General features: G+C 42.6%; 62 protein-coding genes and 1 pseudogene. 52 read left to right on the top strand and 11 right to left on the bottom strand.

What is annotated here, in order from left to right:
• Positions 1-558: 558 nt before the first annotated feature.
• The 3 genes from AC3WTL_RS01860 to AC3WTL_RS01870 form a co-directional block, all read right to left on the bottom strand.
• Entirely contained in the window at positions 559-1,749 is a 1,191-nt protein-coding gene (locus AC3WTL_RS01860; RefSeq protein WP_197249900.1) for a CynX/NimT family MFS transporter, read from the bottom strand.
• A 214-nt stretch (positions 1,750-1,963) separates the two neighbouring features.
• Entirely contained in the window at positions 1,964-2,479 is a 516-nt protein-coding gene (locus AC3WTL_RS01865; protein WP_197249485.1) for a PadR family transcriptional regulator, read from the bottom strand.
• Between the two features lie 222 nt (positions 2,480-2,701).
• Positions 2,702-3,436, bottom strand: coding sequence for an SDR family NAD(P)-dependent oxidoreductase (locus tag AC3WTL_RS01870; RefSeq protein ID WP_226617637.1), 735 nt, complete (start codon positions 3,434-3,436; stop codon positions 2,702-2,704).
• Between the two features lie 180 nt (positions 3,437-3,616).
• Between AC3WTL_RS01870 and AC3WTL_RS01875 the strand changes: the two genes are divergently transcribed.
• The 14 genes from AC3WTL_RS01875 to AC3WTL_RS01940 all read left to right on the top strand — a co-directional run bounded on the left by AC3WTL_RS01875 (position 3,617) and on the right by AC3WTL_RS01940 (position 13,232).
• Positions 3,617-4,117 (top strand): hypothetical protein, encoded by a 501-nt coding sequence (locus tag AC3WTL_RS01875; protein WP_197249487.1) that lies wholly within the window; start codon positions 3,617-3,619, stop codon positions 4,115-4,117.
• Positions 4,101-4,652, top strand: coding sequence for a hypothetical protein (locus AC3WTL_RS01880; protein ID WP_197249488.1), 552 nt, complete (start codon positions 4,101-4,103; stop codon positions 4,650-4,652). The genes AC3WTL_RS01875 and AC3WTL_RS01880 overlap by 17 nt, the downstream gene beginning before the upstream one ends.
• A gap of 72 nt (positions 4,653-4,724) precedes the next feature.
• Positions 4,725-5,309: a TetR/AcrR family transcriptional regulator gene (locus AC3WTL_RS01885; protein ID WP_197249489.1), complete on the top strand. Its 585-nt coding sequence runs from the start codon at positions 4,725-4,727 to the stop codon at positions 5,307-5,309.
• Positions 5,310-5,384: 75 nt separating this feature from the next.
• Positions 5,385-5,720: a DMT family transporter gene (locus tag AC3WTL_RS01890; protein ID WP_492368859.1), complete on the top strand. Its 336-nt coding sequence runs from the start codon at positions 5,385-5,387 to the stop codon at positions 5,718-5,720.
• Complete coding sequence (locus AC3WTL_RS01895) at positions 5,720-6,034, top strand: DMT family transporter (RefSeq protein WP_197249491.1); 315 nt, start codon at positions 5,720-5,722, stop codon at positions 6,032-6,034. The genes AC3WTL_RS01890 and AC3WTL_RS01895 overlap by 1 nt, the downstream gene beginning before the upstream one ends.
• A gap of 132 nt (positions 6,035-6,166) precedes the next feature.
• Positions 6,167-6,616 (top strand): MarR family winged helix-turn-helix transcriptional regulator, encoded by a 450-nt coding sequence (locus AC3WTL_RS01900; RefSeq protein WP_163140790.1) that lies wholly within the window; start codon positions 6,167-6,169, stop codon positions 6,614-6,616.
• A gap of 64 nt (positions 6,617-6,680) precedes the next feature.
• On the top strand, positions 6,681-8,054 hold the full coding sequence (locus AC3WTL_RS01905; RefSeq protein ID WP_492368860.1) for an FAD-dependent oxidoreductase: 1,374 nt from the start codon (positions 6,681-6,683) through the stop codon (positions 8,052-8,054).
• A 39-nt stretch (positions 8,055-8,093) separates the two neighbouring features.
• Positions 8,094-8,303 (top strand): hypothetical protein, encoded by a 210-nt coding sequence (locus tag AC3WTL_RS01910; protein WP_197249493.1) that lies wholly within the window; start codon positions 8,094-8,096, stop codon positions 8,301-8,303.
• A 28-nt stretch (positions 8,304-8,331) separates the two neighbouring features.
• Positions 8,332-9,579, top strand: coding sequence for an MFS transporter (locus AC3WTL_RS01915; RefSeq protein WP_492368861.1), 1,248 nt, complete (start codon positions 8,332-8,334; stop codon positions 9,577-9,579).
• Between the two features lie 13 nt (positions 9,580-9,592).
• Entirely contained in the window at positions 9,593-10,090 is a 498-nt protein-coding gene (locus AC3WTL_RS01920; RefSeq protein ID WP_492368862.1) for an arsinothricin resistance N-acetyltransferase ArsN1 family A, read from the top strand.
• A 286-nt stretch (positions 10,091-10,376) separates the two neighbouring features.
• Positions 10,377-10,721, top strand: a complete 345-nt coding sequence (locus AC3WTL_RS01925; protein ID WP_197204476.1) for an ArsR/SmtB family transcription factor — start codon at positions 10,377-10,379, stop codon at positions 10,719-10,721.
• Positions 10,722-10,735: 14 nt separating this feature from the next.
• Positions 10,736-12,031 carry an arsenic transporter gene (locus AC3WTL_RS01930; protein ID WP_283934800.1) on the top strand — a complete coding sequence of 432 codons (1,296 nt, stop codon included), beginning with the start codon at positions 10,736-10,738 and terminating at the stop codon, positions 12,029-12,031.
• Positions 12,032-12,047: 16 nt separating this feature from the next.
• Positions 12,048-12,467, top strand: a complete 420-nt coding sequence (arsC, locus tag AC3WTL_RS01935; protein ID WP_197249496.1) for an arsenate reductase (thioredoxin) — start codon at positions 12,048-12,050, stop codon at positions 12,465-12,467.
• A 402-nt stretch (positions 12,468-12,869) separates the two neighbouring features.
• A complete protein-coding gene (locus tag AC3WTL_RS01940) occupies positions 12,870-13,232 on the top strand; it encodes a DUF5661 family protein (protein WP_241746662.1) in 363 nt (120 codons plus the stop codon).
• Positions 13,233-13,385: 153 nt separating this feature from the next.
• Here AC3WTL_RS01940 and AC3WTL_RS01945 read toward each other — a convergent pair whose 3' ends face one another.
• Genes AC3WTL_RS01945 through AC3WTL_RS01960 form a run of 4 tightly spaced genes read right to left on the bottom strand, consistent with a single transcriptional unit; the run spans position 13,386 to position 18,019 of the window.
• Entirely contained in the window at positions 13,386-13,784 is a 399-nt protein-coding gene (locus AC3WTL_RS01945; protein ID WP_197249497.1) for a hypothetical protein, read from the bottom strand.
• A 5-nt stretch (positions 13,785-13,789) separates the two neighbouring features.
• Positions 13,790-15,184 carry a sensor histidine kinase gene (locus AC3WTL_RS01950; RefSeq protein ID WP_283934799.1) on the bottom strand — a complete coding sequence of 465 codons (1,395 nt, stop codon included), beginning with the start codon at positions 15,182-15,184 and terminating at the stop codon, positions 13,790-13,792.
• Positions 15,181-15,852: a response regulator transcription factor gene (locus tag AC3WTL_RS01955; RefSeq protein ID WP_197249499.1), complete on the bottom strand. Its 672-nt coding sequence runs from the start codon at positions 15,850-15,852 to the stop codon at positions 15,181-15,183. The genes AC3WTL_RS01950 and AC3WTL_RS01955 overlap by 4 nt, the downstream gene beginning before the upstream one ends.
• A 40-nt stretch (positions 15,853-15,892) precedes the next feature.
• The gene (locus AC3WTL_RS01960) at positions 15,893-18,019 is read right to left on the bottom strand and encodes an MMPL family transporter (protein WP_197249500.1); all 2,127 of its coding nucleotides are present in this window, start codon (positions 18,017-18,019) and stop codon (positions 15,893-15,895) included.
• 182 nt (positions 18,020-18,201) lie between these two features.
• Here AC3WTL_RS01960 and AC3WTL_RS01965 point away from each other — a divergent pair, with 182 nt between their 5' ends.
• The 4 genes from AC3WTL_RS01965 to AC3WTL_RS01980 all read left to right on the top strand — a co-directional run bounded on the left by AC3WTL_RS01965 (position 18,202) and on the right by AC3WTL_RS01980 (position 20,807).
• Positions 18,202-18,990, top strand: coding sequence for a hypothetical protein (locus AC3WTL_RS01965; protein ID WP_197249501.1), 789 nt, complete (start codon positions 18,202-18,204; stop codon positions 18,988-18,990).
• Positions 18,991-19,443 (top strand): hypothetical protein, encoded by a 453-nt coding sequence (locus AC3WTL_RS01970; protein WP_197249502.1) that lies wholly within the window; start codon positions 18,991-18,993, stop codon positions 19,441-19,443.
• A gap of 24 nt (positions 19,444-19,467) precedes the next feature.
• Positions 19,468-20,034: an isochorismatase family protein gene (locus AC3WTL_RS01975; protein WP_197249503.1), complete on the top strand. Its 567-nt coding sequence runs from the start codon at positions 19,468-19,470 to the stop codon at positions 20,032-20,034.
• Between the two features lie 83 nt (positions 20,035-20,117).
• Entirely contained in the window at positions 20,118-20,807 is a 690-nt protein-coding gene (locus tag AC3WTL_RS01980) for a YetF domain-containing protein (protein WP_492368863.1), read from the top strand.
• Positions 20,808-20,831: 24 nt separating this feature from the next.
• On the opposite strand, the gene AC3WTL_RS01985 is transcribed toward AC3WTL_RS01980, so the two are convergent.
• Positions 20,832-21,569: a YqcI/YcgG family protein gene (locus tag AC3WTL_RS01985; protein WP_431189183.1), complete on the bottom strand. Its 738-nt coding sequence runs from the start codon at positions 21,567-21,569 to the stop codon at positions 20,832-20,834.
• Positions 21,570-21,625: 56 nt separating this feature from the next.
• On the opposite strand from AC3WTL_RS01985, the gene AC3WTL_RS01990 reads away from it, so the two are divergent.
• The 4 genes and pseudogenes from AC3WTL_RS01990 to AC3WTL_RS02005 all read left to right on the top strand — a co-directional run bounded on the left by AC3WTL_RS01990 (position 21,626) and on the right by AC3WTL_RS02005 (position 24,777).
• Positions 21,626-21,781 (top strand): hypothetical protein, encoded by a 156-nt coding sequence (locus AC3WTL_RS01990; protein WP_283934795.1) that lies wholly within the window; start codon positions 21,626-21,628, stop codon positions 21,779-21,781.
• A gap of 209 nt (positions 21,782-21,990) precedes the next feature.
• Positions 21,991-22,833 (top strand): STAS domain-containing protein, encoded by an 843-nt coding sequence (locus AC3WTL_RS01995; RefSeq protein WP_283934794.1) that lies wholly within the window; start codon positions 21,991-21,993, stop codon positions 22,831-22,833.
• 175 nt (positions 22,834-23,008) lie between these two features.
• Positions 23,009-23,725: a YwaF family protein gene (locus AC3WTL_RS02000; RefSeq protein ID WP_248347939.1), complete on the top strand. Its 717-nt coding sequence runs from the start codon at positions 23,009-23,011 to the stop codon at positions 23,723-23,725.
• Between the two features lie 81 nt (positions 23,726-23,806).
• Positions 23,807-24,777 (top strand): annotated as a pseudogene (locus AC3WTL_RS02005) (HD domain-containing protein).
• A gap of 48 nt (positions 24,778-24,825) precedes the next feature.
• Here AC3WTL_RS02005 and AC3WTL_RS02010 read toward each other — a convergent pair.
• On the bottom strand, positions 24,826-24,984 hold the full coding sequence (locus AC3WTL_RS02010; protein ID WP_163140746.1) for a DUF1682 domain-containing protein: 159 nt from the start codon (positions 24,982-24,984) through the stop codon (positions 24,826-24,828).
• A 108-nt stretch (positions 24,985-25,092) separates the two neighbouring features.
• Entirely contained in the window at positions 25,093-25,884 is a 792-nt protein-coding gene (locus tag AC3WTL_RS02015; protein ID WP_492368864.1) for a DeoR/GlpR family DNA-binding transcription regulator, read from the bottom strand.
• A gap of 315 nt (positions 25,885-26,199) precedes the next feature.
• Between AC3WTL_RS02015 and AC3WTL_RS02020 the strand changes: the two genes are divergently transcribed.
• The 28 genes from AC3WTL_RS02020 (at position 26,200) to AC3WTL_RS02155 (ending at position 53,547) form a co-directional block, all read left to right on the top strand.
• A complete protein-coding gene (locus tag AC3WTL_RS02020; RefSeq protein WP_492368865.1) occupies positions 26,200-27,402 on the top strand; it encodes a metallophosphoesterase in 1,203 nt (400 codons plus the stop codon).
• 63 nt (positions 27,403-27,465) lie between these two features.
• The gene (locus tag AC3WTL_RS02025; protein WP_492368866.1) at positions 27,466-28,869 is read left to right on the top strand and encodes a metallophosphoesterase; all 1,404 of its coding nucleotides are present in this window, start codon (positions 27,466-27,468) and stop codon (positions 28,867-28,869) included.
• 40 nt (positions 28,870-28,909) lie between these two features.
• Positions 28,910-29,089, top strand: coding sequence for a twin-arginine translocase TatA/TatE family subunit (locus AC3WTL_RS02030; protein WP_053435217.1), 180 nt, complete (start codon positions 28,910-28,912; stop codon positions 29,087-29,089).
• A gap of 311 nt (positions 29,090-29,400) precedes the next feature.
• Positions 29,401-30,264: a PHP domain-containing protein gene (locus AC3WTL_RS02035; RefSeq protein WP_492368867.1), complete on the top strand. Its 864-nt coding sequence runs from the start codon at positions 29,401-29,403 to the stop codon at positions 30,262-30,264.
• Positions 30,265-30,298: 34 nt separating this feature from the next.
• The gene (locus AC3WTL_RS02040; protein ID WP_492368868.1) at positions 30,299-30,934 is read left to right on the top strand and encodes a DapH/DapD/GlmU-related protein; all 636 of its coding nucleotides are present in this window, start codon (positions 30,299-30,301) and stop codon (positions 30,932-30,934) included.
• Between the two features lie 141 nt (positions 30,935-31,075).
• On the top strand, positions 31,076-31,777 hold the full coding sequence (locus AC3WTL_RS02045) for a GntR family transcriptional regulator (protein WP_492368869.1): 702 nt from the start codon (positions 31,076-31,078) through the stop codon (positions 31,775-31,777).
• A 123-nt stretch (positions 31,778-31,900) separates the two neighbouring features.
• Positions 31,901-32,323, top strand: coding sequence for a phosphonate C-P lyase system protein PhnG (gene phnG / locus AC3WTL_RS02050; RefSeq protein ID WP_226617660.1), 423 nt, complete (start codon positions 31,901-31,903; stop codon positions 32,321-32,323).
• Between the two features lie 18 nt (positions 32,324-32,341).
• The gene (gene phnH, locus AC3WTL_RS02055; RefSeq protein ID WP_492368870.1) at positions 32,342-32,962 is read left to right on the top strand and encodes a phosphonate C-P lyase system protein PhnH; all 621 of its coding nucleotides are present in this window, start codon (positions 32,342-32,344) and stop codon (positions 32,960-32,962) included.
• Positions 32,950-34,083, top strand: coding sequence for a carbon-phosphorus lyase complex subunit PhnI (locus AC3WTL_RS02060; protein WP_492368871.1), 1,134 nt, complete (start codon positions 32,950-32,952; stop codon positions 34,081-34,083). The genes phnH and AC3WTL_RS02060 overlap by 13 nt, the downstream gene beginning before the upstream one ends.
• Positions 34,076-34,930 carry an alpha-D-ribose 1-methylphosphonate 5-phosphate C-P-lyase PhnJ gene (locus tag AC3WTL_RS02065; RefSeq protein WP_492368872.1) on the top strand — a complete coding sequence of 285 codons (855 nt, stop codon included), beginning with the start codon at positions 34,076-34,078 and terminating at the stop codon, positions 34,928-34,930. Before AC3WTL_RS02060 ends, AC3WTL_RS02065 begins: the two co-directional genes overlap by 8 nt.
• The gene (locus AC3WTL_RS02070; protein ID WP_197216515.1) at positions 34,931-35,776 is read left to right on the top strand and encodes an ATP-binding cassette domain-containing protein; all 846 of its coding nucleotides are present in this window, start codon (positions 34,931-34,933) and stop codon (positions 35,774-35,776) included.
• 44 nt (positions 35,777-35,820) lie between these two features.
• Positions 35,821-36,999, top strand: coding sequence for a phosphonate metabolism protein PhnM (gene phnM / locus AC3WTL_RS02075; RefSeq protein ID WP_197216507.1), 1,179 nt, complete (start codon positions 35,821-35,823; stop codon positions 36,997-36,999).
• A 29-nt stretch (positions 37,000-37,028) separates the two neighbouring features.
• Positions 37,029-37,733 (top strand): phosphonate C-P lyase system protein PhnL, encoded by a 705-nt coding sequence (locus AC3WTL_RS02080; RefSeq protein WP_197216505.1) that lies wholly within the window; start codon positions 37,029-37,031, stop codon positions 37,731-37,733.
• Positions 37,734-37,850: 117 nt separating this feature from the next.
• Positions 37,851-38,885: a phosphate/phosphite/phosphonate ABC transporter substrate-binding protein gene (gene phnD, locus AC3WTL_RS02085; protein WP_197216498.1), complete on the top strand. Its 1,035-nt coding sequence runs from the start codon at positions 37,851-37,853 to the stop codon at positions 38,883-38,885.
• Positions 38,886-39,043: 158 nt separating this feature from the next.
• Entirely contained in the window at positions 39,044-39,832 is a 789-nt protein-coding gene (gene phnC, locus AC3WTL_RS02090) for a phosphonate ABC transporter ATP-binding protein (RefSeq protein WP_248347924.1), read from the top strand.
• On the top strand, positions 39,822-40,607 hold the full coding sequence (locus AC3WTL_RS02095) for a PhnE/PtxC family ABC transporter permease (RefSeq protein ID WP_492368873.1): 786 nt from the start codon (positions 39,822-39,824) through the stop codon (positions 40,605-40,607). Before phnC ends, AC3WTL_RS02095 begins: the two co-directional genes overlap by 11 nt.
• Positions 40,607-41,464: a PhnE/PtxC family ABC transporter permease gene (locus AC3WTL_RS02100; protein WP_492368874.1), complete on the top strand. Its 858-nt coding sequence runs from the start codon at positions 40,607-40,609 to the stop codon at positions 41,462-41,464. Before AC3WTL_RS02095 ends, AC3WTL_RS02100 begins: the two co-directional genes overlap by 1 nt.
• Positions 41,465-41,836: 372 nt before the next feature.
• Positions 41,837-43,420 (top strand): glutathione ABC transporter substrate-binding protein, encoded by a 1,584-nt coding sequence (locus AC3WTL_RS02105; protein ID WP_492368875.1) that lies wholly within the window; start codon positions 41,837-41,839, stop codon positions 43,418-43,420.
• Between the two features lie 73 nt (positions 43,421-43,493).
• Complete coding sequence (gene gsiC / locus AC3WTL_RS02110; RefSeq protein ID WP_492368876.1) at positions 43,494-44,417, top strand: glutathione ABC transporter permease GsiC; 924 nt, start codon at positions 43,494-43,496, stop codon at positions 44,415-44,417.
• A gap of 12 nt (positions 44,418-44,429) precedes the next feature.
• Positions 44,430-45,326: an ABC transporter permease gene (locus AC3WTL_RS02115; RefSeq protein WP_048007855.1), complete on the top strand. Its 897-nt coding sequence runs from the start codon at positions 44,430-44,432 to the stop codon at positions 45,324-45,326.
• 15 nt (positions 45,327-45,341) lie between these two features.
• Positions 45,342-46,331 (top strand): ABC transporter ATP-binding protein, encoded by a 990-nt coding sequence (locus AC3WTL_RS02120; protein ID WP_492368877.1) that lies wholly within the window; start codon positions 45,342-45,344, stop codon positions 46,329-46,331.
• Positions 46,324-47,292 carry an ABC transporter ATP-binding protein gene (locus AC3WTL_RS02125; RefSeq protein WP_197249525.1) on the top strand — a complete coding sequence of 323 codons (969 nt, stop codon included), beginning with the start codon at positions 46,324-46,326 and terminating at the stop codon, positions 47,290-47,292. The genes AC3WTL_RS02120 and AC3WTL_RS02125 overlap by 8 nt, the downstream gene beginning before the upstream one ends.
• Before the next feature lie 230 nt (positions 47,293-47,522).
• A complete protein-coding gene (locus AC3WTL_RS02130; protein ID WP_197249526.1) occupies positions 47,523-48,431 on the top strand; it encodes a sugar phosphate isomerase/epimerase family protein in 909 nt (302 codons plus the stop codon).
• Between the two features lie 5 nt (positions 48,432-48,436).
• The gene (locus tag AC3WTL_RS02135; protein ID WP_492368878.1) at positions 48,437-49,498 is read left to right on the top strand and encodes a Gfo/Idh/MocA family protein; all 1,062 of its coding nucleotides are present in this window, start codon (positions 48,437-48,439) and stop codon (positions 49,496-49,498) included.
• A gap of 1 nt (position 49,499) precedes the next feature.
• Positions 49,500-50,387, top strand: coding sequence for a sugar phosphate isomerase/epimerase family protein (locus AC3WTL_RS02140; protein WP_492368879.1), 888 nt, complete (start codon positions 49,500-49,502; stop codon positions 50,385-50,387).
• Between the two features lie 230 nt (positions 50,388-50,617).
• Complete coding sequence (locus tag AC3WTL_RS02145) at positions 50,618-51,772, top strand: ROK family transcriptional regulator (protein ID WP_492368880.1); 1,155 nt, start codon at positions 50,618-50,620, stop codon at positions 51,770-51,772.
• A 28-nt stretch (positions 51,773-51,800) separates the two neighbouring features.
• Positions 51,801-52,817: an asparaginase gene (locus tag AC3WTL_RS02150; RefSeq protein WP_492368881.1), complete on the top strand. Its 1,017-nt coding sequence runs from the start codon at positions 51,801-51,803 to the stop codon at positions 52,815-52,817.
• Between the two features lie 43 nt (positions 52,818-52,860).
• Positions 52,861-53,547: a copper homeostasis protein CutC gene (locus AC3WTL_RS02155; RefSeq protein WP_492368882.1), complete on the top strand. Its 687-nt coding sequence runs from the start codon at positions 52,861-52,863 to the stop codon at positions 53,545-53,547.
• 127 nt (positions 53,548-53,674) lie between these two features.
• On the opposite strand, the gene AC3WTL_RS02160 is transcribed toward AC3WTL_RS02155, so the two are convergent.
• Complete coding sequence (locus tag AC3WTL_RS02160) at positions 53,675-54,463, bottom strand: HAD family hydrolase (RefSeq protein ID WP_492368883.1); 789 nt, start codon at positions 54,461-54,463, stop codon at positions 53,675-53,677.
• Positions 54,464-54,789: 326 nt separating this feature from the next.
• Here AC3WTL_RS02160 and AC3WTL_RS02165 point away from each other — a divergent pair, with 326 nt between their 5' ends.
• Positions 54,790-54,963 carry a hypothetical protein gene (locus AC3WTL_RS02165; RefSeq protein ID WP_492368884.1) on the top strand — a complete coding sequence of 58 codons (174 nt, stop codon included), beginning with the start codon at positions 54,790-54,792 and terminating at the stop codon, positions 54,961-54,963.
• Positions 54,964-55,396: 433 nt separating this feature from the next.
• Positions 55,397-57,301: an endonuclease MutS2 gene (locus AC3WTL_RS02170; protein WP_492368885.1), complete on the top strand. Its 1,905-nt coding sequence runs from the start codon at positions 55,397-55,399 to the stop codon at positions 57,299-57,301.
• Positions 57,302-57,671: the final 370 nt, after the last annotated feature.

Below are 57,671 nucleotides of genomic sequence, written 5' to 3' on the forward strand. Positions count from 1 at the left end.
CCCGGTCAACTTCGGACACAAAAAGGAGAAAAACGTGGGTCAGAGTCCGAACCCGAGTCAACTTCGGACACAGAAAGGAGGAAAACCTGGATCAGAGTCCGAACCCCGGTCAACTTCGGACACAAAAAGGAGAAAAACGTGGGTCAGAGTCCGAACCCGAGTCAACTTCGGACACAGAAAGCAAAAAAACGGAGGTCTGAGTCCGAACCCGGTCCAGCTTCGGACACAGAAAGGAGGGAAACCTGGCTCAGAGTCCGAACCCCGGTCAACTTCGGACACAAAAAGGAGAAAAACGTGGGTCAGAGTTCGAACCCGAGTCAACTTCGGACACAGAAAGGAGGAAAACCTGGATCAGAGTCCGAACCCGGGTCAACTTCGGACACAGAAAGGAGGAAAACCTGGATCAGAGTCCGAACTCAGGTCAACTTCGGACACAGAAAGGAGGAAAACCTGGATTTGAGTCAGAACCTGGGTCAACTTCAGACACAGAAAGCAGTAAAACGTAGATCAGAGTCAGAACCCGGTCCAGCCTCGGAACGAATTGTAAGATTACTAGTATTAAGCAATGGTTGAAGCGGTCTTTTTCTGTTTTTGGTCTCTTTCTTGCAAAACAAATTGATCACGCCCCGCTCCAATTCCGGAAATTGTAAAGATTACAGTTATGACCAAAAGCAAGGCCAGCGGAATGGTCCATGACTGGAACAGGTCATATAGTGAGCCGATGAGAATCGGTCCAGCTGCAGCGAGAAGATAGCCGACGGATTGCGCCATTCCTGAAAGACTGGCAGCCTGTTTTGCATTTTCAGCACGAAGGCCGATCAGGGTTAAGGAATGGCTGATCGCAGCGCCTAGCCCGATTCCGATTAGAACGATACTGATGTTAGTGATGATGCCATTAACATTTAAAAGCAGACCTGTAATGCCGGCAAAAGTGAAAATACCGATTCCAAGAGCAATCCCTTTTTGGTTAGGAAGCCGATCGGCAAGAACAGGGATAATAAAATTAACAGGAAGTCCTGAAAACTGGAGAACCGTTACCATCCATCCAGCTGCGGCGATTTCCCGTCCCTGGCTATGAAGAATTTCAGGGAGCCAGGTAGTAGCGCTGAAATAGACCATTGATTGCAATCCCATAAACAATGTGACCTGCCAGGCGATGGGAGAGGTCCACATGGAAGACTTTGGTGCAGATACAGCAGATACTTCCGTTTTTTTCTTCTTCTTTTTTAGCTGAGGAAGCCAGACAAGTATGGCAATTAAGATCAGGACAGCCCATGCTCCAAGCGAGAGCCTCCAGCCTACCCCAAGACCCTCAGCAAGCGGGACACTGAAACCTGGGGCAAGTCCTGCACAAATTCCCATTGAAAATGTATAAATTCCTGTCAGCAGGCCAACTTTCTGCGGGAATTTTTCCTTGACCATTCCCGGAAGAAGGACATTGCAAAGACCTACCCCTAATCCTATTAAAATAGTTCCTATGTACAGCGGAGGCAGCATTCCTGCAGAACGGGCTGCAATGCCGGCTCCTAAAATCGTTAACCCCAAAAGAATGCTCCAATCACTGCCAAGCTTTTGGGCGATCCTTGGCACAAAAGGGGAGAGCATAGCGAAGGCAACGAGCGGCAGAGTGGTCAGAAGACCTGCTGCACCATTGGAAATTCCCGTTTCATCCCGTATAGCCCCAATCAATGGCCCGACTGATGTAATCGCTGGGCGTAAATTAAAAGCCACAAAGATAATGCCAGCCATTAGTAAAAGGTTTTTTTTTGAATCCATTTTTGCTGTAGTTCTCAACTCAAGACACTCCCTATAGGTATTTCGAACATCCTTCGTTTTGCGAAAAAAACAATATTCAGAATAGTATAAGTGCTTTCGAGTGAAAAGTACATAGCTTTTGGGGGAATTGGTAAAATTTTTACAGGGTGTTGGGTTGATATTAAAGAAGGTAAGTGGATATACCCCCTTACCTCTCATCCGGAGACTCTACTACTTGGAGAATCTTTGTCAGCCAATTCATATAAAATTCATTTAAGCCCTTGTAATGTTCCTGTATCAGATTGGGAATGACCGCCTGGTAGTCATGCTTTACTTTGCTTTCTGCCTTCAAATCAGAAATCCAGTTTTTTATATGTTCAGCTGCTTCGGAGACTTGGGCTGATTGAACAAACAATAGGGCTGGATAAAGGGATCGCGGTTCTGGCATCCGCTTTTTAAAGACCTCTATGATTTCTTCAGAAAGCTGATTTTTTCCATCTTCAGTAATTCGGTAGACAGTCCGGTTTGGCCGGTTGTTCACCTGTTCCTGCTTTTCCGCCTGGATCCACTTATGCTTTTCGAGCTTGCGGATGGCATGATATAAATTGCCGTCCGTAACGGGGAATAGGTGATCCCATTTGTGTTCTAAAATGACTTTTTTCATTTCATATGGGTGATATTCTTTCTCTTCTAGTAGACCGAGAATGACAATTTGGATAGACATGATTGGTAACTCCTTTTTAGACAATACCTTTGCTCGAATACAGGATATCTTACCCTAATGTCATTTTAATGCAAGCAGCATGGCAATACCAAATGGAAGAACAGGGGGAAAAGCTGCTGTATCGTATTCAGCGCAGCTGCTCCTATTAAACTTTGCAAACCATCACATGGGAGATGAGGGAACACAAAAAAACTGTCCCGCAGCGGGAACAGTTCTTTGTGTTTATTGTGCAGAAAATCCGCCGTCAATAACTAATTCTGCTCCTGTAATATAAGAAGCATCATCTGAAGCAAGGAACAAGACAGCGCGTGCCACGTCATCCGCTTCACCAAGTCTTTGAAGCGGAGTTGCCTGAATTAATCTTTGCAGCACTTCACTGGATTCTGACAGGTTTTCTGTCATTGGCGTTTTAATAACTCCAGGGAAAACAGCATTAACCCTGATCCCGAATCGGCCAAACTGTGTGCTTGCCGCTCTGGAGATGGCTCTGACAGCCCCTTTTGAAGCAGTGTATGTGTTTGTTCCCATTCCCACCATGGCTGTGTAGCTGGAAATATTCACAACGGCACCGCTCTGCTGTTTGACCATTTGCGGCAAAACATGCTTCATTCCTGCAAATGGCCCGAAACCATTGATGCGCATCATGAGATCCCAATCTTCAATTGTCACATCATCCATATGCTTCTCACTTGAAATGCCCGCATTATTGATAAGAACATCGATTCTTCCATGATCAGCAACAATTTCTTCCACAGCCTTTTTCCAATCATCCTCAGACATGACATTCAGCAATTTGCCTTCCACTGCCTCATTTTGGCTGACAACGTCCAGGAGCTCTTTATTAATGTCCGCTGCAATAACATATGCCCCTTCATCGACTAAAAGCTCAGTCATGCGTTTTCCCATTCCTGATGCTCCGCCAGTAACCAATACAATTTTGTTATCGAATTTCCCCATTTTAAATCCCCCTTAAGTTATCTTTTTAAATTGCGTTTACAAATTTATTATAAGTGATAATATACTTTGTGCAAAGTAATTAGTTTTTGGAAACTCCACTAAGGAATTAGCAATTTGGGAATATTTAATAATAATTGAGAAAAACTATTTTTATCGATAACAAAACAAGAATGCAATTTCATGATAGTTATTTTTTTTACACTCGTTCTGATCTCGCTATTATTGCTATTCAGTTTCAAACGTCTTAATCAAAAATTTGACTCTTTTGAAGTCTTCATACTCTTCATGTTTACGTCCTATTTGTGCCAAGGCTTTTTTTATATTCTATCTTCTCCATATGAGCGCCTTAGGGTGGTGGAAGAGCATCTGCCATTTTGGTCGGCCAGACTTCAATATGGCATAATATTTCCCGCTCTTTTAATGTGGGTCATGTATGCACTGCGTACAAAAATAAAGTTATCTGTAAAAGTAATGATTTGCTTTACATGGGTTGCTGGCGGCGTTTTTATCGAAAAACTGCTGCTTCTATCTGGTGTACTTGTATCAAAAAGTGAGAGCTGGTATCCTTCGATTGATTTGATCCTTGCCATGATTGTCCTCTCTATTAGTGTGTACTTTCTGGAGGTTTTGCCGCCGATACTCAGGCGAGAAGGGGTGTTAAACGATGAAGGAGATGTATGAAAAAGGAATACAGCCCATACTTCCAAAAAATTTTGATGAGAATGAATGGTATGCTCTTGTAATTACCATCCTGATTGTTATTTGCGTTTATTTAGTAACAATAAAAAATCGCAGGTTACTATGGTCGGAAATCATTTGCATATCTCTGCTCAATTTGCAAATGACCACCATCGGTGAATATTTTTTAGCGATGCCGCCTTATGATTTTTATGACACGGTTGATCGGAACAGCGGGGAGCTGACAGACATATTCCTTCAAACTATTGTGTATCCAGGAACAGTTCTGCTATTCATGCACATATATAAAGTCCGCAATTGGAATAAAGTCTTTTTTCTTTTAGCAAGCATTGCTTCATTAAGTTTATTAGAGGCAATATCCGTATTTTGTTTCCATTTATTTTCCTATAACACATGGGAGTTTTATTACTCTGTCCTTTTTTATTTTTTTGTTATGGCAGTTAATATGATATTTTATGAGAAACTTTGTGCATACCTGAAAAAGAGGAGAACTGTACTAGTAGGTAAAAAATTTTAATTCTTGCTGAAAAACCAATTCTATCTTATAATGAATGACAGTCAGTCATTCTTGGGCAAGGAGGGTAAATCCATGCAGGATCGGCCAGATGATAAATACAGTAGAATCCTGAACGCTTCTATAGAGGTTATTTCTGAAAAAGGCCTTGAAAAATCTTCGGTATCAGAGATCGTTAAGAAAGCAGGCATCGCCCAGGGAACGTTCTATTTATATTTTTCTTCAAAAAGTGATTTGGTACCGGCAATCGCTAATTCACTTCTCACTAAAATTCTCGATCGCATGAAGAGTAAGGTCCAGGAAGGAGAAAGCTTCTGGCGTACTCTGGATGTCATTATTGATGAGACCTACAAGATTACCGATGAACATAAAGAGATCATAGTACTTGTATACTCAGGACTCGCATTCAATCATTCCCTGGAAAAGTGGGAAGAGGTATATCGGCCATATTACGAATGGCTTGAGATTGAAATCAGCAAGGCAGTTCAAAAAGAAGAAATTTATGCAGGCATAAATGTGAAATGGAACTCAAGGACCATCATTAACCTTATCGAAAATGCTGCTGAAAGATATTATATTGGCGGCGAGCAGGATGAGTCCCCGACTGTATATAAAGAAGAGCTTTTTAAATTTATCAGGAAATCATTAATCACGGGCTAAAATTATTGGAATGCTTCCAATAATTTTTCTTTAAGGAAAAATGACTGACTGTCATTCATAGGGAGTTGAGAGTAAATGAAATGGATGTTAGTATTTGCAGCCGGCATCCTTGAGGTGATGTGGGCTTCAGGTCTAAAATATGCAGATTCATTCTTGGATTGGACGATTACCACTGTGCTTATTGCAGCAAGTTTCATATTATTGATCCGCTCATATAAGGTAATTCCTGTTGCAGCGGCTTATACCGTATTTGTCGGGATTGGAACAGTAGGCACCTATATTTTAGGTGTGTTAATGGGGGAGCCTTTTTCGGTAATTCAAGTATTCTTTCTGGTAATATTATTGGCAGGAATTATGGGTATGAAGACTTTTACGAAACAGGAAAACACGGAAGCGAGAGGTGAATCTTAATGGCTTGGGGATTATTGGTTCTGGCGGGGATCGAAGAAGTGATCGCCACAATTGCCATGAAATACATGGATGGAACGAGAAAGAAATGGCCGATTGCTGTAATGACAGTTGGTTTTATTTTCTCTTTCTTCTGTTTATCTATGGCTATGCAAAGGATTCCAGCTGGTGTGGCTTATGCTATTTGGACTGGAGTGGGAAGCATTGGCATAACACTCGCAGGTTTGTTCTGGTTTAAAGAAAGATTCGGATATAAACAGTTATTATCCCTGGCATTTATCTTAATTGGAGTCATTGGTCTGGGGATGACATCTTAATAAAGTTTTAAGTTATAAGAATAATTGGAAGAAGACCTGAATGCTGGTCTGTTTTTTTTGCTAGAAAAATAAATAAAAATTAGTTGCAAAATACAAATAATATATTTATAATGTAACCAAGAGGTGAAAATAATGGAAAATCTTCGCAGTTTGTTTCAAGTAATGACGCGCCGTTTTGGCTTACTCAATAAAAATTGCTGCAGTGTCGGCGGATGCGATATTTCCCTCATTCAAAGCCATATTCTTTATGAGATTGACAATCAGCATAACCCGTCCATGCAGCAGATTGCAGATACATTAGGGACCGATATCACAACTTTCAGCAGGCAGGTTCAATCTTTAGTGAAAGTGAACTTAGTTAAGAAAACGCCAGATCCTGCTGATAAGAGAATCAGTATTCTTTCGCTGACTGCTGAAGGGAAATATATTGCAGGTTCTATCGATCAGCAGATGAATTCTTTTTTACAAGAGGTTTTTTCACAAATGAATGAGTTTGAAAAAGAAACAGTCATCCGCTCGATTCATTTGTTAAATAATGCAATGGCAAAATCCAGTGCATGCTGTAAGCCGTTTCAGGGGTAAATGCCTCTGGAGTAAAAAACTTGCATTTTGCAAGTAAAAATAATTGGAGAAAAGAGGAGAAAGCATGACTAATCAGAATGATCTTGTAAAAGGATGCTGCACACCTAAGAAAAACGAACTAGAAAAGAATTCATTAGGCAAGAGGGAAACAAAAGAGCTGCCTGTGGCTATAATTGGCGCCGGACCTGTGGGACTGGCAGCTGCTGCACACCTGGCAAGCAGGGGGCAATCATTTATTTTGCTCGAGGCGGGCAAGCAAGCGGGAGCCAATATTAAAAGCTGGGGACATGTTCGGTTATTCTCACCATGGCGATACAATATTGATAAAGCTGCTGCCAGTTTATTAAGCGCAAATGGCTGGGTACAGCCGCAATTGGAAGCACTGCCTACCGGGGAAGAGCTTGTTGAACACTATCTAAAGCCGCTGTCCAGCTTACCTGAAATAAAGCCTTTCATTCACCTTAATACAAAAGTTTTATCAGTTGGCAGAAAAGACACCGATAAAATGAAAACCGCAAACCGGGAATACAGTCCCTTTGTTATCCATGCTGAGCAGAATGGAGAGTACAAAACTTTCGAATCGAGAGCAGTCATTGATGCTGCAGGAACCTGGGGAAATCCTAATCCGGCTTCATCAAGCGGAATTTGGCTGGCTGATGAGAAGAAACTAAATGAAAAGATATTTTATGGAATACCCGATGTATTAGGGAGTGAGCAGCAGCGCTATCGGAATAAGCGAGTTGCAGTTGTCGGCGGAGGCCATTCAGCGATTAATGCCTTGCTGGATTTAGCCGCTTTGAAAGAGTCCTATCCCAAAACGGAGATTTTATGGATTATGAGAAGAAATCAGGTTGAGGATGCTTATGGAGGAGAAGAAAAAGATGCACTTGAAGCACGCGGCCGCCTCGGAAGCAGAATCCATCAATTGTTTGATAAAGGGCAAGTGGAGGCCGTTACTCCATTTCGTATCCAGCTCGTCAAAGAGTCGGAAACGGGAATCGAGTTAATAGGCAGCCAAAACGGGAAGCAGAGAAGCCTGAATGGAATCGATGAAATGATTGTCAATACAGGAAACCGTCCAGATTTTTCAATTATAAGTGAACTTCGTACTTCCATTGATTCTGCAACTGAAAGTGCAGGTTCATTGGCACCATTAATTGATCCTAATATTCATAGCTGCGGGACGGTTCGTCCCCATGGAGAAAAGGAATTAAGACAGCCTGAGAAAAATTTTTATATTGTGGGTTCAAAAAGCTATGGCCGTGCTCCAACCTTCTTGATGGCGACAGGCTATGAGCAGGTCAGGTCTGTGGCTGCTTATTTGAGCGGTGATTTCGCTGCTGCAGAAAAAGTGGAGCTGGATTTGCCGGAAACAGGTGTATGCAGCGTTAATTTTAAAAGTTCCTTTGAAGAGTCTGCATCATCCTGCTGCAATTGATTCGCTTCTCTTTATAATGTAATTGAAAAGGTGATAATAATGACCATAAATCATGCCGGAGCACTCAAAAAAGAATACTTTATTTCCTATATGAAATTAATCATGAATGCTTTTGGGTGTTCTGTTGAGGAAGCTAAAGATAAAACGTTTGAAAGGCTGTTTCGATTGCGGGAGATAGAAATGGGGAAGGAAACGTATGAACAATTTATTTTGGCTTATCGGGATTTAATTAAACATCCGAATGATTAAATTTAATAACCGGAGAGGATGAATCCTGGTGACTATCAAAGATCAATTATCTTCACAGCCAATTATAATAGTCGCCATCGTCACAGCTTTAAGTCTCTTAGGTGATTCCATGCTGTATATTGCCTTGCCTATTTATTGGGAAACTGCTGGGCTTGAGTCAATTTGGCAAGTGGGTGTGCTCCTTTCCATAAACCGTTTCATACGATTGCCTTTTAATCCATTTGCAGGCTGGATATATAAACACATTTCATTAAAGGCCGGCCTGATCATTGCCGTCCTGTTAGGCGGATTCACAACGATAGGCTATGGTGTTTTCGAAGGGTTTGCGGCCTGGGTGATCCTCCGAGCATTATGGGGGGTTGCCTGGTCATTTTTTCGAATTGGCGGATTGTCGGCTGTTGCCGTATATGCTGAAAACAATAAGCGTGGAAGTTCTATGGGCTTATATAACGGGCTCTACCGAACAGGAAGCCTGGTCGGAATGCTGGTAGGGGGCTTGCTTGTTCCGATTATAGGTTTAAGCACGGTTTCCATTGCATTTGGATTATTGTCCCTATTGGGGCTTCCTCTAATGCTGAGTTCTAAAATTAATCAAGTTGAGGAGACACCCGGAAAGATTGATACAATGGCTGAAGAGAAGTCTTTCATTGGCAGGACCGCATATAAAGCAGTTATTATTGTATCAGGCTTTCTCCTTGCCATGCTATATCAGGGAATAGTTACATCCACAATGAGCTCCTTGATTGAACATTTTTACGGAGAGAGTATATCAATATGGAATGTGGTTGTCAGTGTTACTTTTTTATCAGGCCTAATCCAAGCGGTAAGGTGGACATGGGAACCCTTTCTGGGGAAAACAGTGGGGCACTGGTCTGATGGGGCGTCGGGGAGGCTGCCGAATTTTATTGTTTCCCTGATTTTTGCAGGGGCTGTCTTTGGCTTGGTATCTGCTAAACTTCCATTATGGCTTTGGATAGCAGTTACTCTTTTAGTGATGGCCGGTGCTACTATTTTATCAACCATTCTGGATACGATTGCCCTGGACACAGCAAAAACTGCAAACGTGGTGTCTTTCCTTACGGTATACACCATCTTTCAAGATGTAGGGGCAGCTTTAGGACCTGCAATTAGTTACATAGTAATCCAATTAGATGCTGGTTTTACATTTTTATATTGGGGCGGTTCGTTCATACTGCTTATTTTAGCTGCGATTTGGACAGTTTTAGCAAAGAGGTTTAACACTTTTATAAGAAAAGAGATTTATGAATCTTATTAGCGGGGGAACTGCAATGATCAGGGAGACTGTTGTTCGTTTAGCGAAGAAGACAGATTTGGAAGAGATTATGGAGATTTATAATCAGGGAATAAAAGACCGCATCGCTACATTGGAAACAGAGGAAAAAGATCTTTCCTATATGACAGACTGGTTTGAACAGCATCAGGGACGATTTAGTGTGCTTGCCGCAGAAAAAGAGGGTCAAGTTATCGGCTGGGCTTCTCTAAAGCCGTACAGCAGCCGCTGTTCTTATAATGGAGTGGCAGATATCTCAGTTTATATCTCGAGGGAATTCAGGGGCAAGGGGGCAGGCGGGAAGCTGCTTTCTGCCCTCGAAAAGAAAGCAAGAGAAAACAAGTTCCATAAGCTGGTTTTATTTACTTTTCCATTTAATGGACTGGGACAGAGTCTGTATAAGAAAATGGGGTTCCGTGAAGTAGGGATATTTCAAAACCAGGGTGTGTTAGACGGAGAATTTGTGGACGTGATGGCTATGGAAAAACTTCTGTAAATATTGTGGTTGCGGCTAAAGTTTTGTTTTAGCCGCTTTTTGTTTGGTTGCTTTTATGAGACCGATAAAATAGCTACGCAGTAAAAATTGGTCGCCATAGAACATTCATGACGCCGAAAACACAGAGGCGGAGTATAAAAAAGGTTGTCATAAAGCGTTTTTGGCGCCGAAAAACCAGAAGCGCAGAAAAAATAGCCGCCATAGTTTCCGTAATTAATAAAAAACCATTTGCTTATATAAGTAAATCATTATATATTAATATATGCAAAGCGGAGGTGATGAAATCATGATAGAATCCACAGTCGAAATCGGCAAGGCAGCATCCATTTTAAAATTATTAGGCGATAAAACACGGCTCACAATGGTAAAGCTATTAAACAACCATGATTGCTGCGTGTGTGAGTTTGTGGAGATTTTTAAAATGAGCCAGCCGGCCATCAGCCAGCATCTTCGGAAATTAAAAGATGCAGGTGTGGTAAGGGAAAACAGGAGGGGTCAGTGGATTATTTATTCATTGAATCAGGAGAGTGAATATTACCAATTGGTTCAGACTGTGCTTGATCACCTTCCAAGCCAGGATTACTTATTAACAGAATTGGAAGAGCAGGGATTGCGAATTTCATGTGAGTAAGAGGGGGGAATACATTGACTCAAATAATTTTAGCATCGGTGATTTTCTTAGTCACCCTCATATTAGTCATTTGGCAGCCAAAAGGTCTGTCCATCGGCTGGTCCGCATGCGGCGGAGCCATCCTCGCCTTAATAGCCGGTGTGGTGGATTTCAATGATGTCATAGATGTTACATCCATTGTCTGGAATGCCACATTAACCTTTATTGCCATCATCATTATATCGCTGATTTTAGATGAAATCGGGTTCTTCGAATGGGCCGCTTTACATATGGCAAGAGCGGCAAAGGGCAGCGGAGTGAAGATGTTCATTTATGTTTCCGTTTTGGGAGCGGTTGTCGCAGCATTCTTTGCGAATGATGGAGCGGCACTCATTCTCACGCCAATCGTCCTGGCGATGGTGAGAAACCTTCAATTTGAAGAAAAATTGGTTTTTCCATTTATTATTGCAAGCGGATTTATTGCAGATACAACGTCTCTGCCATTGGTTGTCAGCAACCTGGTCAACATTGTTTCCGCTGATTTTTTTGGCATCGGCTTTGTGGAATATGCGTCCCGCATGATTATTCCGAACTTCTTTTCACTGGGTGCCAGCATTTTAGTTTTATATTTATACTTTAGAAAAAGCATACCAAAGAATTATGATTTATCTCATTTGAAAAAACCAGCAGAAGCAGTTAAAGACAGCAAAATGTTCCGATTGTCTTGGCTTGTTTTAGGCATCTTATTAATAGGCTATTTTGCCAGTGAGTGGATTGGTGTCCCAGTTTCATTCATCGCAGGCATTGTAACGGTGTTCTTTCTGTTCATGGCGCGGAGAAGCCCAGCCGTGAATACGCGCACGGTTATCAAGGGTGCACCTTGGGCTATCGTATTCTTTTCGATTGGCATGTATGTAGTGGTTTACGGACTTAGAAACGCTGGTCTTACAAATGTTTTGGCAGATTTAATTCAAATGACAGCTGACCAGGGACTATTTGCAGCAACAATCGGAATGGGATTCATTGCAGCCATCCTATCTTCTGTCATGAACAATATGCCAACCGTTATGATTGACGCTTTGGCCATTGCTGAAACCGATACAAGCGGCATCATACGCGAAGCCCTTATCTATGCCAACGTGATTGGATCGGATTTAGGCCCGAAAATCACGCCGATTGGATCCCTCGCAACTTTGCTGTGGCTTCATGTATTGTCCCTGAAGGGAGTTAAAATCTCATGGGGAACGTACTTTAAAACAGGGATCATACTAACGATTCCAACACTGTTTATCACATTAACCGGATTGTACATTTGGCTAATGATTATCTAAAAAGGAGAATCTCAACATGACTAAAAAAACGATCTACTTCCTATGCACAGGCAACTCATGCCGCAGCCAGATGGCAGAAGGATGGGCAAAACAGCATTTAGGTGAAGAATGGAATGTTTATAGTGCAGGGATTGAAGCACATGGTTTGAATCCAAATGCTGTAAAAGCAATGAAGGAAGCTGGGATTGACATCTCCAAACAGACTTCTGATATCATTGATCCTGAAATCCTCAATAATGCGGATTTGGTTGTCACGCTTTGCGGAGACGCGGCTGATAAATGCCCTATGACACCTCCCCATGTAAAGCGCGAGCATTGGGGATTTGATGACCCTGCGAAAGCAGAAGGTACAGAAGAAGAAAAATGGGCTTTCTTTCAGCGTGTACGAGATGAAATCGGCAGCCGCATTAAAACATTTTCCGAAACAGGAAAGTAAACATTCAAAGGGAGGGAACAAATTTGATTATCACAGACAATGCGCGTGACGAATTAAGAAAAATGCTGGAAGAGCAAAATGCCAGCAGCGTCCGCATCTTTTTTGACGGCTATGGCTGAGGACAGCCAAGAATAGGACTGGCTCTGGATGAGCCGGAAGCAGATGATATTATTGTCACTATCAATGAAATCAAAGTAGCAATCGACCCAATTATTGAACCAAACACCGAAGATCTTGTTTTAGAGCGGAGCGGTAACGGAAGCGGGATCTCGATGATCGGTAATACAGGAAGATGCTGTTAGGAAAGGGCCTTTTGGGCCCTTTTTAATTTTGTTCAAGTCCATGCTCCTAAAAAAATCATTCACATACATTATGGTATCTGGCAATGAGAGGTGAAAGTTGTTGTATTACTCTTATAATCCTTACGGGTATCACTTAGGCAGAGGACATGTGAATCATCAGTCTTTTCCAAATACCAGCAGACAAATGGCAGGCTTTTCCAAAGAAGAGGCCGCAGCCATTGCACTGCTATTGGGAATCGATTTTACGAAAACACAGTTTGATTTGAATGAATTCTGGATGGGTGTTAATACAGAACTGGAACATGGAAAACGATCAAGGGAGACTAATGTTACTGGAGATGATCCGCTTCTTACAGGGAAAATTGCACTGGCGCATCTTAACGAGTTTCCTGACTATTATAAGAGATTAAAAGTTTTGGAAGCGGAAGCTAAAGCCTATTGGAATTCATTGCAGCAAGGCTGACTAAAGAAAAGCGCAAGCGCCTTGGTCACCTCCGACACCTCGAGGGGGGCAGGCTGCTTGCGCTAGACAGTTCTCAAAGTTAAAATTTCTCCTTTCTTATCATTTTAAAAAAGCAATGCAGCCTCCAAAAGAGGATTGCATTGCTTTTATAATTTACTGTTCCGATGTTTTTTCAGTTAAAAAGGTAATCGCCACAAAAAGTGCAAAGGCAAACAACAGCAGGGTTCCGCCGACAATAAAGAAGACCAGAACAAAGGTATCTCCTAAATTAAACGGATTTAAAGTATACATCCACATGCCGATAGTCAGACCAAGTGCTCCTGCCATTCCAAGGATGCTGTGAATGGATACGAGCTTTTTATATTTTACGCGGTAGACTTTATAAAAGATTCCCCAGGCAAAGACGGAAAGCCATCCTACCAGCAGGATGTGGGCATGAATGGGCCTTAACGAATAATCCATCTGCCCGGACATATGCGACCCAAGGTAGGTTCCGATAATGCCAAAGATAGCTGCAAATCTTATTAATCTAATACTCCATTTTTGTTCCATAATGTTTATTCCTCCCGTTGTTTCTCCCTGAAAAATGTAATGGTAAAGGTGGTGCCTTCGCCAGCCTTGCTGTCTGCCTTGATTTCCCCATTATGCAGCTCAATGATTTGTTTTACAATCGATAGCCCGAGTCCTGTGCCATCTTTTTTCCTGGCCGAGTCCACCCGGTAAAAGCGCTCAAAAATCTGGCTGATCGCATTCTCTGATATTCCAATCCCGGTATCTTTAAAAACAGCTTCAATTGCTGTTTGGGTTTGAGACAGGCTGATCAGAATGCTGCCGCCATGCGAGTTATATTTTATCGCATTTGTCAGAAGGTTGTCCCAGATATTCACCAAAAGCTCCGGGTCCCCCTTCAAACTGACGGGCGCGAGCTTGTAGGAGATCTCAATTTCTTTTTCCTCCAGCCGCCATTGATGTCTTCGGATGGTTTCCTTGATCTGTTCGTCCAGTTTCACCTCCGAAAGCTTCATCGGATAAGATTTCTGGTCAAGTGAAGTCAAAAGTAGAAGCTGTTTGGTCAGATTGGAAAGCCGCTTGGACTCCTGATCGATAATCTGTACATATTCGAAATGTTCTTCATCTGACAGTTTCTGTGTCTGCAAAAGTTCCGCATACCCTTGAATATTCATAAGAGGCGATTGAAAGTCATGGGACACATTGTTGATGAATGACTTGCGGGCCTCATCATTGTGCTGCAGCTGATCCTGCATGCGGCTGAAGCTTTCCGCGAGCTGTCCAATTTCATCCCTTCGTTCAATATTCAATGGGAAGTTGAAATTCTCTCGGGTAATTTCCTTGGTCGCCTCCGTCAGCTTCGTAATCGGCTTGATCAGATGCTTGGCGAACCAGATCACCCCGGTAATGCTGACAACGGCAATGGCGACAAAGAACCACGCGAAGATCATGTGAATGTCCGAGAAAAGCAGCTTATTATCGGGACGGAGAAATAGCCCGTAATTCTGGTTGTCCATGGTAAAAGGGACGCCGACCGTATTTTCAAGGTCGTTTGAAAAATGGCCCATCATCAGAAATTGGCCGGCAAAGCTCTCCATCCCATGATACACTTTCTGATCAGTCAGTACCTTTTCAGCTTCTTCAGGCAGATCTGTCTTATTGAAAGGCTGCCCGAAGAATTCTCCATCTCCGGAATCACTTACGATATAGAGCTGATAGCCGAGCTTGCTCATCGAATTTAGATACGTTTCATAAGTGGAGCCGGAGGAATGCATATGTTCAAGGCCATTGGCGATTTCCTCTGCAATACCGACATTGTGTCTGTCGATTTTTCCTTTTGTTGAAGCCATATAGACCCAGTTGGTTAAAAAGAAGGAAAGAAGGATACTTATGGCTAAGATCACAAGTGTGGCTGCGATGAATTTCCGGTAGAGCGTCTTCATTTGGTTTCCTCAAGCTTATACCCGATGCCGCGAATAGTCTGGATCTCAACGGTTGCACCATATTTTTTCAACCGGTCGCGAATTCGGTTGATGTGGGTATTTAAAGTTTGTTCGCTGCCCTCATTATCGGCTCCCCAAGCCTGTTCAATCAATGCGGCCCTCTGTGTTATTTTATTTTTGCGGGCAGACAGCAGGCTGAGCAGCTCAAATTCCTTTAATGGAAAAAGGATGGTCTCCTGATTGATTTCCACTTCAAAGCTTTTTCTGTCAATGGTCAGATTACCGGCTTTAACGACTGTTTCCATCGCCCGCTCGGCTCTTCTTAACACCACGGCTACCCGGAAAAGCAATTCCTTCACTTCAAACGGCTTGACAATATAATCTTCAGATCCAGATAGGAAGCCCTGTTCTTTATCACTGAGCTGTCCCTTTGCCGTCAGAAGAATAACAGGGATTCCGAAGTCGTCTGTCAGAAGTCTGGTGAGTTCGAATCCGTTCATGCCAGGCATCATGACATCGACAACAGCTAAATCTGCCGTCTGCTCTTCCAGGAGAGCCAATCCTTCTTGAGCATTGTTCGCACGCAGCACCTGATAGCCTTCATGATTTAGATGAATCGTTACGAGTTTTTGTATATGCACATCATCATCTACGACTAGTATTTTCATAGCAGGGCCTCCTTAAAGGGAATAGGGAGGGACCCTCACTCTATTCCGAAATTTTTTGCCGGGAAGTTTCCTTATCTTTTTCAAAAAATAAGATTAATGCCGGAAGCAGCATCCCTCTCACAAGGAAGGTATCAATCAATATTCCCATCGCAACGATGAAGCCGAAGACGAATAAGTCCGCGATTGGCATGGTCATCAGGGCGGCAAAGGTAGCAGCCAGAATGAGGCCAGCCGAAGAGATAACGCCGCCCGTATTGCGGATGCTAATTTCAAGAGCGTCCTTCACCCGGTGTTTCTTCCTTTCCTCCATAAAACGCGAAACCAGGATGATGTTGTAATCAATCCCCAATGCTACAAGGAAAATAAAAGAATAGACAGGAACACGGGAGCTGATGGCTTCAAAGCCGAATAATACATCAACCAGGAATATCCCAAGCCCTAAAGCCGAGACAAATGAGAGCAAAATAGTTGCCATCATGTAGATCGGCATCCTGATGGATTTCGTTAGTGCAAATAACAATGCAAGTATCAGGACCGTTTCAAGCAGGACAATTTTCATTATATCATTGCTGTTGACATCCTGTTCGTCCACTATTTTCGGAGTGACCCCGCTATAGTAGGACTCAGCTTCCACACCGATTTCTTCTAATAACTCAGGTGTGTCGTTACGCAAATCTTTCATAAAGGATATGGCTTCGTTTGAATATGGATTGATGGATAATGCCACACTCATTTTTGCCGCCTTGCCGTCTTCGGATAGAGCAGACAGGCGGACAGAGGCAACTTCCTCATATTCCTGCAGCTTTTCACTTATCGCTGCTGTATCGTTTTCAGCCAGCTTCTGATCACTGACAACCAGAAGTGTCGAAGGAGCCAGCTCGCCTTTGTCATATCTGGCTTCGACTATTTCATAGCCAACCCGCGATGGCAGGTCTTCCGGGAATTTCTTGACGGTGTCGAATTCATAATCAAGGCTGAAAATATTAAACGCTGTGATGAGCATGAAAATGCCGACAATTCCGCCTGAAAGGCCGGGCTTGTTCACAACGAATCTGGCAATGGGTCCCCAGACACTATGTTTAACTTCTGTTTCAGCACCGTATTTAGGAACCTTCGGCCAAAACGCCTTGCGTCCAAACAGGGTGAATAGAGCTGGAACCAGTGTAACTGACGCGAGCATGATAAAAAACATCGCCGTTCCGAAAATCGGGGCAAAGTTCTGATAATCACGAAATTCCGCGAAGAACAGAACCAGCATGGCAGCAAGAACCGTTCCGCCCGCAAAGAAAACAGGCTCGCCGGTTGCCCGCATGGCATGTTTCATGGCTTCATATTTGTTTTCGAAATGGTTAAGCTCCTCACGGTAACGGGAGAAAACAAATAAGGAATAATCAATCACGGCAGCAAACAGCAAAATGCTCATGATGGAGGTCGTCTGGTTATTGATCTCAAGTCCGCCGGCACCCATTAAAGCAACACTCTGGTTTACGACCTGGTAGACGATCGCCGTTGCCAGAAGCGGAATGATAGCTAGCAATGGTGAACGGTAAATGGCTATAAGCAAGACAAGAATGATGACAACGGTGGCAATCAGGAGAACAAAGTCCGCCTGTTCGAACAGCTTGACTGTATCTCCGGCAATACCGGCTGGACCTGTGATATAAAAGGAAGTGCTTTCAAGATCCTTCGCAATTTTATTACCCACTTTTGACACATGATCATTTATTTCGGCATACTGGTCATTGCCAAGTCCCTGTTCAAGCTCCATCGGCACAATTAAGGTGGACTTGTCCTCAGAAATGAAAGAGCCAAGTGCTTGCGGCGGAAGCTTGCTGATATCGATAATCGTCTTGATTCCATCGATATCTTCTTTCATGATTCCTTCCAGAATCTGTTTAGCTTCTTCGATTTGAACCTCGCCATTTTCGTTATGGAAAACCAGGATGCCCGGAGTTCCTTGTTTGTTTGGAAAATATTCTTCTGTTTTATTTTGGGCAATAATGGATTTCGCCTCATCAGGAAGCGACTGGAAATTATTGGTTTTATAATCTCCAAGCATCGGACCTGCACTTAAGCCAATCATCAGCACAAGCCAGCCGATAATCGTAATCCACATTCCCCGTTTGGTGGAAACCCAATCTGTTACCCCATGCAGCAGTTTTTTCACATGAATGCCTCCTAAAACTAATTTCAATGGCTATTCTACAAAATGAAAATAAACTTTATATCAACTTTCGTTTACAGTTTCATCGAATGCAATGCTAATGACTTTTAAAAGACTGTATGAAAAGATCCTTCTTGATAGAAAATACCAATAATGGTTTTTTCAGATAAAGCTGGGGTGGATTTATGCCATATACATACAAGAATCAAAAAGCGGGTCCTAAGCTTGCTTATTTAAGTATTTTTGGAACCTCACAAATTCATTTGAGAGATCCCTATGTAGTAGCTATGTGGTCTGCAGTATTTCCGGGCTACGGTCATCTGCTGTTAAATAAATATCTTAGGGGCTTTTCCCTGGTTATTTGGGAATTATTCATAAACCAAATGATTCATCTGAATTCAGCCATGGTTTATAGCTTCATCGGAGATATTCAAAAAGCAAAAGATGTAATAGATATCAGATACATGCATTTGTATATTCCTGTATATATTTTCGCCATCTGGGATAGTTACCGGACAACTGTAGACATGAATAAAATTTTTCTCCTGAACGAAAAAGACGCAGGGGCCATAAAGAGATTAGTGATAAAACCATTCGAGATCAATTACCTGGATAAAAGAGACCCCATAGCCGCTATTTTTTGGTCGTTGACCATCCCAAGCCTTGGCCAATTATACATCCACAGAATTTTTGGCGCCTTTTTTACATTGGTTATGACGGTTGTACTTGTCCATTTTTCTCATTTTATCGAAGCATTCCATTACCTCCTAATAGGAGAACTTAAGAAATCATCTCAGGTTTTAAATGCACAGTGGCTGCTTTATTTGCCATCATTTTATTTTTTTACACTTTATGATACCTATATGAACGTTGTTGAAAACAATAAATTATATGATACCGAGCAGAAGAAGTTCTTGAGAAAGTATTATCAAACAAATTCATTTCAATTACAGAAAGGCATTAAGGTGAAGTAAATGCAGGTATTTGCAACCTTTGACCATTCACCCTATCTTGAACTTGCAATCAGGAAGCTGGAACAGCAGGGAATAACTGACATATACTCGGTCCCGCTGGATAACCGGACGGAGGATCCACGGATGTTTGACACAATTCACAAGTCAGATGGAGTATCACTTATAAATAAAGGGATGGTCCTAGCGGTAATGTTCTCAGTTGTTGGAGCCAGCAGAGGATTTATATTGGAATGGGGACCAATTTATTGGGGATTGATTGGGGCTGCGGCTGGATTTCTGATTGGCTTTGCAATTGATTTCACCCTTATTAAGCTAAGAACTAGAAATAAGCGGCTGCTAAAAGGAGTAAAGTCTGAGGTTATTTTGATTATTGGCTGCCATGAAGAAGAAGGAAAACAGGTTGAGGCGATCCTCTGGGAGCATTTTGCAAACGGAGTCGCCAGAGTAAATTAACTATCCTTTTAGGAGGGAAGTGCGATGAATAAATTTCCTAATGCACCAGCATTGTTGGTTTTGGACATGCAAAAGGGATTTGATGACCCTTACTGGGGGAAGCGGAACAATTTCCATGCTGAAAACAATGCGTTTCGCCTGCTGACTGAATGGAGGAAGCGGGAGTGGCCCATATTCTTTTCAAAGCATTTGTCGCTTGATCCGCAATCGCCTCTTTATCATAAAAATGAAGCGGGAATCCAATTTAAGGACTTGGTGGCTCCAAAATCAGGGGAACAGGTTTTTACAAAGAATGTAAATAGTGCCTTCATCGGCACAGAGCTTGAAATCCAATTGCGGCAGCAGCAGATCAAATCTGTTTTTATCACAGGCCTATCCACACAGCATTGTGTCTCAACCACAACGAGGATGAGCGGAAATCTAGGGTTTATCACCTATTTGGTATCAGATGCGGTTGCTGCTTTTGACATCACTGATCATAAGGGAGTTGTCCATTCGGCGAAAACAGTGCAGGAATTGGAGCTGGCGGCATTGCATAAAGAATTTGCAGTGATTGTGACTTCCGATGAAGTGATAAAAATGTTGACTTAATATTGTGGATTGGCTGTATTGCTCCAGGGAGGTTATAAGGCTCTTATAAAAAAGGTATATCTTGAAAGGTGTGTGGCTTAAAAATGTCAGTTAATGAGACGATACTCCGTGTAACCATCTCGTTTTTGGTGTTATTTATGCTGGCAAGGCTGATGGGGCGGAAGGAAATTGGGCAAATGACCTTTTTCAATTGGGCTTCAGCCATCGGAATCGGGTCTATTGCCGGAAACCTTGTCGTGGATGACAGCACCCCCATTAAAGATGGGGTAATCGCACTAATTGTTTGGACGGCTTACACCATCGCATTGGATATCATCGACCTCAAATCGAAACAGGGAAGGTCAGTTACAACAGGTGACCCGTTGATTGTCATAAAAGAAGGCCGGATTATGGAAGCCGCTCTTAAAGCAGCAAGGGTGGACCTGGATGAGCTTCAGGCGTTATTAAGGCAGAAGGATATATTCTCCTTTAAGGATGTCGATTGCGCCATACTGGAATCAAACGGAGATCTGTCTGTTTTGAAAAAAGAAAGTCAGCAGCCAGTTACGAAAAAAGATTTAAACATTCAGAGCATAAAAAATGTTCTCTTTCCATTACCTACAGATGTTATTTCCGATGGAAAGGTCAATTCAGAAAATCTATCTAAATTACAGTTAGAAAAAAGCTGGCTTGAAAGGGAACTGCAAAAAGCAAATATCCGTTCACCAGAAGATGTATTTTTTGCACAAGTCCAACAGGACGGTACTTTATATATCGATAGAAAAAGCAAATAGAGAACAGAAGCGGCTTCTGTCCTCCTATTTATTCTTGAACGTCCCCAGCAGGCGATGAAAGGGGCATTTGGAAATCGCGGTATCATCATCCCGAAGAAAATATTGTTTCCATTCAAAATTGTCTTCGTCGCCATAACTGTTCAAATCAGGATGGATGGTGATAGTGTCATAATTGAGTAGCCTTTTGCGAACCTGATTTTTAATGCGGGATGCAAATGTTCGCTTCTTCATGAACTCCTGCAGAACCCATCTTGGCGTGATGGCAAGCATCATCGTATCAAAATGGCGGCTCTGCCTATTTTTATGTGCAGGGGTAGCACAATACATAAAGTATTTTTCCCCGTGAAAGCAGAACTCCCAAAGCGGATCGTGCGGGTCTTTAGGGATTCCGTTTGGCCACTCCACTTCATCTATCTCAGACAGTCCAGTCAGCTGGTCCCAAAAAAGCTGCTCATACTCCTCCACGCTTAAATTATCCTTCTGTTTATAAAAAATGATCAGTGAAGTGTAGCTTCCGTAATCTCTTGAGTGCTTTGTGAATTCCTTCAGGATGGATGCTGTCTGCTGGACAGAGGCCGGATCTCCTGGATCGTCCGCAAATCCATAACGAAGCTGATTGTTGGCAAACCCGATGGTAGCAGGGATGCAGGGGAAGGGTTTTTCTTTGCCGGTCATCTTTTTCTGGAATCTATTTAAGGCATTCAGCTGCCAATCTTCTAAACTCTGCAGGCTGGAGGAGCTGGCAGTATATAAATGGCTGATCTTGGTCACCCCCCTCTAACTCCTATACTATATTCCAAGCGGGATAAGGAGGGTGAGTGTCCATGGTGAAAATGGGCGGACAGAGGCGGGGGCAGGGATTTGCTTGGTATGGGGATGACGGATTGAATTGGGCAAGGGAGGATATTGGTGGTCATGACTACGAATACAGGCGGAGAACTGAAGAAAATGTTGTCATGTTGGGTTTATGGTGACCAAAATTCAGATGCGGGTTGGAAAACGGTAGTTAATTATAAGGAATAACTCAATACTCTTCCTATAGAAAAAGGGGCAGGTAATCACTAATAATCCTTAAAAATTAATTCAAAGGTTTATTCTATAAAACAACCGGGTAAGGTAATGTGTTTAGGACGAGGCGGGCTCATTTTTAAAGGGTTAAATCAAGGTGTTATAGGGGGAGAACATGAATAATCAGATGCGTCTATTAGGGGAAAAGATTATAAAAGAGAAGGACACAATAGCAAAAAAACTGCATAAGGATCGAATGAGCGACGTCGAGATGACTGAAACAGAAAGATCACAGGCTGAGAAAATGGAAGCTCACATTGTTCAGATTCGTGCTGAGTTTATTGAATTGTTTGGTGAAGCATTGCTGAATCATGAGAACAAAGATAAAGCAATGGAAAAGATTGAAAAATGGTGTAAGGGGACAGGCGAGTATTTCTTCAAGCTCGGGATCCCTTTGGATGAAGCTTTAAAGGATGCGGGATATTATCGGAAATATATCTGGAAAGAACTAGAGGAAACAATGATTGAGCATGAGATGCCTGCTGCAGAGATCTTAAAGGTTGTCTATTTGATAGATCCTCTGCTGGATCATTCCATTCATTGTTTCAGCATGGCTTATGTCCAATACCATCAGTTAACCCTCGAGAATGCAAAGCAGGCTTTCCTTGAGCTATCTGTCCCGGTTGTTCCCCTATCAAAAGGGGTGGGCATCCTGCCGCTAATTGGGAATATTGATACAGGGAGAGCACGGCTGTTAATGGAAGAAACATTAAAACAATCTGCACACCTAAAGCTGTCTCATTTAATTTTAGACCTTTCCGGTGTCATGATTGTCGATACGATGGTGGCAGATCAGCTGTTTAAAGTAATTGAAGCCTTATCGCTTGTCGGCGTTAAGACCATCATTACAGGAATCCGCCCGGAAGTGGCACAGACGATTGTTACGCTCGGCATTAATCTGAATGGCATTCAGGTAAGGGCCAATGTGTATCAGGCATTTGAAGAACTGCATGGGTAAAATGGAACATAGCAGAGGAATTCAGATTGAATTTCCTCTGCTATGTTTGAGTTTTAATCGCTTTCTTCCGTGGGCATTCATTCAATTTTTCCGCATATGAACCGTGTTAATTTTCCCAGCCGTGAATACAATGAATCAAACAGCACTTCAATGAATATTGAGGGGTGATGACATCATGTTTTCGGTAACGGGAATGCAGGGTTTTGAAATGTTTTCGCTTATGCATCTGGTTACGTTGTTTCTTTTCTTTTTTACGGCCTGGTGGCTGGTTTATTACAGGCAGGCGCTCAGGGCTTATCAGAAAATCATTAAATGGACGCTGTTTTTTACGTTGCTTGCCTGTGAAGTGACGTATCATGTATGGCTGGTCCTGACTAATCAGTGGGATGTGTCAAATTTGCCGCTCCAGTTATGTTCCTTGAGCACTTTTATTGCACTTTTCCTATTTTTAAAGCCAAATCAAAAGGCTTTTTGGCTGCTTTATTTTATTGGTGCAATTCCTCCCATTTTAAGCATGGTGACACCAGATATGGTTTACCAATTTCCTCATTACCGCTACATCAAATACTTTCTTCATCATTCAGCCATTCCATTAGCCGTACTATATTTTATTATGTTTGAAGGATACAGGGTGCCGAAAAATGCGGTGCTGGCCGGCTTTTTAACACTGAACGTGATTGCGGTGCCAGTCTTCTTTTTAAATCTGCTGCTGGGGACCAATTTTTTCTATCTGGCAAGCCCGACAGAAACCAAGACCCTGCTGTCATTTTTCGGAAATGGTGTCTGGTATTATGTAACGCTTGAAGCTGCTGCGTTAGTTGTCTTTTTTATAACTTATTTACCGATGCATTATCTGCAGAGAGCTGAACAAAAAAGGGTACGCGGAAAATAAAGCCTTATTCCCGCCGGAATAAGGCTTTTCTCCTTAATACATATATAATGTAGGTAGATATTTATCAAACCAGGAGGATTTATGCTAATTAAAGATGAGCTATATGGAGAATACAAGCTTGAAAAAGTGCTGGAGGAATTAATCAGCAGCAGACCGGTGCAAAGATTAAAGGGTGTTCACCAGGGCGGAGCGAGCTATCTTGTAAATGAAAAATGGAATATAACGAGGTACGATCATTCATTAGGTGTGATGCTGTTAGTGAGGAAACTGGGCGGTTCTGTGGAAGAGCAGATTGCCGGCTTGCTTCATGATGTTTCTCATACTGCCTTTTCCCACGTAGTCGATGGGGTTTTAAAAATGAAGCAGAAGATTATCATGAGCATATTTTTGAGCAAGTTGTTCTTGAGTCTGAAATCCCGGCTATTTTGAAAAGGCATCACCTTGATTATGAAAGCATCCTTTTTGATGATTCACAATGGACATTATTAGAACAGCCTGCACCTGAACTTTGTGCAGACCGGCTGGACTACACGTTGAGGGACATGTACCGATACGGTTATATTTCTCTAGATGAGGCACAATGCTTTTTAAAGCATATGATCGTTGTTGACGGGCAAATTTATATTTCTGACTTGCAGGCAGCTGAGTGGTTCGTCAAAACTTATTATACAGAAGTTATTGAGTTCTTCATGGAACCCTTAAATATTTTTGCCAATCATACACTTGCAAAGGCTCTAAAAAAATCTCTCGAAAAAAAACTTATTCATTTGGATGATTTGCTTGGCAATGATGAAGAGGTATTAGTGAAATTAAGGGAATCAGGGGATCAGGAAGTGAAGCGTCTTCTTGAAAAGATGGATCATAAGGTCACCGCACAAGAAGACAAGTTAGACTACGATATACATTTCAAAGGCAAAATAAGATTGATTGACCCATCTGTTTTGATTAACAGCAAGCTGATCAGAGCATCAAAGCTCTCAGAAGACGTTAAAAACAGAGGACAAAAAGCATATGAAAAAGCAAAGGAAGGTGTGTACATAAAAATTCGATAATGAAGAAAGCCTTATTCCTGCTGGCCGACAGGAATAAGGCTTTGTCTTTTATCGCTTATTCTGTTCCTTTTCTTTTTCGTACTGCCGCTGCGGAGTCATTTTGGAAATGGCGTCATCCACAACTTCCTGGGCTTTCTTCGCTTCCCGATCCTGTTTTTGTGCTTCCTCCTGAATGCGGTTTACATCCTGCGGGGTATTTTCGCTCATATAAATTGCCTCCCTTAATCATATATGTTTTTAATGTTTCCTTTTTAAAAGGAAATAAACAATCTGGATAGAGATGACAAAACGCATAGCCGATGACTGACTTTGATTTTATGTATATACCTTCACCCATTTTAGCCCATTGAACTTGATTTCTTCCTCCGGCCAATTCTGCGGCAATTCTGCATCAGTAATAACAAAATCAATAGCTGAAAAAGGGCTGATATGGAAAAATGCCCTTTGATTCAGTTTTGAGGAATCGGCTGCCACATAAACCTGTTTAGATCTTTTGATCATGATGGAGGAGGCAGCAGCTTCATCCATATTATAATCGCAGATTCCTTCGCGGCTCATTCCTCCACATGAGATAAAGGCCTTGTCAAAGTAAAAGTGTTCCAGCATCTGGTTAGTTAGTGAACCTGAGGTTGAGCGCTGCAGGGGATTCACGGTCCCGCCAATCAGAATGACCTTGCCACTGAACAGTTTATTTTCCATTCTCGTATTTAATACATCTGCGGCAGCCAGGGAATTGGTTACGATCGTAACGTTCTCAACATTTTCAATCGAACCGGCAATATGAAGAGTTGTGGAGCCGACATCCAAAACGATTGTTTCTCCATCGGAAATAAAGCTTGCGGCAGCTTCACCAATTTTCTTTTTAACCGGAAGGCCTATACCAATCCGTTTATTTAACTGCTGCTCCTTCTCTAAGCCAAAATAGCCTATCGCTCCTCCATGAATTCTCCGCAATTTGTTTCTCTTCTCAAGCCGTCTCAAGTCACTCCGGATTGTTTCAGGCGTTACACTTAATTTTCTGGAGAACTTCGCTACACTCACTTTATTATTTATTTCTAATTCCCTGATAATTCTCATGTGCCTTTCCTCAACAATCCCTTTTTTCATTAATAGCAGCCCCCGCTTTCATGTTATGGATAAGTATAGGGATGAAGTTTTAAAAATTGAGGTTAAAAATATTAATTTATTTAAAAGTTTTAAAACAGAAAGGAAAACAAAAGAATACAAAGAGAGGAAAGTCCCGAATTTCATACTTCCCTCCTATTAATCTCCGATGAATAATAGAAAATAATTTTTTGTTTATCTTTTTGCCTTTGTTTTCTTTACTAAACAATCTATTGATATTAATACTTCTTTAATAGATTTACTCTAGGATTTTAACCGTAGGGAAAAATTATTGATCAATTCATGGAGGTAAGGCTGATGAAGAAAGAAAATGAAAGCAAAGGAATGGACAGAAGGACATTTATTAAAGCGGGAGGAGCAGGGACTCTGGCTTTAACCATGGCAGCCGCAGGTTTACCAGGAGACTTATTCGAAAGCAGGGTCCAGGCGGAAGAGATAAGTGAAAAGCTGGAAGGGCCGAGACTTTCCTTCAACTCAAATGGGAAATTTAAAATTGTACAATTTAATGATACGCAGGATGATGAACGGATCGACAGACGGACTATACAGCTGATGGAAAATGTGCTGGATTCTGAGAAGCCTGATTTTGTCGTTTTAAATGGTGACAATATAACAGGCGGGTGTGACACTGAATTAGAAATGATGCAAGCGATGAATAATGTTGTCCAGCCAATGGAACAAAGAAAGATCCGCTGGGCGGCTACGTTTGGAAATCATGATGAGGATTCAACTCCAAAGAGCGGCATGGATGAGAGCGGTATGCTTAAGTTCTATATGAAATATAAGCATAATATGAATACTCCTGGAGAAAAAGGCCTGACGGGAACAGGAAATATGAATCTATTAATCAAAAAATCGAAAGGGAATAAGGCGGCCTTTAATCTTTGGCTTTTAGACAGCGGAAGATATGCCCCTCGAACAATCGCCGGCCAGGATTTCAAGGGCTATCCAACATGGGATTGGCTGCGATTTAATCAGGTCAATTGGTATTATGAAAGATCGAAAGCAATAGAAAAGCGCTATGGCTATAAAGTTCCTTCTCTTGTATTTATTCATATTCCTCTATGGGAGCACCGTTTTATGTGGTGGGGCAGTGTGGATGGCCGTACACAGGCAGGGCATGATTTGGCTGTTGCAAGGCATCAAATTAATGGAGAGCGGAATGAAGATGAGTGCCCCGGCCCAATCAACAGCGGCTTGTTTACAGCCATGCTCGACAGGGGGGATGTGAAAGGAGTATTCTGCGGCCATGACCATATTAATACATATTGCGGAAACTACTATGGAATTCTGCTTGGATATGCCGGAAATACGGGTTTTGGCACTTACGGTCTTTCAGGCCCCGAAAGAAACAGACTTCGTGGAGCGAGAGTATTTAATTTAGATGAAAATCATGATGGTGTTTTGGCCGATACACATATGGTTTTTGCCAAAGACTACGGAATTGATTTAACTGCCAACGACCAGAGCATGGATCCTCTGCCGCTGGAGAAAAAATAGGCTAAACAGAACCTGCAGTGTTTTATAGAAATCTTGAAAAATTGATGAAGGAGCTTATAAATCATGAAAGAAATTCGGAATGCAGACAAAGATGGTAATATTTTTTCAAGAGAAATGGACCGCCGCGCTTTTTTGCAGAAAACGACCTTAGCTGCAAGTGCAACTATCGGAATATCTTTTGCTAACTCTCTTAATGTAATTACAGCAAGCGCAGCCTCTTCTGCTTCGATAATGAATTCTGCTGGTAAACCTGACTTAGTTTTCCCGGTTATCAGTGACATTCATATCCATAACAGCAGCAATAAAACACTTGAAAAGTTTATAACTACCCTGGAGCAATTAAATAAGGCTGTACCGAAGCAGGATGCTTTTGTGGTTGTGGGAGATTTAACAGATTATGGATATGAATCGGAATTCGATAAGTTCATGTCAGCTTATAATGTCCACAAACAGCCAGGTGCCGTTCCGATGTTTGCCATAGGGAACCATGACTATTGGAATGGCTTATCAGTATCTGAGGCTCAAAAGCGATTCCTATCAAAAACAGGCATGGAATCTATCCGCTTTCACAAAGTAATTAAAGGCTACCATTTTATCATTCTCGGAACAGAAGATGGATTAACAGAGGGCACCTTTTCCGCTGAACAAATTAATTGGCTGGGTCAGCAGCTGAAGATTGCGCATGAAGATGATTGGAAGAAGCCAATTTTTGTCTTTCATCATCAGCCGATTAAAAGGACGATCTATGGAAGTGAATGGGGCTTTAATCAGAATAGAGACCTTTTTTACAACACTTTAAAGGAATATCCGCAAGTCATCTCATTTTCCGGTCATACCCACTATCCTCTTGATGACCCGAGAATCATTCACCAGAAGGATTTTACTTCAATCGGGACTTCAACCGGCGCCTATTTGTGGCTGGATGCCGGCAGAATTCAAGGGGAAGTGCCTGAGGGTGCAGATGTTCTGAATCAGGCATTAGTTGTAGAGGTGCATAATAATAAGGTGCTGATTAAGCGCCGTGATATTCATCATAATGACTGGACTGGAGATCCGTTTGAAATCAGCTATCCGGCAAATAAGCAGCAATTTGTTTACACAGAAGACAGAGATAAGAAAGCGCCATTTTTTACAAAAGATGCAATGCTATCTATTAATCATGAAATGACATCAGCCACTGCCATGGCCATTATGTTTACGCAAGCCAAGGATGATCTGCTGGTTCATGACTACAGGGTAGTGGTAAGGCATGCAAATACAGAGGCAGTTGTGAAGGAATTTCTTGCTTTCTCGGAATTCTATAAAGATCCTGTGCCAAATCCGTTAACGTTAACCATTGAAGGATTACAGGCCAATACAGCCTATCAAATTGAAGTGCATGCAATGGATGCTTATGGGAATGTATGTAAAAGACCTTTAAGAGCTTTAGGGAAGACGAAAACATTGGCTGCCGCAGAAACCGTTTAATCTAGAAGGTTAGTAACAATACTCAGCAGGAGGGATGAAGATGCTGCAAAATATAGGTATACCAGGACTAATACTAGTATTAGTTATCGCACTTATCATTTTCGGTCCATCGAAGCTGCCGGAAATTGGCCGGGCATTCGGCTCGACTTTGAGGGAATTCAAAAGCTCAACAAAAGAATTGCTGTCAGAGAACCAGGAAGACAGCAGCAAAACGAAATAACAAAGAAGAAAGGGGCCAACATTTTTGAAGTTGGCCCTATTTTGTGCAGGTTTTTTTGAAAAATAGCTGTTTTTTTTAAAGTTATCCGTTAAATAAATTTGCTCTTCATCTAGTCTAGTAGAAATGGGGATATCGGACACTTTCGGAAGTTTATCAGTCAGAATTTTAATATATCGGTCAGTTGCTTTCATGCCGCACTTTTACTAAAAGATGAAATTACAAACTCTTAACAGAAATTTACATTCTATTAACCTATCTGGCTTGGCACCAAGTTATTCTAGAAAAAAAGGCTTTGAATAGGAGGAATCGAGATGAAAGCAGAGCTGCATTGCCATACGAATGTTTCTGATTGCCCGCTATCGATTGATGAGGTATTGAATCTGGCCATTGCCAATGAAGTTACACATTTGGCCATCACGAACCATGACACGACAAAAGGGCTGCAGGAAGCAATTGAGAGAGGGAAGAGGTATGGAGTGGAGGTGATCCCTGGTATTGAAATTTCTGCTTTTGATTTTGACAGGGGTCGCCGGGTTCACATACTGGGCTTTTTTATCGAACCTGGGCATAAGGCAATCGAATTGCTGTGCCAGCCGATCATTGAGCGGAGGCATAAGCTTTCGTTTGAAATGGTACAAAGACTGATTTCAGCAGGCTACAGCATTACATGGGCCCGCTGTCTGGAGCTTTCTGAGGGAGGAACCGGAGTTTACAAGCAGCATATCATGGAAGCTCTTATAGAGGCTGGATATGCTGATTCCATTTACGGTTCACTTTATAAAAAATTATTTAGCCGCGGTCAAAAAGGAGAATCGCCAGGCATCGCCTTTATCCCGATGGAATATGTGGATGCGAAACTTGCTGTTGAGGCAATTCTTGAAGCTGGCGGTGTGCCTGTGCTTGCCCACCCTGGCCAATACGGGAATTTTGAAAAGGTGCCTGAGCTGGCTGAAGCCGGCCTGCAGGGGATAGAAGTCTGGCACCCCCTTCACAGTGTACAGCATGAAGAAGTGGCAAGGAAACTGGCCATACAATATGGATTAACCATGACTGGAGGTTCCGACTTTCATGGTGCTTACGGTGAGAAACCGGTTGTGCTGGGCAGCATGTCTCCGGGGGTGGAGAGAGTGCATGAATTAGCGGCGAGACGGAAGAGACTGAAAAGCCAGCGTTAATAGGCGTCACATTAAAAAAGGAGTGGATCTGCACATGTCAATGATTTTTAAACCAAAAAAGGATGAAAAGCTCTCTGTTTCTCCTGCTGTACATCAATCCAGCTTCATCATTGACAGCTATGCGGGAGAATGGACGTCAATTGGAGAAAGAAATAAAATTATCGAATCGAAATTTGGCGACTACACTTATACGATGGATGATGTAACAGTCAACTATACAGAAATCGGCAAGTTCTGTTCCATTGCTTCTCATGCATGCATTAATCCTGTCCAGCATCCGATGGACCGGGTGACTCAGCACCATATGACCTATCGGAAAGTCGACTATGGCTTCGGCGATCAGGATGATCATGAATTTTTTGAGTGGCGCCGTACAAACCGGGTTAAAATAGGCCATGATGTATGGATTGGGCACGGTGCCATCATCATGAAGGGTGTTGAAATTGGCACGGGAGCAGTCATCGGCTCCGGTGCAGTCGTTACAAAGGATGTTGAACCCTATACAATTGCAGCGGGCGTGCCGGCAAAGCCATTAAAAAGAAGGTTTTCTGAAAAGACAGCTGAAAAACTGCTAGAAATTGCGTGGTGGGATTGGCCAAGGGAGAAGCTTGAAGCCCATTTTGAAGAATTAAATGATACCGAAGCTTTTATCAGGAAATTTGGAAGTTGAATACAGACTTACAAAGACCCAGTCATTAAAAAGATTGGGTCTTTTTTATATTCATAAAAATATTACAATTACGTAACTTTCCATTTAAATTCATTCATTAGACTTAAATTGTTTCTTGATTTCGAAAGGGGCGGCGACTGTATGAGTGAAAAAATGATGCTGGTAGATGAGCTGATTACACAAATAAAGGAAGGGAAGTACAAACCGAATGAAAAGCTTCCTTCTGAGAATGAGCTTTCAGATCAATATAGGATTCCAAGAATGGTTGTACGGAAAGCGTATGAGCAATTGCAGGAACTGGGGTTCATTTTTTCAAAGCAGGGAAGAGGCAGTTATGTCCAAAATAGGAAGCAGCAGATTCCGCTGATTTTAACAGGGGATATCAGCTTTAGTGAAAAGATGAATGAGCTTGGGTTTGACTTTAGGTCAGAGAATATTTGCTGTGAAAAAATCCAGTTTGATTCTGAAGTCTTTCATGCTCTAAAAGTCGATCCGGAGGATGAAGTCTATAAAATTTCCAGGCTAAGAATCGTGGACGGCTGCCCGATAGCCTTGCATACGTCTTATGCAGCCAAATCCGTTTTTCCGCAAATTGATAGGGATGGACCCGGGATCACCTCTATTTTCCATTATTACAAAACGCAAGGCTATAAAGAATTCTCATCGGGCCAAAGTCAGCTGAGTGTGGTTTTCCCGAATGAATTTGAACGGAAAATCCTGCAATGCTCGAGTTTGATTCCGCTTTTGCTGCTGGAGTCCCTTTGCATGGACAAGGAGACGGGAACAGTGCTGGAATTCTCGAGAATTAAGTATAGAAGCGATTGCTTTACTTATTTAATTTAAATATGGCTTGGAGCGTCAATCAGGTTAATAAAACTCTTACATAATTTACACTTCTTTAACATCCGCCAGCTTGGCAACAAGATAGATTTAAGATGCAGAACAAAAACAGATGGAGGCCAAAAGGTGAAAAGAAAACAGCGAACAGAAATTTTAATTGAAGGTTCACATGAATTGGCAAAATCTTTAGCGAAAGAAATTGAGCAAAAATATTCAGTATCTGTCATACAGGAGCCTGAAAATGGACTTGTGATGATAAAGGTGCGGGAGACTTCCAGGAAAAGCCTGTTTTATTTAGGAGAAGTGCTTGTCACAGAATGCAAGGCTAAGGTGGAAGGAAAGATCGGCATGGGGATTGTGAAAGGAGATCATCCGGATTTGGCTTATCATCTTGCCGTGATTGACGCGGCATTTCTAGGGGATCTTCCTGAGACCAAACCATGGGCCGGGATACTCGAAATTGAAAAGTACTATATAGATCAAAAAAGAAAAGCAAAAAATGAAGCGATTTTAAAAACAAAAGTCAGCTTTGAAACGATGGATGTTTAATAGAAGGAGGAACAGGCTTTGAAATTAGATATTGTTCATGACCTGCAATCTGTTTATAGAAAATTAGTTGATAGCTCCTCAAGACCAGGACTGATAACAGACCTGGGCAAGGAGGCAGCGATGCTTGATGAAGAGAATGCTGCCGGCTGCTCCAGCTCGATTTTACTGCTGGCACTAACGCTGCTTGATCCTGAGGTGACGTTTAAAGTGTATGGCAGTGAGGCTGCAGCAGTTGAAAATGAACTAAATCAATTAACTTTCGCAAAAGCGGTGCAAGCGGATCAGGCCGATTATTTATTTCTCCTGAAGGATGCCTGGGCAGGCTCGCTGGAAGATGCCATTGAAAATGCGAATCCAGGCACGTTCCTAAACCCGCACAAATCCGCAGTGATTATAGCAGAAACAGGAGCGATTACGGCCGGTGATGACCTGCTTTTAAAAGGGCCTGGCATTCAAACTAGCACAGGAATCAGTATAGACCTGACAGGAAATTGGATTGAAAGAAGAAGTGAAAAAAATAAAGAGTATCCAACCGGGGTTGATCTGGTATTCGTGGACCGTAATCATCAGCTTTTATCACTGCCAAGAACGACTCAAATAACAGTATGCAGGGAGGTGGAGGAACAATGGGTTATGTAGCAGTAAAAGGCGGGACACAGGCCATTGAAGAGTCGATTAAACGCTTGAAATACGAAAGGCTGCATAAGGAGCAAGTGCTGAGAACCGGACAGATTGAAGCAGGCATGAGAGGGTTAATCGATCAGGTGATGTCAGAAAGCAGCTTATATAGTGAAAAGCTTGCTGCATTAGCGATCAAGCAGGCTGAAGGGAATCCGGAAGAAGCAGTATTCCTGCTTCGGGCATACCGCTCGACCCTGCAGCGAAAGTACTGCTCGAAAATCATTGAAACCGGGGCCATGAAGGTGGAACGCCGGATTTCAGCCAGCTTCAAGGATATTCCCGGCGGACAGATCCTGGGGGCTACAACTGATTACACCCACCGGCTTCTGGATTTCAATTTAATGAAAGAAACGGAAGTGACGGTAAGAGAATGGCTTTCAGCTTATGCTCTGGAAAATAGCCCAAATATAGAACAGCAGCATGCACCTGACCTCGTCTTGCCGAAGGTGCTTGATTATTTAAGGAAAGAAGGCTTGATTCCTCCACTTGAAAACAATGATGCTGAGCCGGATGATGTGACGAGGGAAAGCCTTGAGTTTCCATCAAGCCGAAGCCAGCGCCTGCAAATTCTGACAAGAGGAGAGACTGGAGCGGTTACTTCACTGGCCTATGCGGTTATCCGAGGCTATGGAGCGCTCCATCCGACAGTCGGAGAGCTGAGAACAGGAAGCCTGCCAATATACGTGGGACCTACGAATGAAGCCTGCAGTGATGAAGATGAATATTACATTGGCGAGATTAAAGCAACAGAAGCAGAAATGCTGATGCCGTTCATGACCGAAAAAGAAGAAGGCAAAAAGGAATTAGAGTTTGAAATCGGATATGGATTGTGCTTCGGACAGAATGAGACGAAAGCGATCGCCATGGGCATTCTGGATAATTGCCTCGAGCATCCTGATAATAGCTTTCCCAGCCATAATGAGGAATTTGTCCTCCTCCACATTGATTCTGTGGAGTCAACCGGCTTTATATCACACTTGAAGATGCCGCATTATGTAACGTTCCAGTCAAAGCTTGACAGTGTGAGAAAGACAAAAGCGAAAGCAGAAGAACAGGAAGAGGTGCAAGTATATGAATAACGCCTATAATTTTGCTTTCTTTGACGAAGGTTCGAAGCGGGAGATTAGAAGAGCCACATTAAAAGCGATTGCCATCCCGGGTTATCAGGTTCCTTTTGCATCAAGGGAAATGCCGATTGGAAGGGGCTGGGGGACAGGCGGCCTGCAGCTGACACTCTCACTGATTGGAAGAGAGGATGTATTGAAGGTTATAGATCAGGGCTCAGATGAATCTGTCAATGCAGTCAGCATCAAAAAGCTTGTAAAGGATACAACTGGTGTCCAAATAACGGATCACACCTCCCAGGCAACCATCATCCAATCACGTCACAGAATTCCTGAGGTGCCGCTTAGGACGGACCAAATTCTTGTTTTGCAGGTGCCGCTTCCTGAACCGCTCCGTTATTTTGAACCGAGTGAACATGAGACGAAAAAGCTGCATGCGGAAAAAGAATACAGCGGTGCCTGGCTCATGCTATTTGAACAGATCATGAAATACGGAAGCATGACAACAGGTGCAGATCATCCGGTCATGGTTCACGGCCGCTATGTTATGGCACCAAGCCCGATCCCGCGCTTTGATAATCCGAAAATGAATGAAAACGAAGCACTTATTTTACTGGGAGCAGGACGGGAGAAGAAGATTTATGCAGTTCCACCTTATACGAGGATTGTTTCCCTCGATTTTGAAGATTATCCGTTTGAAGGGGAAAGCTTTCATGATAAATGCTGCAGATTATGCGGGTCTGAGGGAGTGTTCCTTGACGAACTAATCGATGAGGCAACGGGAGAGACGTTTTACCAATGCAATGATACCAGCTATTGCTGTGAAATTGTAAACGAAGCTGAAAAGGCAGGAGTGAATTAAATGACTGAATTTGAGGTTCCGGTCTTATCTATTAAAAACTTAAACAAGCAATTCGGTCCTGGCTGTGATCATTGCAGGACCCCTGAGCCTTTGACCCTTATCAAAAATTACTGCAGTGTGTGCGGAACGGTGTATGCGTGCAGGGATGTGTCCTTCGATGTCTATCCGGGAGAGGTGCTTGGGATTGTAGGGGAAAGCGGAAGCGGCAAGTCCACATTAATGCAATGCCTGTACTTTGACCAGGAAACGACCTCAGGGGAAGCTTATATTTCTTCCTATCAGAATGGGGTGAAGAATCTTTTTAAGGAGTCTTCCCAGCAAAAACGGTATATCCGCAACCATTTAATGGGGAAAGTCTATCAAAACCCTTTATTGGGATTGAAAATCGACTTTTCTTCGATTGGAAATATTGCCGAAAAGTTGATTGCAGCGGGCAGCAGGAATGCGGGAATGATGGAAGCCAGGGGATTAGAATTGCTCAGCAAGGTGAATATTCCTGTCCATCGCCGGAAAGAAGCTCCAAAGAATTTTTCGGGGGGGATGCAGCAGCGTGTGCAAATTGCCAAGGCTCTTTCTAATCAGCCGCCGATTCTCCTTTTGGATGAGGTTACGACGGGATTGGATCTATCCGTACAGGCTAGTGTTTTGGATTTGATTAAGAGCCTGCAGCGGGAAATGAATATTAGCATTGTGCTGGTTTCACATGATTTGGGTGTTATTCGGATGCTGGCTGACAGAACTTTGGTCATGCTGGAGGGACAGGTCATTGAACAGGGGCTGACAGATCAAATACTTGAAGACCCTCAAGCTCCATTTACTCAAAGCTTGGTTCATTCGCTTCTTTAAGCTAATCGGAAAAAAATCTCATTTGAAATTAGGGGGAAGCACACTTGTACGTCATTACAAACGGAAAACTAATTACAGAGGATACTATTCTGCAAGGATACGATCTTCTGATAGAGGATGATCGGATCAGCAGAATTGCTCCAAAGGGAGAAATGAAATTTGAAGAATCCCTGGAGGTGATAGATGCAGCGGGCGCGTATGTTTCACCGGGATTTATCGATATACATTCCGATTATATTGAACATATGGCAGCACCGAGGCCAACGTCTTTAATGAACTTTCATTTAAGCCTCAGGGAAGCAGAGAAGGAGCTCATATCCCATGGGATCACAACGATGTTCCATTCACTTTCCCTCTATAAAGAAACAGAATATGCATACAAGCCGATTCGGGAACCGGAAAATGTCAGAAAGCTCATAGACCTTATAGATGAGACACACAGTACAAAGCATCTTGTACGCCACCGTTTCCACGCAAGGTTGGAGATTGATAATGTGGATGAAATCGAGAACCTCAAAAGCTACATCAGTGAAAATAAGGTGCATTTGATTTCGTTTATGGATCACACACCAGGACAGGGCCAATATCGTCATCTGGAAATCTATCGGAACACCGTTAAAAGCTATAACAGTATGAGCGATGCCGCTATAGATGTTTTAATCCGAAATCACCAAACAAAAGAAAAGCTCTCTGTCGAAGATATGAAGGACATTGCCGAGCACGCGCATGCACATGGGATTGCAGTTGCTTCACATGATGATGACAGCTTTGAAAAAATCGAGCTGGTGAAGAGCTTCGGCACGACAATCAGCGAATTTCCAATAACTCAGGAGGTAGCGTATAAAGCGAAGGAGCTTGGCATGTATACGGTAGCAGGAGCACCGAATGTTCTGCTCGGAGGCTCCCACAGCGGAAACCTGGGTGCAGCAGAAGCGATTCAAAATGATTCGATTGATATATTGTGCAGTGATTATTATCCGGCTGCTATGCTTCATTCCATTTTTGAACTGGCAAGGAATTATGGGAAGGACCTTGGAGAAATGATCAGACTTGTCACCATTAATCCTGCAAAAGCAGTGAATATGGATGAGGAAATCGGTTCAATCGAAGAAGGAAAAAAAGCAGACCTTTTGATCATTGAAAAATTGGCAGACGATTTTCCGGTAATTACTGGCGTATTCGTTGATGGGAAGCTGATCCAAAAAACGAATTACAGAATTTAATACTACTTTGGGAGAAAGCAGGTGGATCGGTGGAGAATCTATTGGAAATCAAGGATCTGTCCAAATCATTTACCCTTCATAACCTCGGGAAAAATATCCATGCAGTGAGCGGCATTGATATCAGGTTAAGAGAAGGAGAATTCATCGGGATTACTGGAAAAAGCGGAAGCGGAAAATCGACGATATTGAAATGCATTTTTGGAACCTACAGCCTTCAGGAAGGGAGCATTTGGTACAATTCCAAAAAGTTCGGGCCTATCAATTTGGCTGAGGCAACAAATAGACAGATGATTTATTTGCGCAAGCAAGAAATTGGCTATGTTTCTCAATTTCTGAATGTTATGCCAAGAACGACTGCCAGGCAGCTTGTAATGCAGGCCATTGTTGAAATGGGAAGGGAGCAAGTTCATGCTGAGAAAGAGACAGAGCGGATCCTTTCGCATTTCGAGCTGGACCCGGAGCTATGGGACAGCTATCCTGCCACCTTTTCCGGCGGGGAAAAACTCAGGCTGAACATTGCCCGGGCGATGGTCAAGAAGCCAAGACTGCTTCTTTTGGATGAACCGACTGCAAGCCTGGACTATGAATCTAAAATGAAGGTGAAATTCTTAATAGAGCAATTAATGCATGAAGGCACGACAATGCTTGGAATCTTCCATGATCTTGAATTTATGAACAACTTATGTGATCAGGAATACAACATGCAGAATGGTGTATTTACATTGTCTCACTAATTCTTTACCAGTGCTTAATGATTACTCATAATGCCTTATCAGTAGATTAATATTTTTTCGCTATAGTTAGGTCGATGGGATTATAAAAACTTTTCTAAATAAGAGAGGGGAATAATCATGAAGAAAATGGCTCTATTTTTGCTATCAATTGTGATGACCGTTGTATTTGCAGGCTGCTCGTTTACAGCAAACTCAGAAAAGGACGATACACTGACGATCGCCTGGCTTCCAAACGAATCAGGCGCTGATTTAGGAGAAGCACGTGACGAAATTGGGAAACTGATAGAAGAAAAAACAGGCAAAAAAGTTGAGCATCAAACAACGACTGATTATATTGTGGCTATTGAAGCGATTGCGAACGGCAACGCAGATATGGCATTCCTTGGTGCACAAGGATACATAGAAGCACATAACAAGAATGAAAAGGTCCTTCCGCTGGCTGTTCCAAGCGGCGAGTCAGGCACCCTGGAGGACGCTGTGTATTACAGCTGGCTGGCTGTTCAGAAGGAAAATGCAGATGAATACAAAAACGGCGGGGAGTTTGCCATAGACAATATTCAAGGAAAGAAATTCTCTTTTGTTTCGAACAGTTCCACATCAGGATTCAAGGTTCCATCTACAGGCATTACTGATTATTTCAGCGAAAAAGAAGAGTTTAAGAGTTTGACAGCTGAGGATTTGCTTGAAGGCGGAGAGGACAAGTTCTTCAATGAAGTATTATTTGGAGGCTCTCACCAGGGTTCTGCTGTCAATCTATTAACTGGCAAAGCGGATGTAGCGGCATTCTGTGATACATGTGTGAACAATTATGTGGATCTGGCAGAAGGTGAAGTGAATAAGCAGGGCGCAGTTTACAAAGTTAAAGATGATGCAGCTGAGCCATTGAATACGGTTGCCGGAAAAGAATTCAGCTTAATCTCAGTAACTCCTGTTTTAAACGCACCATTTGTAATTAATTCCGGCACATTGAGTGAAGAAGACCAAACACAGCTGCTTGAAATCATGACATCGGATGAAGTGGCAAATAACGAAAAAATCTTCGTTCCGGAGGACTCCGAATTTTCAGGGTTATTCAGCAGGAAGTCCGGAAATGAGCGTTTGGTTGAAGTAGAAGACGAGTGGTTCAACCCGATCCGTGAGCTTGCAAAATAAATTGAATTCCATCAGCGGGGAGGGCTTATCCCCTGCTGATGGCCGGTTGAACAATCTAATTTTATCGGCAGTTGAAATATTTATTTACTATATGTCCTTTAAGAAGTCTGGACTGCCCGTTAAAGCATATAAAACAATTGGATAGGAGGGGTTAACTCATGACGGCATTATTGGAAGTTAATCACCTTACAAAGCAATTTGGCAAAGATTCGAAAGCATTGACTGATATAAGCTTTTCAGTTCAGGAAGGGGAGTTCGTTTCCATTATCGGCCCATCAGGAGCAGGGAAATCAACTCTCCTCCGCTGCATCAACCGCATGATTGATGCTACAGGCGGAGACATCCGCTTCCAGGATCTCCATGTAATGGACCTGAAGAAAAAAGAATTAAAACAGGTCCGCACCAAAATTGGCATGATTTTTCAGCACTATAACTTAGTGAATCGATTATCGGTAATCGAGAACACTCTGCACGGAAAATTGGGAACCAAATCAACATTGGCTGGCGTTTTGGGACTTTACAGCAAAGAGGAAAAGCAGCAGGCAATCCAGATTTTGAATGTGCTAGGCCTGAACGAAATGATTTATAAGCGTGCAGACCAATTAAGCGGCGGGCAAAAACAAAGGGTCGGCATTGCCCGTGCGCTTATCCAAAATCCTCGGATGCTCTTGTGCGACGAACCCATTGCGTCTCTTGATCCTAATTCGGCGAAAGTGATTATGGATTATTTGAAGAAGATTTCAGCAACGATGGGCATTACCGTTGTTGTAAATCTTCATCAGGTTGATGTGGCCATCAAATATTCTGATCGCATTATCGGCATAAACAAGGGGCAGGCAGTATATAACGGAACGGCTAAAGGAATGACTTCTGAAGACATTAAGCGAATATATGGATCGGAAGCGGAAGATTTAATCTTTGACATCGGAGGCATCCATGCAGGCTGATATTTTTGCTAAGAAAAAGCGAAACACACTTGCCTTCCTTTTACTCCTTGGAGCCGTGACGATCCTTGCTATGATCATTACTGAGTACAATGCTTTAAAGGGTTTTGCTTCTATACCCAAAGCCATACAATGGGGAATGGCGAACTTTTATCCAACCGCAGAATCCTTAGAAAAGCTGCCAGTTATTCTTGAAAAGCTGCAGGAGACACTCCTGGTTTCGATTGCGGCCACGACAGCAGCTGCGGAATTCGCACTATTGTTTTCCATTTTCGGTTCGAATACAACAAAGATAAATCCCTTTTTTGGAGCGATTACAAGAGGAATTGCCACTGTCTTTCGTAACATCGATGTTGCCGCATGGGCATTGATTTTGCTGTTTTCATTTGGACAAAGCGCGCTAACTGGCTATTTTGCTTTGTTTTTTGGATCATTTGGATTCCTGACCAGAGCTTTTACCGAAACAATTGATGAAGTGAGCGGGGAATCTGTGGAGGCGTTAAAAGCAACAGGTGCAGGCTACTTTTCCATCATCTTTCAATCGGTGATTCCATCAAGCATTCCGCAATTAATCAGCTGGATTCTGTTCATGATTGAAACGAATATCCGCAGTGCCACATTAATTGGACTGCTTACAGGATCCGGAATCGGTTTTACATTCAACTTATACTATAAAAGTCTGGCTTATGACACAGCAAGCCTGGTCGTTGTTGTCATTATTGCTGCTATCCTATTGATCGAATATGCATCCAATTATGTAAGGAAGGTGATATTGTAATGGAGGTGAAGGAACAGCTGAGTAATGTAACAGCATCAGCCGATCATCTGCTTGGCAAAAGAATGCCGGTTAAGCCTTTGAACAAAGCGGCCATTGTGACGAGATTAACTCTCTTTATTCTCGCTGTGCTGACAGTCTATGCCTTTTACAGCTTTGATTATAAGGAACTGGACTTTATGGATGCGCTTCTCGGCACATTCGCCAATTTAAAAACCATATTCCTTGAACCGCACTTGAAGCATTTCTCCTTTGGACATGCCCTTTATCAAGTCATGATCACTCTCGGGCTGGCTTTTCTGACAACCTTGTTTGGAGCCATAATTGCAGTCCTATTCGGATTGCTGGCGGCTGAGAATCTGTCTTCGAAAAGGGTTTCTATAGTCATTAAAAGTATGGTTGCCTTTATTAGAGCCGTGCCGACCGTCCTGTGGGTCCTGATCTTTGCGGTTGCAGCCGGTCTGGGAAGTACAGCTGCTGTGATAGGAATGACCTTCCACTCGATCGGTTATTTAATCAAAGCTTATTCAGAGTCCTTTGAAGAATTGGATAGGGGAGTGATTGAAGCGCTGCAGGCGAGCGGAGCCAATTGGTGGCAGGTTGCCTTTCAAGCGGTTATCCCATCTTCCATTACTTATATGATTTCCTGGACATTCCTCCGCTTTGAGATTAACTTTGCAGTCGCGGTTGCCATGGGGGCAGCAGCAGGGGCCGGAGGAATAGGATTTGATATGTTCATGGCAAGCAGCTTTTATCTGGATATGAGGGAAATCGGGGCTATTACTTATTTTATTCTGGCCGTTGCAATTATCCTTGAAGTCTTTGCTGCGAAGATAAAGAGAAAGCTGAAAACAGTATAGTAAATATGCAATATTTGACCAGGCGATGATGCGCCTGGTCTTTTATATTTTGCTGTACATGACGACTCTCACTATTCACAAATTTGATGTTCTGTGAATCTATGAAAAGTATAGAAGAAATCCTGGTTAAAAATTAAAAATATAAAATTTTCTGAATTGACTATTGAAATTACAAGATTATCAATCTATAATGAATTTAATTATTTTCATCAGTGGAGAAAATAATATGTAAAAAACCTTTATATAGCTATAGTACATAGAATATTTTACATATTTAATAACATGGTGAAAATAATTGTCGGTTTTAAACTCTTTTAGATTAAACAACTGAGAAAAGCAAAAAAGACAAAATTGTTCAAGGGGGAAAGCAATTTGAGTAGGGTAAATGTGTGGAAAATGCTGTTTGTTGCTTTTATGTCTGTGATTTTACTGGCTGGCTGTTCCAGCGAGGAAAGCGGCGGAACTTCTGAAAAGGAGAATTCAGGGAAATCAGCAAGCGGCAAGGATCAGGAGTTAGTCATTGCTGTTAATGAGAACTTTATTTCAATGGACCCGCATAATACGGGCGATACGAATTCAAATTCCGTTCAGACGGCTATGCTGGAGGGATTGCTGGGATCGGATGAAGAGGGACAAATCATTCCGCAGCTGGCTGAGGAATACAGTGTCAGTGATGATGCACTGGAATATACTTTCAAGCTTCGTCAGGGTGTTACCTTCCATGATGGGGAGCCGTTTAATGCCGAGGCGGTTAAAACCAGCTTTGAAAGGATTATGAAGGATGAAAGCCTTCGTTTAAACAGCCGTGGATTTAATCTTATTACCAGCATTGATGTAATTGATGAGTTTCAAATTATAGTCACTTTAAAAGAACCATATGCTGGTATGCTGACAAGATTTGTTTCCGCTAAAATCCTAAGCCCGAAGCTGATCAATGACTCTTCCAGCGATATCGGCAAAACACCAGTCGGCACCGGTCCATTCAAGTTTGTGGAATGGGTTCAGGGGGACCATTTAACAGTTGAAAGATTCGATGATTATTGGAATAAGGCAGATCGTGTGAAAAAGATTACGTACAAGCCTGTTCCAGAAAATGGCTCTCGTGTAGCTATGCTGAAAACAGGCGAAGCACATGTGATCTATCCAGCGCCAGTACAAAACTTAAAGGAATTGGAAAGCAATTCAGACGTTGAAATTCATAAAATTCCTTCCACGATTGCCCGGTATGTATCCATCAATACGATGAAAGAACCGTATGATGACGTTCGAATTCGCCAGGCCATTAACTATGCTGTGAATAAAGAGGCTTTTATAAGTGTTGTCAATTCCGGCTACGGCTTGCCGCTGGACTCGATTATTCCAAGCAAAACCCAGTTTTACTCCAAACAGGAAACCTATGATCACAACATTGAGAAAGCAAAAGAATTGATGAAAGAGGCTGGATTTGAAAATGGCTTCAAAGCTGAAATATGGGGCAACACCAATTCCGACACATTGAAGGGAATGCAGTTTATCCAGCAGCAATTAAAAGAAATTGGGATTACCGTTGAGATTAAATCAATGGAAGAAGGCACATTATCAGATGAGATTTATGGAGCTCAGACACCGGAAGAAGCAAAGGTGCAAATGTGGTATGTCAGCTGGTCTGCATATCCATCCGACACGACCAATGCAACGAAGCCATTGTTCAGCAGCAGCTCATTCCCGCCGGATGGAGCGAATACAGCATACTACAAAAATGATGATGTAGATAAGTGGATTACAGAGGTTAATCAAACAGCAGATCCTGACAAGCAGGCAGAAATCTACAACAATATTCAATCAACTATCTACAAGGATGCACCTTGGATTTTCTTAGGCGTAGATGAGATCCTTGCAGGTTCAAGGTCTAATGTCGAGGGTGTCTTCATTTCTCCAACAGGCGGAATTAATGTGACAGACGCCAATCTTAAGTAAAAGCAAGGCAAGCAGAAGAGGCAAAGGCTGACGATATCCTATGCCTCTTCCTTCTAAGAAAGGGGTTTTCATTTTGCTTCAATATATCTTGAAGAGAATCCTGGAAATGATCCCGATCCTATTTATTGTTTCCATATTAATCTTTTTCTTCACTCATTTAATTCCCGGAGATCCTGCCAGATTAGTTGCCGGAAAGGATGCAACTCTTGATGAGGTCACTATCATCAGGGCAGAACTGGGGCTGGATAAACCGATTTGGGATCAATACATTACATACATGAGCAATTTATTTCAAGGAGATTTAGGCACTTCCTTAAAAACAGGCCTTCCGGTTTCAGAGATGTTTGCAGACCGTTTTATGCCCTCCATCTATTTAACTTTCATGAGTATGGGCTGGGCGTTGGTGCTAGGTTTGTTAATAGGAACATTATCAGCGGTATTCAAAAATAAATGGCCGGATTATCTCGGGATGGTCACAGCAGTTTCGGGAATTTCCATGCCGGGGTTCTGGCTTGGTTTGATACTTATTCAGATTTTTTCTGTCCAGCTCGGGTGGTTTCCAACAGGCGGAGCCGAGAGCTGGAAAAGCTATATATTGCCTTCCCTCACTTTAGGTGCCGGAATCATGTCCATGCTTGCCAGGTTTACCCGGTCGTCTTTGCTTGAGACGTTAAGAGCCGATTTTATCCGGACGGGTAGAGCGAAAGGGTTAAAGGAATCTGTAGTTATTCCAAAACATGCACTTAGAAACTCTTTAATCCCTGTCGTAACCATTGCCGGGCTGCAGTTTGGCTTCCTGCTTGGGGGATCAGTGGTAGTTGAAACCGTATTTAGTTTTCCGGGGATGGGACGATTGCTGATCGACTCCATTGCCTTCAGGGACTATCCAGTCATTCAGGCGGAGCTTTTGCTATTTTCCATCGAATTCATTCTTGTTAATTTAATCGTAGATATAATGTACAGTATGCTGAATCCGAAGATACGCTACGTTTCCTAGAGGAGGGGAATCATGGAAATCATAAAAGAAGTTAATGCCTATACCCCAGTGATTCCAAAGAAAAAATACTCACCTGTTAAAGAATTCTTTAAGAATTGGAAAAAGCAAAAAATGGCATTTGGGGCAAGCATTTTTATACTGCTGCTAATCATCATCGCCATCATTGGGCCCTATATTGCACCTTATGATCCGTATGAGCCTGATTATAATACGACGCTGCAGGGTCCAAGCAATGAACATTGGGCAGGCACGGATGAATACGGCCGCGATATTTTCAGCCGCTTGCTCGTCGGTGCAAGAATCTCGCTTGGTGTCAGTTTTCTTGCTGTTTTTTTAGGAGCGGCTGGAGGAATCATTCTTGGGCTAATGAGCGGTTATTTTGGCGGCTGGCTGGATCGGCTTATTATGCGCGGCAGTGATGTTATGTTTGCGTTTCCGGATCTGCTGCTGGCAATCGCCATTGTGGCCATCTTAGGACCGGGATTAACGAATGTGGTGATCGCCGTGTCCATTTTCAGCATCCCATCTTTTGCAAGACTGGTGAGGGGCTCGACATTAGAGGGGAAAGAGACCGTTTTTGTGGAAGCGGCGAAATCAATGGGAGCCTCACATCGGAGGATTATGTTCAAACACATTTTCCCTGAAACGCTTGGGAGCTTAATCGTTTTTATTACGATGAGAATTGGAACGGCAATCTTAGCGGCTTCCAGTTTGAGTTTTCTGGGTCTCGGTGCCAGTCCTGAAACACCGGATTGGGGTGCTATGCTCAGCCTTGGCCGTGATTATTTAGGAACAGCTTCCCATGTTGTCATGATGCCGGGATTAGCGATCTTTTTGACCGTGCTTGCTTTCAATCTTGTCGGAGATGGGCTCCGGGATGTCCTGGATCCTAAAACGAAGAATGAGTAAGGGAGATTGAAAAAAATGGAGAAGCTATTGCAGGTAAACGAGCTGGAGACGCAATTTACAAAGGATAAGGAAAAACTGAAAATTTTGCGGGGGGTCAATTTTCATATCAATAAAGGAGAGGTACTCGGGCTCGTAGGGGAATCCGGCTGCGGCAAAAGTTTAACCTCCCTGTCGATCATGAAATTATTTAAAGGCACAAGCGGAGAAATATCGGGCGGAAGCATTTCCTTCAAAGGCGAGGATCTTACTCATAAATCAGAGAGGGAAATGAGAAAAATCCGCGGAAAGCAAATGGCCATGATCTTTCAGGAGCCGATGACTTCCTTAAATCCCGTCATGAAAATAGGGGAACAGCTGCTGGAGCCCATCCGGCTGCATCTTGATTTAAACGAAAAGCAGGCAAAGGAGCATGTGATTTTTATTTTAAAGAAAGTCGGAATCCCCCGGGCGGAAGAAATCGTTTATGAATTTCCCCATCAGCTGTCTGGCGGGATGCGGCAAAGGATTATGATTGCCATGGCCATGTCCTGCAATCCTCAGCTTCTAATCGCAGATGAACCGACGACTGCACTGGATGTAACGATTCAGGCGCAGATACTTGAATTGATGAAACAGCTGCAGCGGGAGGAAGGCATGTCCGTTTTATTAATAACCCATGATTTGGGTGTAGTGGCGGAAATGTGTGACCGGGTAGCCGTCATGTATGCAGGCCGGGTAGTAGAGGAAGCGAATGTATTCGATTTATTTGAAAGCCCGCAGCATCCTTATACGAAAGGACTGATAGGTTCTGTTCCAAAGATCGGCCAGAGGAAGGATAAACTGACATCCATTAAAGGAAATGTGCCAGACCCCGGCAATATGCCAAAGGGCTGCAAGTTTGCTCCAAGATGCAATGAAGCCATGGCTATTTGTTTGGAGGAAGAGCCGGGTGCAACTGATTTGGGAGATGGGAGAAAGTGCAGCTGCTGGATGATTGAAGAAGGGAGGAAGAATGTATATGCCTGAGACACTGCTAAAAATAAACGGGCTAAAGAAGTCATTCACGCTTCCGGGCGGCATGTTTGCCAAAAAGAGATCATTAAAGGCCGTTCATGATGTGTCGTTCCGCATCGAGCAGGGAACGACATACAGTCTGGTTGGAGAAAGCGGGTGCGGCAAGTCTACAACAGGACGGCTGATCTCAAGGCTGCTGACTCCCAGCCAAGGTGAAATCTGGATTGATGGCGAAGAAATTTCACAAAAGAAAGAATCACAACTGAAATTGGTAAGAAAAAAGGTGCAGATGATCTTCCAGGACCCCTATGCATCTCTTAATCCAAGAATGAAAGTAAGAGAGATAATTGCCGAACCTCTTGTGATTCATACGAAACTATCAAAAGCGGAAAGGAATAGATTAGTCAGCGAAATGCTGGAAACCGTTGGACTGACAGAACACCATGCTGACCGATATGCTCATGAATTCAGCGGCGGCCAGCGCCAGCGGATCGGCATAGCCAGGGCGCTGATTATGAAGCCAAAGCTCATTATAGCTGATGAACCCGTATCCGCTCTTGATGTTTCCATTCAATCTCAAATCCTGAACTTATTAAAGGATTTGCAGACTGAATTTAATCTTACGTATCTATTTATCTCTCATGATTTAAGTGTAGTCGAACATATCAGCGACAGCATCGGGGTCATGTATCTTGGCACCATCGTAGAATCGGGCCCGAAGGATGTCATTTTCTCAAATCCCCAGCATCCCTATACAAAAGCGTTGCTATCTTCTGTGCCAGTCCCGGATCCAAGGCTGAGAAGGGAGCGGATTGTCCTGCAGGGAGACTTGCCGAGTCCGGTTAACCCGCCTTCCGGGTGCCGTTTTCATACGAGGTGTCCTGCATGTATGGATATTTGCAGAACAGTGGAGCCAGAGGTGAAAAAAGGGCTGGCTGATGATCATTTTGTTGCATGTCATTTAATGGATTAGCCAAACGTACCGGTTCAATGAGATTTTTCTTAAGGATTTTTCGCTCTGCAGGAATTTATCGGTCACTTTGCCGTGTTTATCGGTCAACTTTTAATTATATCGGTCAGTTTTCGGAGATATCGGTCAGAATTTAATTTTATCGGTCACATTTTTGATATATCGGTCACTTGGTGGTATATCAGCGTTCCTGTAAATTCACTATAAAATACAAGTAATAGGAGAGGATTTTCATGAAGGTTGGACTTAGCACGTACAGTTTAGTAAGAGAATTAAGAGATGGCAATATGACAGTTCTGGATGTGATCGACTGGATTGCCGAAAATGGCGGTGAGCACATGGAGATCGTTCCTTATGGCTTCTCGGTTGTGGATAATGCGGAGCTGGCACATCAAATTAAGAAGAGAGCAGAAGCAGCCGGGATTGAACTTTCTGCCTATTCCCTGCCGGCCAATTTTGTCCAGCCGACACAGGAAGCATTCGAACAAGAAGTGGAGCGGCTGAAGGAGCATGTGGATATCGTTAATCTCATGGGCATTAAGATTATGCGCCATGATGTAACAGCATTTCAGCTGAAGCCGGAAGAAATGACGATTCACTACTTTGAAGAGCATTTTGATAAGTTAGTAGAAGGAAGCCGTCAAATCGCAGATTACGCAGCACAATACGGCATTACGACAACCATTGAAAACCACGGATTCAATGTCCAATCGAGCGACCGTGTACAACGGGTCATTCATGTGGTGGACCGCCCTAACTTTAAAACAACTCTCGATGTCGGTAACTTCCTTTGCATTGATGAAGATCCGCTCGTTGGGGTAAAAAAGAACCTAAAATACGCAGCAACGGTCCATTTAAAAGATTTCTATATTCGCCCATATTTTGAGAATCCGGGTGATGGAGTCTGGTTCAGGACTGTAAATGAAAACTATCTGCGCGGAGCAATCGTGGGCCACGGAGATTTAAATATACGCGAGATTATTAGATTGATAAAGGGCTCCGGTTATGACGGTTATTTGACAGTGGAATTTGAAGGTATGGAAGATTGCAGGATAGGTTCCAAAATTGGCATGGATAATGTAAGAAGATTATGGAATGAAGTGCAGGCAGTGAATGAATCTAAGCCGGTTTTGAAAGGGTGAAGAAAGTGGAGCCATTAAGAGTCTGTATTATAGGAGCCGGATCGATATCTGATATGCACTTCAAGTCCTTTGCCGGCAATTCTGATGCTGTCCTTTACGGGGTATTTGATTATTCCGCGGAAAGAGCGGAAGCGAAAGCGCTGGAGTATGGGATCAGCCGTGTATATGGGAATATTGATGAAGTCTATAGTGACCCGAATGTTGATGCAGTAAGCATTTGCACCTGGAATAATAGCCATGCGGAAATTTCTGTTGGAGCACTAAAAGCTGGAAAACATGTTTTGGTAGAAAAGCCTTTGGCCATGAATGTGGAAGAAGCGTTAAAAGTGGAAGCAGCTGTAAGGAATAGCGGGAAAACCCTGCAGGTAGGATTCGTCAGGAGGTTTGCTACAAATACAAAAGTGCTGAAGGCTTTTGTTGACAACGGAACTTTAGGCGACATTTACTATGCAAAAGCATCATGCCTCCGCCGTCTGGGAAATCCGGGGGGCTGGTTTGCAGACAAAGACCGCTCAGGGGGAGGTCCCTTAATTGACCTGGGTGTCCATGTCATCGATGTGTGCTGGTACCTGATGGGCCGCCCTAAAGTGAAGGCGATTTCCGGGAATGTGTACAGCAAGCTGGGGAACAGAGGGAATGTCGAGAATTTACACTTTTATAAAGCGGCAGATTATCAAAAAGACCGTAACACAGTAGAGGATTTGGCGAATGCCCTGATTACTTTCGAAAATGGCGCATCTTTATTTGTAGATGTATCCTTTACCCTCCATGCAAAACAAGATGAAATTGGAGTCAAATTATATGGCACAAAAGGCGGAGCAGAACTGGAGCCTGAATTGGGGATTGTAAGTGAAGAAAATAACACCATTTTAAATATTCACCCGCAGATGGATCATTTAACATTTGATTTTGCCAATGCCTTTCAAAATCAGATCGATTCTTTTGTTTCGAGCTGCATAACAGGAACAGATCCTTTGGCGCCCGTTGAAGATGGGGTGGAAATGATGAAGATCCTCGCTGGCATTTATGAAGCGGCAGATAAGAAAAGTGAGGTGACCTTTGCTTAAAATGGAGACTGTAAAACTCTCAAATAAAATCGGTGTTATGGTAGATAGCCTGCGGCTGCCCTTGTACGAAGGACTTAAAGTCTGCAGGGATATGGGGGCTGATGGTGTACAAATATATGCGGTTGAAGGAGAAATGGCTCCTGAAAATATGGATCAGAACTCCCGGAAGCAACTTAAGAGCTATTTGGAATCCATTGGTCTGGAAATATCGGCACTTTGCGGTGACCTTGGAGGACATGGGTTTCAGGATATTGAACAAAATCCTGTTAAGATAGAAAAATCAAAACGCATTTTGGATCTCGCTGCAGAATTGGGAACAAATATTGTGACGACGCATATTGGCATTATTCCGGAGGAGCAGAACAGCCCCATCTATGAAGCGATGCAGGCAGCTTGTGAGGAGCTGGCTCTTTATGCAAGAAGCATGGATGCCTACTTTGCCATTGAGACAGGTCCTGAACCATCCGCCAGGCTCAAAAAATTTCTGGATACGCTGAGCACGAATGGGGTATCAGTAAATTTTGATCCTGCGAATATGGTGATGGTGACAGGAGATGACCCGGCAGATGGTGTCAGGCTTCTAAAGGATTATATTGTCCATACACATGTGAAGGATGGAAAGAGGCTTAAGCCTGCTGATCCCCGTGATGTATACGGGTTCCTTGGATATGGGGGCGGAACAGACCATGAGAAAATTGCCGAAATGGTTGCCTCAGGTGAATATTTTAGGGAGCTTCCGCTCGGAAAGGGGAACGTTGATTTCCAGGCTTACTTCAATGCTTTGAACGAAATTAATTATCAAGGCTACTTAACGATTGAAAGAGAAGTAGATCAAAATCCAATCCGTGATATTGCGGAAGCTGTAGGATTCATTAAAAGCTTTAGGTAAATGGATTCATGCTTTGAACAAAGTGTATAATGAGATGGGGATTTCCAATGGAAGCTTCCAAAATGGAATGGGGAATTCTCTTTTGGAAGCTTTACCGGACTTGCACAGAAATGTGATCAAGTTTAAAGGATGTTGTTGGATTTTTCAATGAAGGCGAGAGTCAACACGATTCTTTAAATGCGCCTTCAGAGTTGGAAGTCTAAATCTGCAGTCATAAAGAAGGTAGGATTATGGAGAAACAAGATCAGCTTTTAATGAAAAGACAAAATAAAAATCTTGTTCTTGATATTTTAAAGACTAAGTCTCCTATATCAAGGATTGATATTGCGAAAATAACGGGGATGAGCCCGACTTCTATAACACGAATTGTCAATGAACTTCAGCTGCAGGGCTACCTGAGGGAAACAGAGGCAGTTGCGTCTGGAGTCGGGAGAAAAGCGACCTTGCTTGAAGTTCGCGGCGATGTGCTTTATACAGTTGGTATTGAAATTGATAAATCCCTTCTAAAGGTTGGGATTGTCAATTATATTGGAGAAATGGTTTCGTTACTTAAGAGTAAAAGAAATGAATCAGAGAGTTATATGGAAACGCTCCATAAAATAAATATGGTCATTCGAAAGATTATGGATGAAAACGAAATTCCGGCTGCTAAAATAATGGGACTCGCTGTCGGTTTACCTGGATATATTGATTATAAAAACGGGATTGTAAAGGTATCGGATCAGTTAAAGTGGAAAAATGCAAACTTGGCTGAAGATCTGCAAAAGCTTACCTCTTTTAATGTCATAGTTGATAATGAATTAAAAATGAAGATTGTCGCAGAGAGCTTTAAAGGGAAAGCAAAGAATTCCCAGAATTCCATATTAATAGGCATTGGATCAGGAATTGGTTCTTCAATCATGCTTAATGGAGACATTTACAGAGGGGAAACCAATAATGCCGGGGAAATCGGGCATACAGTAATTGACCCTACAGGCAATGTCTGCAATTGCGGCAAAATAGGCTGTCTCGCCACTTATATTTCTGAAGGAGCGATCCTTGCAGACAGCAGGAAGGTGAAGGATATTTCTTCTATAGAAGATGTCTTCCAATCTTACCGGGACCGTGAGCCCTGGGCATTAAATATCATGGATAGAGCCTCCACTTATATTGCTTTGGCAATCAGTAATCTCCTCTGCCTTTACAATCCGGAAGTCATTATTTTGAGCGGCAATACGATTGAGAAACTGCCTGAAATGAAGGAAGCCATTGAGCAAAAATGCGAGTTGTATATTTGGGAGCCATTGAAGCAATCGGTGAGAATCGTCTATTCAGAATTAAGTGATAACGGAGTTGTTCTTGGGGCGGCCATACAGGCCCAAAATCTTATGCTGGAGCTTGAGTAGATAAGCCATTTTTAAGGAGAGAACTGAAGTGAAATATACTGCATTAGTAGAGGAAGTCAGGGGAGGACTGGTTGAGAATATTCATACAGGGATCATTTGTGGAGTGGATGATAAATTGGAATCTTTTTATCAGGTTGGTGATGAAGATCATTACACATACTTTCGCTCCGCATCTAAGCCAATCCAGGCGCTGCCGGTCTTTCTGACTGACATAATTGAGAAATACGGTTTAACAGAGCAGGAAGCAGCATTGTTTACAGCTTCCCATCGAGGAGAACCCTACCATATTAAGGCTCTGGAATCCATGCTGGCAAAACTTCCTGTAAAGGAAGAAGAGCTTTATTGCCCTCCTTCTTATCCTTTAAATATACAGCCAAGAGAAGAGATGATCAGACAAGGGGTTCAGAAAAGAAAGCTTTATCACAATTGCGCAGGCAAACATATGGGCTTTATTACAGTATGCCGTGAATGGGGATTTCCGGTGGAGGGATACTGGAAAGAAGACCATCCTCTGCAAAAACATATCTTGGAAATTCTTTCTCATTTATCAGGCACCCCGGTCTCTGCAATTCATATTGGTATTGATGGCTGCGGGGCTCCCGTTTTTGCAATACCGTTAAAAAAGATGTCCGAGGTATACCTTAAGCTGGCTTGTCCCGATTTGATTCAAGATTTACAGCTGCAGCAGGCAGTCATTAACATGACCGCCACTATGAATAACCAGTTCAATATGGTTGCCTCACAGCATTTTATCTGTTCGATTTTATTGGAAGACAAGAATATTGTTGCTAAAGGCGGAGCCCAGGGTGTGTATTGCTTCGGACTTAAAAAAGAACGTGCTGGATTTGCCCTCAAAGTCTTAAATGGATCTGAGGACGTCTGGCCTAACATTTTAGCGTCCATACTTGAACAAATACAATACAGCAATCACGAAACCATAAAAAAGCTAAGAAATCTAAGGCCTCCGGTTATTCGAAATGATGCTGGAATAGAAGTGGGATCTATAAAGGAAATATTCCATTCTGAGAAATTGCCTTTAAACTAAGTACAAATTAATGGGAAAGCACTATTAAAGGAGATACATAAATATGTTAATAGAAGTGATCGCAGATACTCTAAGTGATGCGCTAATTGCCCAGGAAGCCGGCGCAGGCAGGATTGAACTGGTAACCGGGCTTGCAGAGGGCGGTCTGACACCGGGTTATGCTGTTATTGAAAGAGTGTGCAAGGAGTTAAAGATCCCAGTGAATGTAATGATCCGCCCGCACAGCCGCGGGTTTTGCTATTCGGAAGAGGACATAGAAATTATGATTGAGGATATTAGCATCTGCAAAAAATTAGGAGCAGCAGGTGTAGTATTTGGCGTTCTAACACCCCAGCATCAAGTACATAACGATCATTTAAAGCGGTTAATCGATGCAGCAGATGGGCTGGACATTACCTTCCATCGTGCCTTTGATGAGGCAGATGATCAATTTGCCGCTTTGGAAAGTCTAGTGCAGTATCCGCAGATTTCCAGACTCCTTACATCCGGCGGCAAAAGTAGTGCTGCAGATGCAGCAGAAAGACTGACGCGTCTGCATGAGCTTACGGATGATAGCCATTTAAAAATAATGGCTGGAGCAGGTCTATCGATTGAAAATATTCAAGCGTTTTTAGAAAAAGTGCCTGTCACTGAAGTTCATTTTGGCACCGGGGTCCGTGTGGAATCCAGCTATGAGTATGCCATTGATCCTGAGAGAGTGCAGGCGTTAAAGAAGATTATCGGTGCCTGATGTGAAAAAGGGTTTAAGCGGGTTGTGTGCGGGAGTTGTTTTCACCTATTAACCTAAGAATATTGCTATCAAAAAAGACAGGTAGTTCACCTGTCTTTAAATAATGCCGAATGACCTGTAAAATACATTAAATCGCATAAGATTTAATAAGATAACGTTCTATAAACTCAGCTAATCCATCATTTTCGTGGTGTCCTGTAATAAAGTCAGCTGCGGCTTTAACCTTTTCGCTGGCATTCCCCATTGCCACGCCAGTACCGGCATGACGAAGCATCTCTATATCATTCGGCCCGTCTCCAATGGCTGCGACTTCACTTGGACTGATTCGATATTTGTCCAGCAAGCTTTTGATAGCAGCCCATTTGGATACATCAGGAGCAACCAGCTCAAACCCGTCATTCCAATCGATGACCCCTGCTTCTGTTTTAAACATAGCGGATAATTCAGGACTTGGGGAACCTGTTCGAACACTATATTTAAGAACATCCTGATAAGTTGCCAGTCTTAAATCACCGATATACTGCGGTGGAATTTGTCCCACTTGAGTCCAATAATCGATTTCTTCATTTGTTTCCTTACAATATAGCCCAGTTGAAGTATGGATCATAACATTACATGGCCTTTCTGCGGTCAGATGGTGAAAGCGTTCCTCGTTCAATCGTACAGTTTTTATTTGTGTCGCCATTCCTGTCTGTGCATCATGAATAGCGGCCCCATTCAAACAAATCATCGGAGTTTGTAACCCAATTTCTTTATGGTAGGGAGAGGTTACTTCATAATGACGGCCTGTTGCTAGAAACACCATGACTCCCTGATCTGCGAGCCGATAAATGGCTTCCATGTTTCGGCGGGAGATGCAATTTGAGGCTTTCAGGAGTGTACCATCCATATCAATAAATACTGCACGAAGATTCATTTATATTGCCTCCTCATTTGTTGATAAAACAATCATATCCTCTTAATATTAATGCCAGGTAAACTCTGTTTATAGAATTGTGTTTTTTATGAAACATCCTTAAAGAATAGAGGGGATAGTCGATTAAACTTAAATCACCTGTTTTAATCTATTTCTTTGTGAAGTGCTCTTAGTCCCGCTATTTGAAAAACCTATGTTTTATTTTCATAAACTTTCTTAAAAGAAGGTTAATGTATGTAAAAAAATGGATTATGACCTTCTATTTTCTTTCAAATTCTTCTATGATTACTACTGTAACAACTATAGCAGCCAAGGAGGAATTGGAAATGAAAAAATGGTTATTAGCTTTGATGGCAGCTTTACTGATTACAGGTGTGGCGACAGGCTGCAGCAATGAAGAAGACACTGACGAGACGAACACAGAAGAAACTGAAAATATGGAAACAGAAGAAGGCGCTGAAGAAGACAGCGAAGATGGAACTGAAGAGGAAACAGAGTAAACAGAATATCAAAAGGAAGTGCACCTTTTGCAGTAAGGTGTGCTTTTCTTTTGTCATAAATTCAAATTTTCAGAATGCGGATTGACTGGACTTGCAGTTCCGTGCTACATTAATTTTATATTATAAAAAGGTGTGGTGAAGTATGTCGATTGCAGGTGTCAACTAATTATTTAGTTGAATAAGGTGCTAATTTTCTGGTTTTTGCCAGTTTATTAAGAATGCCTTTTTTTCAAACAATATATGTTTGAATGCCTGCTATCAGACTGCTTCCATTTCTATATATTCGTGTAGCTTTAGACACTATGCCTGTTTTAGGGTTTAGTTTGTTTATGCCTGTTCGAAAAGTAGAACGCCCGCGGAAGCTTTCTGCCCAATTCACATTGGAGCGGGGAAGGCTTTCGCGGGCTATTTTATTTGGAATGAGGCTGAGAGAATGAATGAAATGTCCTTTGATAAATTACAATACCACGAATTAAAAAATAAAGTGAAACAGCATTGTGTCAGCAGTTTAGGGAAAGCGCTGATCGATAAGCTGGAGCCGAGCTCAAATATAAAAGCCGTCCGCAATCGCTTAAACGAAACAAGCGAGGCCAGAAGGCTGCTTGACGCCGAGAAGCATCTGCCATTAACCGGCATTTCCAATATCACCAGTATTATTGAAAAGGTGGAAAAAGGAATCATATTAACTCCATCAGAGTTAAACGCTGTATCCGATTTTCTAAGGGGCTGCCGAAAAATCAAAAAGTTTATGGCAGATAAAGAGTTTTTTGCGCCAGTTCTCTACACGTATGCGTTATCTATGACTGAATTTAGGCAGATTGAAGAAGAGATCTTATATGCAATCAAAGGAAACATGGTTGACTCAGGTGCCAGCAAAGAGCTGAAACGGATTAGAAACCATATTGCCAAAACCGAAGAGAAAATTGAAGAACGATTGAATAAGTTCTTGCGGAGCAGTGCTAATAAGGACTATATTCAAGAATTTTATATAAGCAAAAAGGATGACCGCTTTACAATTCCCATTAAAGCTTCCTTTAAAAATCAGGTAGCAGGGACAGTAATCGAAACATCTTCAAAAGGGTCGACTGTTTTTATGGAGCCTAATGCCGTTTCAAAGCTTAATGTGGAATTGGCCATGCTGAAATCGGAGGAATCGGTGGAGGAATATCAAATCTTAGCCACGCTTTCCGGAGCGATTCTTGAATCCATTTATGAGATCCGCATCAATATTGAATGCATCAGCCAGTACGATATGATTTTTGCGAAAGCGAAGTACAGCAAAAGTACGGACGCCATCGAACCGGAAATAAATAATCATGGGTATATCAAATTAGTAAACAGCAAGCATCCTTTATTGGAAGGAAACGTTGTCCCGCTGGATTTTGAAATCGGGAAGGACTTTAGAAGCTTAGTCATAACAGGCCCAAATGCAGGCGGGAAAACCGTCGTCCTTAAGACAATCGGAATCCTAACTCTGGCTGTCATGTCCGGATTTCATATTATGGCGAAGACGGGGAGTGAAATCGCCATATTTGACAATGTCTTTGTAGATATTGGCGATAATCAGAGCATAGAGAACGCGCTAAGCACGTTTTCTTCCCATATGAAAAATATTTCCGAAATCCTTAGTGCTTCCACTAATAATACGCTGCTTTTATTCGATGAGATTGGCAGCGGAACAGAGCCGAATGAAGGAGCTGCATTGGCCATTGCCATTCTGGAAGAGTTTTATCATATGGGATGTATCACGATTGCCACTACTCACTATGGTGAAATTAAACGTTATTCTGAAATGCATGATGATTTTATGAATGCAGCCATGTTATTCGATAGTGCCGAATTAAGGCCGATGTATAAGCTTTTAATAGGTGAATCAGGAGAGAGCAATGCGCTTTGGATTTCCAGAAAAATGAATATCCGCGAACATGTCCTGAAACGCGCGCAAAAGTATATTGAAAACAAGGATTATAATCTGGAAGCAGTAAGAGAGAACAAAATAAAGAAGCCAGTGATTGAAGTGAAGCAGAACATAGACGAATATCCTTATGAAATCGGTGACAGGGTAAAATGGATCAGCCAGGATGATTACGCTATTGTTTATGAGCCATTAGATAAATTTAATAACATTAAGCTGTTCTATAAAAATGAAATAGTGGAAGTGAACAGCAAGCGGATTGAATTGGACATTAAGGCAAGCGAGCTATATCCGGAAGGGTATGACAGGAATACCTTATTTACCAGTTACCATGAACGGAAGCTGCAGCATGATCTGGAGAGAGGGTCGAAAAAGGCGCTGCGAAAGGTTGAAAAGGAGATTAGGAATAGGAAGCAGGAATAGAATGAGGCGATTCTCCGCGTGGAGGATCGCCTATTTGCTGTTTGCCTCTGAGGTAGCATGGGGTTCGGACTAAGAGCTACGGTTTCCAGCTTTTTGTGTCCGAAGTTGGCTCGGGTTCGGACTTTGAATCAGGGTTTCCAGCCTTTTGTGTCCGAAGTAGGCCCGGGTTCGGACTAAGAATCAGGGTTTCCAGCCTTTTGTGTCCGAAGTAGGCCCGGGTTCGGACTCAAATCAGCGGTTTCCACCTTTTTGAGTCCGAAGTAGCCTAGGGTTCGGACTTAGAATCAGGGTTTGCAGCCTTTTGTGTCCGAAGTTGGCTCGGGTACGGACTCAAATTCAGGGTTTCCAGCCTTTTGAGTCCGAAGATGGC

This window comes from Cytobacillus sp. EB106-05-05-XG126 (assembly GCF_058791715.1).

Excerpts from the sequence above, each read along its gene's own strand:
- AC3WTL_RS01875 (WP_197249487.1), top strand. The coding sequence starts at position 3,617 with ATGATAGTTATTTTTTTTACACTCGTTCTGATCTCGCTATTATTGCTA.
- AC3WTL_RS01975 (WP_197249503.1), top strand. The coding sequence starts at position 19,468 with ATGAATAAATTTCCTAATGCACCAGCATTGTTGGTTTTGGACATGCAA.
- AC3WTL_RS02165 (WP_492368884.1), top strand. The coding sequence starts at position 54,790 with ATGAAAAAATGGTTATTAGCTTTGATGGCAGCTTTACTGATTACAGGT.
- AC3WTL_RS02125 (WP_197249525.1), top strand. The coding sequence starts at position 46,324 with ATGCCTGAGACACTGCTAAAAATAAACGGGCTAAAGAAGTCATTCACG.
- AC3WTL_RS02120 (WP_492368877.1), top strand. The coding sequence starts at position 45,342 with ATGGAGAAGCTATTGCAGGTAAACGAGCTGGAGACGCAATTTACAAAG.
- AC3WTL_RS02145 (WP_492368880.1), top strand. The coding sequence starts at position 50,618 with ATGGAGAAACAAGATCAGCTTTTAATGAAAAGACAAAATAAAAATCTT.
- AC3WTL_RS01910 (WP_197249493.1), top strand. The coding sequence starts at position 8,094 with ATGACCATAAATCATGCCGGAGCACTCAAAAAAGAATACTTTATTTCC.
- AC3WTL_RS01925 (WP_197204476.1), top strand. The coding sequence starts at position 10,377 with ATGATAGAATCCACAGTCGAAATCGGCAAGGCAGCATCCATTTTAAAA.
- AC3WTL_RS01870 (WP_226617637.1), bottom strand. The coding sequence starts at position 3,436 with ATGGGGAAATTCGATAACAAAATTGTATTGGTTACTGGCGGAGCATCA.
- AC3WTL_RS01920 (WP_492368862.1), top strand. The coding sequence starts at position 9,593 with ATGATCAGGGAGACTGTTGTTCGTTTAGCGAAGAAGACAGATTTGGAA.
- AC3WTL_RS01955 (WP_197249499.1), bottom strand. The coding sequence starts at position 15,852 with ATGAAAATACTAGTCGTAGATGATGATGTGCATATACAAAAACTCGTA.
- AC3WTL_RS01970 (WP_197249502.1), top strand. The coding sequence starts at position 18,991 with ATGCAGGTATTTGCAACCTTTGACCATTCACCCTATCTTGAACTTGCA.
- AC3WTL_RS01880 (WP_197249488.1), top strand. The coding sequence starts at position 4,101 with ATGAAGGAGATGTATGAAAAAGGAATACAGCCCATACTTCCAAAAAAT.
- AC3WTL_RS02010 (WP_163140746.1), bottom strand. The coding sequence starts at position 24,984 with ATGAGCGAAAATACCCCGCAGGATGTAAACCGCATTCAGGAGGAAGCA.
- AC3WTL_RS01895 (WP_197249491.1), top strand. The coding sequence starts at position 5,720 with ATGGCTTGGGGATTATTGGTTCTGGCGGGGATCGAAGAAGTGATCGCC.
- AC3WTL_RS02070 (WP_197216515.1), top strand. The coding sequence starts at position 34,931 with ATGACTGAATTTGAGGTTCCGGTCTTATCTATTAAAAACTTAAACAAG.
- phnD (WP_197216498.1), top strand. The coding sequence starts at position 37,851 with ATGAAGAAAATGGCTCTATTTTTGCTATCAATTGTGATGACCGTTGTA.
- phnC (WP_248347924.1), top strand. The coding sequence starts at position 39,044 with ATGACGGCATTATTGGAAGTTAATCACCTTACAAAGCAATTTGGCAAA.
- AC3WTL_RS02115 (WP_048007855.1), top strand. The coding sequence starts at position 44,430 with ATGGAAATCATAAAAGAAGTTAATGCCTATACCCCAGTGATTCCAAAG.
- AC3WTL_RS01890 (WP_492368859.1), top strand. The coding sequence starts at position 5,385 with ATGAAATGGATGTTAGTATTTGCAGCCGGCATCCTTGAGGTGATGTGG.
- AC3WTL_RS02170 (WP_492368885.1), top strand. The coding sequence starts at position 55,397 with ATGAATGAAATGTCCTTTGATAAATTACAATACCACGAATTAAAAAAT.
- AC3WTL_RS02130 (WP_197249526.1), top strand. The coding sequence starts at position 47,523 with ATGAAGGTTGGACTTAGCACGTACAGTTTAGTAAGAGAATTAAGAGAT.
- AC3WTL_RS01905 (WP_492368860.1), top strand. The coding sequence starts at position 6,681 with ATGACTAATCAGAATGATCTTGTAAAAGGATGCTGCACACCTAAGAAA.
- AC3WTL_RS02160 (WP_492368883.1), bottom strand. The coding sequence starts at position 54,463 with ATGAATCTTCGTGCAGTATTTATTGATATGGATGGTACACTCCTGAAA.
- AC3WTL_RS02045 (WP_492368869.1), top strand. The coding sequence starts at position 31,076 with ATGAGTGAAAAAATGATGCTGGTAGATGAGCTGATTACACAAATAAAG.
- AC3WTL_RS02015 (WP_492368864.1), bottom strand. The coding sequence starts at position 25,884 with ATGAAAAAAGGGATTGTTGAGGAAAGGCACATGAGAATTATCAGGGAA.
- AC3WTL_RS02065 (WP_492368872.1), top strand. The coding sequence starts at position 34,076 with ATGAATAACGCCTATAATTTTGCTTTCTTTGACGAAGGTTCGAAGCGG.
- AC3WTL_RS01995 (WP_283934794.1), top strand. The coding sequence starts at position 21,991 with ATGAATAATCAGATGCGTCTATTAGGGGAAAAGATTATAAAAGAGAAG.
- AC3WTL_RS02025 (WP_492368866.1), top strand. The coding sequence starts at position 27,466 with ATGAAAGAAATTCGGAATGCAGACAAAGATGGTAATATTTTTTCAAGA.
- AC3WTL_RS01965 (WP_197249501.1), top strand. The coding sequence starts at position 18,202 with ATGCCATATACATACAAGAATCAAAAAGCGGGTCCTAAGCTTGCTTAT.
- arsC (WP_197249496.1), top strand. The coding sequence starts at position 12,048 with ATGACTAAAAAAACGATCTACTTCCTATGCACAGGCAACTCATGCCGC.
- AC3WTL_RS02100 (WP_492368874.1), top strand. The coding sequence starts at position 40,607 with ATGGAGGTGAAGGAACAGCTGAGTAATGTAACAGCATCAGCCGATCAT.
- AC3WTL_RS02095 (WP_492368873.1), top strand. The coding sequence starts at position 39,822 with ATGCAGGCTGATATTTTTGCTAAGAAAAAGCGAAACACACTTGCCTTC.
- AC3WTL_RS02155 (WP_492368882.1), top strand. The coding sequence starts at position 52,861 with ATGTTAATAGAAGTGATCGCAGATACTCTAAGTGATGCGCTAATTGCC.
- AC3WTL_RS02140 (WP_492368879.1), top strand. The coding sequence starts at position 49,500 with ATGGAGACTGTAAAACTCTCAAATAAAATCGGTGTTATGGTAGATAGC.
- AC3WTL_RS02040 (WP_492368868.1), top strand. The coding sequence starts at position 30,299 with ATGTCAATGATTTTTAAACCAAAAAAGGATGAAAAGCTCTCTGTTTCT.
- AC3WTL_RS01945 (WP_197249497.1), bottom strand. The coding sequence starts at position 13,784 with ATGGAACAAAAATGGAGTATTAGATTAATAAGATTTGCAGCTATCTTT.
- AC3WTL_RS01885 (WP_197249489.1), top strand. The coding sequence starts at position 4,725 with ATGCAGGATCGGCCAGATGATAAATACAGTAGAATCCTGAACGCTTCT.
- AC3WTL_RS02060 (WP_492368871.1), top strand. The coding sequence starts at position 32,950 with ATGGGTTATGTAGCAGTAAAAGGCGGGACACAGGCCATTGAAGAGTCG.
- AC3WTL_RS02020 (WP_492368865.1), top strand. The coding sequence starts at position 26,200 with ATGAAGAAAGAAAATGAAAGCAAAGGAATGGACAGAAGGACATTTATT.
- AC3WTL_RS01980 (WP_492368863.1), top strand. The coding sequence starts at position 20,118 with ATGTCAGTTAATGAGACGATACTCCGTGTAACCATCTCGTTTTTGGTG.
- AC3WTL_RS02000 (WP_248347939.1), top strand. The coding sequence starts at position 23,009 with ATGTTTTCGGTAACGGGAATGCAGGGTTTTGAAATGTTTTCGCTTATG.
- AC3WTL_RS02035 (WP_492368867.1), top strand. The coding sequence starts at position 29,401 with ATGAAAGCAGAGCTGCATTGCCATACGAATGTTTCTGATTGCCCGCTA.
- AC3WTL_RS01860 (WP_197249900.1), bottom strand. The coding sequence starts at position 1,749 with ATGGCTGGCATTATCTTTGTGGCTTTTAATTTACGCCCAGCGATTACA.
- AC3WTL_RS01950 (WP_283934799.1), bottom strand. The coding sequence starts at position 15,184 with ATGAAGACGCTCTACCGGAAATTCATCGCAGCCACACTTGTGATCTTA.
- AC3WTL_RS01900 (WP_163140790.1), top strand. The coding sequence starts at position 6,167 with ATGGAAAATCTTCGCAGTTTGTTTCAAGTAATGACGCGCCGTTTTGGC.
- AC3WTL_RS02030 (WP_053435217.1), top strand. The coding sequence starts at position 28,910 with ATGCTGCAAAATATAGGTATACCAGGACTAATACTAGTATTAGTTATC.
- AC3WTL_RS01865 (WP_197249485.1), bottom strand. The coding sequence starts at position 2,479 with ATGTCTATCCAAATTGTCATTCTCGGTCTACTAGAAGAGAAAGAATAT.